The following is a 57,671-nucleotide window of genomic DNA, read 5'->3' as shown; positions in this document are numbered from 1 at the left end:
CTTATTGATTGCATAAAAAAGAAGCTCAGTTGTCCCACACTAGACAACTGAGCTTTTTCATTCTTTCATTTACTAAATACTTATAAAAACAACTCTTTTTTCGCCAAAAAATTTCTAGCTTGCAACAAATCATGAAACTGAAAATCTGCGGGTGCTGGACGTTCTCGTAAACGTGAAAGATCTTTTTTCAGTGGATAGCGCCCTTTTCTAACTGGTAGATCCGTGATATCATCTTCAACTAGAACAGAAAGAATTCCTGCACGACGCGCTGCTTCGATCCCAACTCTTGAATCTTCAAAAACAAGCGCATGTGCTGGATCAACACCAGCTTTTTGACTGGCTTTTAAGAAAATCTCTGGATTTGGTTTCCCAGCTTCGACTTCATCCCCCGCCAATAGTACATCAAAATAGTCAGTAAGTCCTTCCATCTCTAAATAAGTTAAGACTTTTTCTCGGTTTGAAGACGAGGCAACAGCGATTTTAACCCCTTGTTCTTTGGCGAAATCTAATAATGGAACCAAACCATATTTTTTATGAACTGTTTTTTCTTTCGCCAATAGTTCATTTTTGAACACGTTCATTGAGTCACGCCATTCATTATAAGGTACCTCCTCGCCATAGAGTTCTTTCATCCCTAAACGAATATCTGGATCCGTTTTTCCTGTTAAATAATAATAAACATTATGATTCAATTCATAATCATGTTTTTCTGCAGAATTGAAATAGCCTCGATAACTAAGACGACCTGTATCAAACATTAGTCCATCCATATCAAAAATAAATAATTCGATTTTATTCATAATAGCCTCCAATAACTTGAGTTGGTTCATTCTACCTCAAAAGGGAAAGAAAAGACAGCAGTAAGCGATTAAGGAACCCTCTAACGAAAAGAAAAATCAGAGGATTCACAGCTTTTTCTACAATTATTTGCTCATTTCAGAACGTTGTTTTTTCTTTGCTTTTTCTTTGCTTTTTCTCGCCTAACTAGTAGTCATTTCCGTCAAAAGGGCGGGCAAAACGCCTGTTCGTTTTGTCCCACCCTCTTTTTTACCCGTTTGATACATTCACAACTTTATCTGCTTGCCGTGAAAGATTGTTCTTTGATTGTTTCTATTAATTCGTTCAAGTGCTGACTGGCAGTTACTCCGTCATCTTGCTTCAAACTTGCTTCTGAAAGAATAAATGACCCACCAACTGCTACTACTTGAGAATGGTTCAAATAGTCGAGAACATTGGTTTCATCAATGCCACCCGTTGGCAAAAATTTCACGTCATAAAATGGTCCACTCAAGGCCTTGATTGCCTTTAGCCCGCCATAGATATCTGCTGGGAAAAATTTAACCATATGAATACCATAATCCACCGCTTGCTGAATTTCACTGGATGTTGCCGTTCCAGGAAAAACGGGAATACCTTGAGCTAAACTATATTCGATGACTTCAGGAATCACAGCTGGTGACACAATAAATTTTGCGCCATTTTTAACTGCTGCCTTTGCCTGTGCCAACGTTCGCACAGTGCCCGCACCCACCAACAATTTTCCAGATCTTGCTAATTGTTTGATGGTCGCTTCTGCCAATTCACTACGAAACGTGACTTCAACTAACGGTAACTGATTTGCTAACAGAATTTCTTCCAATCGATCCAGATAGTCAAGATCCGTTGCAGTATAAAGAGGCAATAGCTTTGCTTCTTCGATTTTTTGATAAACTTCGTTTTGAATTGTCTGCATTTTCAAGCTCGCTCCCTCACAAAACGTGATCTATTTTTTGGCTTTTGTGATTGCTTCGTGTAATCCTTGCATATAGGTAATCCCCATTGCGCGGTCATATAAACCATAGCCTGGCATCGCCACTTCTCCCCAAATCGTTCGACCATGGTCAGGACGAATCACACCATCAAAACCAACGTCCACTAATGCTTGCATCAGCGCATACATATCAAGTGAACCTTCTGTTGATAAATGTGCTGTTTCCTTGAACTTTCTTTCACCCATAAAGCCAACATTTCTAAAGTGGACAAAGTTAATTCGTTCTCCAACTTCATGAATGATTTCAACCAAATCGTTGGCTGGATCTGCTCCCAAGGAACCTGTGCATAACGTAATTCCATTGTAAGGAGAATCAACAATTGATAAAATTCGTTTTAAGTCTGCCAGATTCTTTGTAATGCGTGGGAAGCCAAAGATCTCCCATGGTGGATCATCCGGATGGATAGCCATTTTCACATCCATTTCCTCACAAACTGGAATAATTTTTTGCAGGAAATAGGAAAGATTTTCAAATAAAACTTCTTCCGTCACACCTTCATAAGTTTCCACCAACCGATTGAATTTATCTAGGCGTTCTTTCTCCCAGCCGGGCAAACGAAATCCTTTTGATTGGCTATGGATCAATGTATACATTTCACTTGGCTGCATGTTGTCAACTACTGACTGATCATAGACTAACGAAAAGCTGCCATCTTCATTTTCATAAAACAAATTGGTCTTTGCCCAACCAAAAATTGGCTTAAAGCTATAACAAATCAAATGCACGCCACACTTCGACAAATTTTTGATTGTCTGGATATAGTTATCAATGTAATGATCTCTATCGGCTGTTCCTGCTTTAATTGCATCATGGATGGCCACACTTTCAATTCCTAATAATTCTAGATTTCCAGCTTCAACAGAATCTTTTAATTCCTGAATTTCGTCAACTTCCCAGATATCACCAGGTAACTTGTCTAACAAAGTCCCTACAATTCCATTGATGCCCGGAATTTGACCTACATTTTCCAGCGGAATCGAGTCTCCTTGACCATACCATCTAAATCCCCACTTCATCTTGGCTTACGCCTCCTTTAAAAGTCATCTTCTTCATCATTTTCTTCAGTCATTGATGTATGCCATGCTTGTAAACTATCTTCTCCCTGTGCAAGGATTGCCGGAGCAACTTGTTCTAAAGGCGTTTCAATTAATTGATGATTGATCGTTTCCAATAACATTGGTAAGTTGACACCGCCAATAACATACACTTGTTCTTGAAGTGCTGGTTCTAATTGACTAACAGCTAATACTGACTGATTGTAGGGACTAGCACTTACCAAGTCTGTTAATACAATGACACCATTTTCTTGATTGACTTCATGGATTGCTTTCCCGATTTTTTCACCTAAAAGTTGTACATCATCCGCTTGGTTCAAGCGAACGGTTGCTGTATTATTCGTTGCCCCAATGATTACCGTTGCAGCATCTTTTAATCCTTCACTCAACGTACCATGTGTTGCAATCACAATTCCTAACATGATGCTTCCTCCTCGACAGACAGTTTTGGTTCATTTCTTTTGAAAAAAGTCATAACTTTTACGATATTTTCCATATTAAGTTCTTTTTGATCGAGTACTTCTCGACTTAGATAAAAGCCAGTTGTCTCTGCTTGATTTTCACCACTAAACAAATACATCGGCTGTTTTTCTAACAATTGTTCGGACACAACTTCAATGCCTGCTTTTTTAGCAGCTTCACTTGTTTTTTTAGGCGTACCCAGTACTCTCAATGGTGCCTTCGCCCCAACACTATCCAACAAGTACACTTCACAATTTCTTTTGGTTACACTTTGTAGTACCGTAACTCCTTGCTCACCAAAGCATCCTTCATCAAGCAGTGCATAAGCTGTTTTTTCATCGGGTTCTTCCATCATTGCTAGTAGCGTCAAGATCGATGACGTATTCCGAACAAGATTTTTACGATTCGACAATCCTTGAGTCACCTTGCCTAAAAAATAAAAGTAACTAGCAAAGACAGCTATTACGAGCCATGTACTAAAAGTAGTCACATCAAAAACCAATGCATGCTTCATTAAGTAAACGATCGTCGCCATTAAGCCAATAAAAATCAGGCTGACTGTGCCTAATAAAATAAATTTGGTCGTAGCCTTCGCTTGTTCTTTTCGTTGAAACAAAGTGTACGCCCCCACATGTCTAGGTGGTGTGTCATAATACGTGCAAACCACTCGCTCGGCATTTTCGACATCGCCAATGTAGATATTTCTGGAAGAGGTTCTTTTCTGTTGGTTATATTCAATTACTTGTACGTCTTCTCGCATCGGCAAAATATCTGCAATAACAGCTGAGATAAATCTTGTTTTTTGTTTGTGTGTACGCCGTAAGCGATAGACATATTGGTAACGAAACAACCAATCTTGAAAGCGTTCCTTTTTTTGCATCGTACTCCCCACCTATCCTTGTTCGTTTATTTGGGGAGTCTGGTAATCAATCCCAGACTCCATTTGCTTATCCTTATGCGTGATTTTACAAATCAAATTTGCTTAAAATGTCTTTTAAAGTTGATTTTGGCGCAGATGGCGTTGCTTGGAAATAAATATTTTCAACCCCATAGTCTTCGTTCAATTCTTTTAATTTTTGCGCATCTTCTTTATTTAAATAAACTGATTTTGTTACTAATAAATCTTTTTCTGGATCTTTTTGAGCAATCCCGCCAATATTTAATTCTTTCATTGGTATACCATGTTTGACTAAGTCATAGATCACACTCACTGTTTTGGCAATCAAGATGCAGTTATACTCTTTAAACTCATATTCATCCCAATAAAATTTTGCTTTATCGCTTGTGATGACAATCGTTTTTTGCCCCGTACGACTTCCCGCGTTTTTATAAAGATCACGCATGAATTTATCTTTTGCGACAACATCATCCACTACAAAAATGGAATTAACTCCGCTCTTTTGTGACAAAGTCACCATTACTTGACCATGGATTAAACGTTCATCTACACGTGCTAAGTTTACTTTTCCCATCAAAAACACTTCCTTTAATTTTTATAAAATTCCAATACCTGCTAAGACAATCAAAATCAATGTTAACCAGAGCAACGCTTGAGTTACTTTTAGTCCCTTTTTGTTATAGAACCAGTAAACACCCATCACGACTGCTAACGGCAACAACCCTGGAACAATTTGGTCCAAAATATCTTGAATGACGAAATCTTTACCCGAAATAACAAACTTCAAGGTTGACTCTACTTTGACATAATTACCTGCTAAAACACCCATCATGAATAGCCCTAAAACAGATAATGTTTCAATTGCTGTTTGAATGCCGGTGCTTTGCATCAAACCAGTGGCATTTCGTCCCATTGCAAAAGCTTGTCTTGCAAAGAACACCCCTAAAATCGCTTGATACGTGGCAAAACAGATGAATGGGAACAACGCGCCTAACGCACTACCTTGTTGTGCCCATGGAACTGCGATTGCAATAAAGATATATTGAACAGTTCCTGAGTCAATCGCATCCCCAATTCCTGCTAAAGCCCCCATCAAACCAGCTTTTGTGTTGTACATCAAATCATCTTGCATCAAAACTTCACTGTCAGTATATTCTTCTTCTGCACGTTGTTGTTCCATTGAAGACATTAACCCAGTGATTACACCACCACCCCAACTTAATTGGGTATTGAAGAACAACAACTGACGTTTATAAGCAGCTCTTCTAGCATCATCATCTTTATACAATTTTTTCAAAATCGGCATCATTCCATAAAGTAAGGATGGTGCCAAATAGCGTTCAAATGAGTGCGGAATTTCATTAGCGAAATGCCAACGTAAATAGGCTTTCGTCACATCTTTTTTGGTAATCTCTTCTGGTGCTTGACTGTTTACTTGTGTTTTTTCAATTGCTTCTGTCATCATTCTTCCTCCTTACTTTGCTTAGAATCCATCATCATAGTCATCGTCATCATCATCGAACGTTGTCGTTGCAGTACCATTACCATTGTCAGCAGCTGCTTGGACATGTTTTCCTTGTTGTGATTTCACGAAAATCAAAGCAATCAATACACCAAAGATTGCGTAAGTTACCATCGTGATTTCTAATGATTTGAAGACAACACTTAAGAAATAAGCCAAGAAGAAGAACACCATATAATCTTTTCGACCAATAACATAAACTGTTGTAGCAATCCCAATTGCCGCTAAACCACCACCAACAACTTCTAAAATATGAATCACAACCGTTCCTTCTAAAGCAGTAATCACATCGGCAATAATTGGTGCCCCCAAATAAAGTGCGATAAATACTAACGGTACGAATAACAGAAATGAAGCCAAGGTTGGATATAAGATAATTGAACGTTTGATTGCTTTGTCGTTCAAGTCTTCAACAGCTTTATCTGTATATTTCCCTAAAAATGTATTGATAAAGAAGCGCAATTGATATAAATAACTTCCTAATAATCCTACTGGAACAGCTACTGCAATTGCTGCCTCAGGTGAAAGATCTCCTAAAAGTGCTACTGGAACAGCCACCGCTGCTGCAATTGATGGTTCAGCTGGCATTGAACCTCCAGGTGAAAAGACACCCATATAAATCATTTGTAATGAAGCGGTGATAATCATTGCTTGTGCCACGTTTCCCATGATGATTCCGACAACTAACCCTGTCATCAATGGCGAGAATCGAAGTGTTAACGTTGCCCCTCCGCCAAGCCATCTTGACATGATAGCTGCAACCCATAAGGCAATCAATAAACTTTGTATGATACTTAAATTTTCCATAAGTCCTCCCCTAAACTTTCGTTCATTTTTGTTTTGACCTAACGACCTTTATCCTACGAACTGATTTTATCAACTGAATTTTATACTAAATAATAGCTCTGACTTTGAACCGCTCGTTCTGGTAAACGACCAGCAACAATTCGCTCGACATCTTCAACACATTTTTTTCCCATCTCTTCTAGGCATTCCCTTGTATATGCAGAGGTGTGTGGTGTCATTACAACATTTTCAAATGATAGATAAGGGTGATCTTTTCTTCCCGGTTCTTCTTCCAAGACATCTGTAGCAAAACCAGCGATTTTTCCTGATTTTAGCCCTGCAACCAGTGCTTCCTCATCAATCAAAGCACCCCTAGCACTATTTGACAGATAAACCTGATCTTTCATCTTTTCGATTTCAGCCGTTGAAATCATATGATAATTTTCTTCTGTAAGATTGGCACATAAACAGATAATATCTGCTGAAGCAAGTAATTCATCCAGCTCCACTTTTTTGGCACCAAAGCTTTGTAAATACAACTCTGATTTATAAGGATCATATGCCAAAACTTCGCAACGAAATCCATTTCGTAAAATCTCGACCACACAGCTTCCTGTGTTTCCAACCCCGATTACGCCAACTGTTTTGTTGAAGAGTGCCCGACCAACAAATTGTGCACGATCTTCCCAGTGATCCTTTTTCACACTAGAATCTGCTTCAACTGTGCATCTTAAAATAGCTAACAGATTTGTGATATTGTTTTCGGCTACGGCATCTCGCTCAACTAATGCCGGAATGATTGAAACAATCGTTCCTTTTTCTTTTGCTGCTTCGAGGTCGATATTGTTGTACCCAATGCCGTGTCGAGAAATCAAACGTAGTTCATCTTTATACTCGAAAAATTCTTTGGTAAAAAACGGGGTAACACTGGCAATAATCACATTGTAGCCGTGCAACATTTCTGCCAGTTCTTTTCCAGGTATCTCACCATCTACAGTAAAGTGTTTGACGGTTCCTAACGCTTCTAATCGTTTTAAATGTTCAGGAAAAATTTTGCCAAAGCTACTTGAATTCACAATTGCGATTTGATACTTAGACATTTTTTTACTCCCTTCACTCTTTTTTGATTACTTCATGACCACCAAAACCATTTCGCAAAGCAGAAACAACTTTTGCAGAAAAACTGTCTTCTTCCTGTGACAGATTTCTCATGAATAAACTCATCGCAATCACCGGAACAGGGACATTCATTGCTAATGCTGTTTCTACCGTCCATTTTGCCTCACCAGAAGCTGCTACGATTCCACGATAATCTGCCAATTCAGGACTTTGGCGAAATTGTTCTTCTGCGATTTCCATTAACCACCCTCGAATAACGGAACCGTGATTCCAAACACGAGCTACATCTGCTAGATCGAAATCATAATCACTTTGTTCCACTAATTGAAAGCCTTCGCCGATTGCCTGCATCATGCCATATTCAATCCCGTTGTGAACCATTTTCAAAAAGTGACCGCTCCCAGCTGGCCCAGCATATAGGTAACCGTTTTCAATTGCAAGATCTTTAAATAATTGCTCAATAGATAAAAAGATTTCTTGGTTTCCACCAATCATCAAACACGCATTGTTACGCGCACCTGAAATACCACCCGAAGTTCCACAATCAAAATAATAAATGCCACGTTCTTCAAAAATTGCTGCGCGCCGAACTGAATCTTGATAATTTGAGTTTCCACCTTCAATCACAATGTCCTGCGGTGCTAAAAGTGGCAATAATTGCTCTAATACTCGATCAGTTGGGCTGCCTGCGGGTAACATCAACCAAATAATTTTTTGCTCTAGCTTGTCTTCTTGATAAGAAGCTAGTAAGTCTTCGACTGTTTGAAAGGCTTCGATCCCTTCATGACTTGCAATATTTAACGTCTCTTCAGCTAAATCTGTCCCCTTTATTTCATAGCCACGCTCTTTCAAATTGATTGCTAAGTTCATTCCCATCTTACCTAATCCAACAAAACTCACTTTCATGATAGCGCCTCCATTTCTATATCCTCATTATACAAAAAAATATTTTTTTGTAAACATAAAAAATAAAAATTTTTTCGTTTGATTTTTTTATTGAAACATTATATCCTTTATTTAGAGAGTAAAGGGGGAACACATATGTCTGTATCCATTCGCTTACAAATAAGAACCATGTACAATGATTTCAGTCCGAAAGAGCAAGCCATTGCAGATTATGTTCTAGAAAATTCAAGTAAAGTAGCCCACAGTTCCATTAGCGATTTAGCGAATGAGCTTGGAATCGCTGACTCCACTTTTTTTCAATTTACGAAAAAACTTGGTTACAATGGATTCAAAGATTTCAAAATGGCAATGCTCATTCAAGAAAATGATTTTTCTGCGATTGCCATCCACGAAAACATTGATCAAAATGATACGGAATTAACCATGGCACAAAAAGTTTTTGACTCCAACATCACAACTTTGAATGATACACAAAGGTTATTGCGACAAGAAGATTTAAAGCAAGCGGTTGATCTGATCAACACTTCTGATCGGCTCTTTTTCTTTGGTGTAGGTGGATCTGAAATCGTTGCAACCGATGCTTATCACAAATTTTTACGCTCACCAATCTCAGTTTTTCATAGTACGGATTACCATATTCAATTGATGGAGGCTTCTCTTTTAACACCCACTGATTGTGCAATCTTGATTTCTCATACAGGTAAATCAAAAGAAACCATTCGTTTAGCAGAAACCGTCAAAGCCACCGGGGCAAAAGCAATCGTCGTCACAAGTCAGGCAAATTCTCCTTTGGCTAAGTTGGGTGACGTGGTCTTTATTTCCATTGCAGAAGAAACCGAATTTCGTTCTGAAGCTTTAGCTTCGCGAATTTCTCAACTAAGCATTATGGACTCGCTTTATGTCATTTTAATGTTTTATAATCAAGAAAAAGCACGTGATTCAATTTCCAAAGTTCGCCGAGTAATTGCTCGCAGCAAACAATAAAAAATCCACCAACCATTAGCCCAGATTACTAATGGTTGGTGGATTTTTTATTTGTTCTGAAAGTAAATTGTTTATTGATGGTTTATTGGTGGCATCAAAAGGAGAAAGACAGTACACACGTGTCAAATCAGAGGCATCTGTGTTCTCTACTTATTTTTGTCTAGGTAAGAAACTACCTAGCACTATCCCACAAAAAAACAGGCAACTAAGTTTCCCCATACCATACTTCAGTAGTCAGCCTGCTTTATTGAATTATTTTTACTTAATCAATCACTTGTTTCACCTTGAACTCTTTTGTCTGTTCCGATTTTTCTTCTTGGCTCGCTAATTCAAACAATATATGTTCTCCACTTGATTCATCTTCGACAATGACCAATTTTCCCAGTGGCTGACGTTGGTCTTTCACGATTTGTGCTTCACGAATCAATTCTTTTGGGTCACGTTTTGCTGCTAATGCATTTCCTAAATTAAAAAAAACTGTTTCTTCTATCATAATCCCTCCCATTTCCACCGATATTTTGCTTTTTATGAAAACTTGAAATCTTTACGCGTTGGAACCTGCCTGTTGAAACTTCTATAGTTTTATTATACCATGTGTCAGAAAAACAATGTATTTTGGGCACACTGATTCATTTATAAAAAATAACTTGATTATAAAAATAGAAAAAAAGTAGAGCCAAACATTCACACGTTTTGCTCCACTCTTCTCTTCATCCTTAAATTTCAATCAGCATACCGTCATAAGCTGTCAACATTTGGTGCTCATCTGCTAATTCTTTCATTTCTTGATGTGTCAAACCTCCATTGTGAGAAAAATGACTAAGAACATAGGTCGTCTTTTCATCACATAACCCTCGTTCGGACAACGATTGAATCAGTCGTAAATTTTCTCCTAAATTCATGTGAATACCACCAACATACGTCATGTTTTGTCCTGTACAATCCAATGAGATCGCATCTAGTTTTAATTGATTTTCTTCTAAATAATCCAGAACTTCATCGGTTGGAAATCCTGTATCATGTGTATAAAACAAGCGTTTCCCATCACGTTCAATCACATAAATGAAACAATCTCCATTTTTTTGACCATGAACAGCTGGTAGTGTATGAACTTGATACTCACCAATTTGATACTTTTCAAATGGCGCTAATTCTTGAAACTCGATTCGTTCAGGTTCAATCATTTTTTCTAATTCAAATGCACGATCAAAGAAGCGATGAACAGTTGCATTACCATAAACGGTCAGTTTTTTATCCAAATCATTCGCATACGAGCTCATTCGAAAAGCCAAATCTTCTGCATATAAATGATCGCTGTGCCAATGTGTAATCAATAAATGTTCAATCTCATTGAAATTCAGCTGATGTTCCCGTAAATGAAAATAGCTATCTCCAGGAAAATCAATTAATAACTCACCATCATCTATTAAGGTTTGTGTCTGAGTTCGTAAGTCTTTTCCACCATGTTCTCGTGCATAACGACAAATACGACAGTTACAAAAAATCCCGGGAACTCTTTCCGCTGCCGCCGTGCCTAAATAATGAATTTTCATGTTGTTTCCTCCTACCAATAAGTTGCCCAGCTTCGATACAAACGTGTCAGTGCCTCAAAATAAAAATAGTCCCCCCATGTAGTACATTCGTTAACTCCTGTCCCACCTGGCTTAGAGTATACGCCTTGAACTAGTAAACCATTTGATTCAGGATGACTTTTTGTCGTGTAATTCATCAGATTAACCATGATTTCCTGCGCAGCCTCTTCATATTTTTGGCGTCGTGAATCCGTTAACGGTAAGTTTTTTGCCAACTCCAACAAACCACAAACAGTAATTGCTGATGCAGACGTATCTCTTTCTTCCTCACCATCCATAAAAAACAGATCCCAATAAGCAATTTTATCTTCCGGCAAGTGGGCTAAGTAATAATCTGCTAAATAACAAGAAGACTCTAGTAACGTTGCATCACCTGTATGAGTAAAACTGATTGGAAATCCATAGATTCCCCACGCTTGACCTCTTGCCCAACAGGAATCGTCTGCGTAGCCTTGCGCTGTCGCGCCAAAACGAGGGTTTCCTGTCTCAATATCCATATAATACGTATGAAAAGTCGAATAATCCTCACGAATCAAATATTTTTGTGCCAATTTCACATGATTTTTAGCTGCTTCTCGATAACGTGGGTCGCCTGTTTCATTTGAAGCAAAATACAGTAAAGGCAAATTCATATTGCAGTCAATAATCATTCGACCTTGTTGCTCTTTATCAGAAAGCTCCCCCCATGCTTGGAAAATCTTCGCTGTTTCGTTATAACGTCGCATTAAAACATCCGCGGCTTGGAGCGCCATTTTTCGTGAAGAACCTGTGTTATTTTCACGATAGTCGGCAACTGCTGCCAAGGAGTATAAAAAACCAATATCATGGTGGTTCAAAACAATTTCTTCATCTAGTCGTTGTTGAAATACTTCTAGCTGTTTGGTAATCACTTGCTGAATTCGCTTGTCTGGTCGATAGCCTTGAGCCAAATGCAGCATACCAATCCAAAAACCATCTGTCCAATCTGCGTTTTCAACAGCTGGATAACAATAGTTTTTAGAAACTGCTGCCGGAACTAGGGTTTCAAATGTTGTCAGGTTCTCAATGATTTTTTGATAAACAAATTCAAGCTCTTGTGCTACTTTTTCTTTCGTTAGCATATTGTCCTCCAATTTAATACAAAACAATTTTTTCTTGGTCAGTAGCTACAACCACTCGGCCATAATAATATTCTCCCTCAACACAATAGGCTCTTCGCCCATGGGCAGGCTCTTGATGCTGAATTAGAATGAGTTTTTGTGTGCGATCTTTCAACTGAACCTTGATTGCTTCCACTACTTCATCTGGTTGTTGTTCTGCTTCTGAATAAACGGGTAGCTTTTCAACTTTTGTAACCAGTCCTTGTGGGTTTAAAAGATAAGTTGTTGCGGCTGTTCCTTGAATATTTTTCTTTGCTCTCGCACAAGTGATTTTTCGCAATTCATTATAAGTTGGCGCACTATTTTTTTCGTAACATTCCCAGCGTGCTTCTTTTGCTAAACATGAAATCTCGTAGCCTAATTCTGGGAAGATTAACATACTTTGCTTTTGTTGAACTGTTGATGAATCAAAGTGAAAAAAGGTTTCAATTTCATGATTTCCGCGACAAATATAGCTGTCACTAACAAAGCTGAATCCCTCCGGAAAATGAATCACTTTACGATCGACGTACACTGGATCAGCTAATGTAAAATAACCCAAATGTCCACCTTCAAAAAACTGGATGCCTGACTTTTCGGTAGCTTTTTGATTGATTGGTGTCGCCACTTTGACACTGTCCCACGCATCTGTATGCTGATTAAAGTTTTCTTTATCAACCACGATGGTATTATGCGCTGTTGCTTCTTTGAAAACCAGTCGGTGCTTACTTAATTCGTAGCTGTATCGACCTGAATCAATCAAGATATCTTTTCCTTGATAGGCTAAGTCAATATGGAGTAAATCATCATGTCCATGCCCGCCCCCCAGAGGTCCGCATTTAAACAAATGATACGTCAGTGGGCTTTTTGCAATCATGATTCCTGCTTGCTCAAAATGATGAAAGGCTTCTTTCAATAACAAGCAATCGGTAATTGGAAATTGACCTCTTCCTAAAGAAGTTTTTGCAAAAAAGGTTAAGTCTGCTTGATTTTTTTTCACTGGTTCTTCTGAATTGGTTAAAATAACTTCTGCATATTGCAATAAGCCCGTCATATCTTCTTGATCGCTATCGCCATACATTGGTTGCTGACCATTTGGTTTCACAAACAAGCTTGCTGCTCTTGCCAATTGTTTCGCATAGTCAACCATTTTTTCTGGTACGTCAGTTGCTGTCCTTTGAGCGAGTTGTAAAATTTCCAATAAACAAAGCAAAACTTCATTGTGATACATAAAAGATTGTTCTCGTTGCATACCATCTGCTTCCACTTGTAAAGCGAATGAATGCGTTAAGTAAAAGAGACTTTCTGCTTGCCATAAATCTGCCTTCTCGAAATTGGGAAAAGCTAGACTTAAACTATACAACCCTGCAATTTCTAAAACCTGCCAGTTGCTCTGCCCTCGTTCAATTGATAAATTTTCGTAGAGATACGTTCCTTGAATCTCAAGAGCTGTTTCTACTTTTTGCTTCAATTCGTCCGAAAAAAGTGGCAAGAAGCGATTCATTTCAACTAGCTTCAACCAATTGACTACACGTAGCCCAACATCAATGGTTCGCCAGCTAGACTGTTTTGTTAGTTGATTTAGCGGATTATGTTGAAGAAACGCGTGTAAAAAACGTTCAAGATATTCTTGGTACTCTGGCTCTTCAGTTAATAAATAGGCCAATCCTACATCAACTAAAAAGCGATGACGATGTAACATATAGAGCCATTCCAAATCACCATTTGGACTAGTTGACCACTCAATGTCTGCTACTTGCCAGAAAACAGGCTCGTGGGTTCTTTCCATGTCCCATGCGTTATCAAAAAGATATTCCCCAGAAACAAACCGTTGACTCCTCGCAAGCAGTTCTTGACACTCTTTTTCGTTATTTTTTAGCAACTCTTCTTTAAATTCAAACAGCTCTTCTTGACTTGTGCAATTGAAAAAACCTTTAAAATTTTGCTCCATGTCACTGACTCCTATGCCATGATAGGTGCTTCAGAAAAATGAATTTCATAGATTGGCACACCTTCTGTTTCAAAAATAATGACTTCATTTATCCCTTTTTTCCAAAAGAAATCAGGAATGAATAAAGACTGGGTCGGCCCTGCTTGCCAATAGCGCCCGATGTTTTCCCCATTCACGAAAACAACACCTTTACCAAAACTGCTGCAATCTAAAAACGTATTTCCAACTTCCTCTAGCAATAGCTCAATCTTATAAAAACTTGGTGTTTTCGCGATTGTCGCTTTGGTAAAATCAATTTTATCTAACTGCTCCGGTTGCAATTCTAACGGATAATGTTCCCAATCAGAGATGTAATGAATATCCTCCATCACCCCACTTCGAATCCCTTTTCGTTGACTATCTGCAACTAACTTCGGCCCATAATTATTTCGGCCCATATTTTCAACCAACAAACTCAATTCATTTTGTTCTTTAGTCAATTCGCATGCAAACTCTTGTCCTAATTCTGACTGATATTGGGTGGCAATCAACTGTTGATTCATGAAAAATTGCACACGATCCAAACCATCAACAACTTTCATTTTGGCAATGTGACGTTTGTTCAATAATTGGCTACGATACAAAGTATACCCAAAATTTTGTCCGATTTTTTCCATTGGTAAGGTGTAGTCATTGATTATCGGTTCACTGATTTCTTCCAAAACAGAAAACAAACTGACACTTTCCTTAACTGCATAAGAACCTAAGTAAATTGTCTTTGGATAAACAGGTTTTGAAATTTTAGCTGTTGGTACTTCTTCTTGAATAACTTTTTGAATAGCAAAATATTTTTCTGTTGGCATACCCCACTCTGTTAATGGCGCATCATAATCATAAGAAGTGATCTGTGGTTCATTAGTTGCTCCTGCATCTGAACAACCATTATAAAATCCAAAGTTTGTGCCACCTTGAAACATATAGAAATTAATACTCCCTTTTTTTAACACTTGGCGTACTTCTTCTGCTGTTTCTTGTGGATCACGACGAATAATTGGTTTCCCCCAAGAATTGAACCAGCCATCCCAAAACTCCATGCACATGTAAGGTTCCTTCAGTCCATTTTTTTCCTGATAATTCTGTAACCATTTGAAGTTTTCATTTGCATCAGAACCAAAATTTGCTGTAGCTAAAATACCTTCTTGTGGTAAAGTTCCAGCTTCTAAAACTTCTTCCCAGCCACCATCTGAAGTTACTAAAGGAACATCAAAGTAACGACGGAGTTCCTCTGCCAAAAATTTTAAATACATTTTATCTTCGCCGTAAGAACCATATTCATTTTCTACTTGAACAAGCAACAAACGCCCTCCACGTGTAACTTGATATGGCGCCAATTTTGGTAATAATACATGATAATATTCTTTCACCGCCTGCAAATAACCTGGATGTTGGCTGCGAATACGCATGCTTGGATCTGCCAATAACCAAGCTGGCAACCCACCAAAATCCCATTCTGCACAAATATACGGGCTTGGTCGAACAATGATATACAAACCTAATTCTTCTGCAATATCTAAGAATTTAGTTACATTCGCAATCCCAGTAAAATCAAACGTTCCCTTTTGTGGTTCATGTAAATTCCAAGGGATATACGTTTCCACGCAATTACAGCCCATTGCTTGCAAATTTTGTAACGTTTGACGCCAATGTGTCGGGGCAATTCTAAAATAATGAACGGCACCAGAAATCAACTTGATTGGCTGCCCATCCACGTAAAATTCTTCTTTGACTTCGAAATTCATCCTGCAGTTCCTCCTAAAATTCTTATTTGATTGCAGAGTCTAGACCATTTGACTTGAATTTTGATTGTAAAAACATATAAAGAAAGACAATCGGGATAACTGACGTTGCTAAGACCGCCATCAGCGCACCATAATTCAAAGGATCGTAATTGTTTTGTGTCATGTTTTGAATAATTAATGGTACAGTGAATTTTTTTGAATCGGATAAAACAATCAACGGAATCAAATAAGAATTCCAGTAGCCCATAAATGTCAGTAACGCTGTCGTAATGATACTTGGTGTCAACACTGGAACAGCAATTTTCCAAAAAATCGTCCACTCACTAGCACCGTCGATCCGGGAAGCTTCCATCAATTCATTGGGAAACTGCTGTGCATATTGACGCATCATAAATACGGAAGTTGTCGAAGCAACACTCGGAATGATTACCCCGGCAAACGTGTTCGTTAAACCAAACTTACTTAAAATATAGAAGGTAGGAATCAATGTAGCAAAACTTGGAATCATTCGCGAAACCATCACTAAATTAAAGATAAGATTGCTACCTTTAAACCGGTATTTTGCCATAACATAACCAGCTAACGTTGTGACAATCGTCGAAAGTGCTGTCCCTACCAATGTGATGACAGCTGAATTAAATAAGACTCGGATATAATTATATTTTTCTTGTATCTCACCGAGGTTTTTCAAAAAATGTGGGCCAATCGTAAAATTGATTTTTTCCCCTAAAATGACATCATTCGATTGTGTTGAAGCAATGAGCATATAAACATAAGGTAAAGCAAAGATCACTAAACCAATCAGCAAAACGAAATAAATAAGTAAAGGGTTCAATTTACGCTTCATTGTTTTTTCCTCCTACAATAAACTGAATGATTGATAGGATTGCAGCGATAATTACCATCGTCCAGGCAATCGCAGAAGCTTTCCCAAAATCAACCATTTCAAAACTTGTTTTATACAAATTCACACCAACTGTTACTGCAGAAGATTCTGGTCCAAATCCATTTTTGAATAAGATGTTTGGCACTTCAAAAGCACCTAACCCATTGATTGTCGAAAGAATCATTCCCATCAGCACAACTGGTTTTAACAAAGGAATCGTGATTTTAAAGAACTTGTGGAAACTATTTGCTCCATCGATATCCGCGCTCTCATAAATTTCTGAAGAGATATTTTGCAATCCAGCTAAAAACAAGACTGTGTAATACCCAACATTCAACCAGATTGAGATAATGATGATAGATACTCGTGCCCAAAATGGATCCGTTAGCCAAGGAATCGGCTCCATTCCCAAAGTTGTTAACACGGTATTGAACAAACCTGTTGGATTATAAAAAGTTAAAAATACGGATGACACAGCAACAATCGATGTGATTGCCGGTAAATAATACACTGTTCGGAAAAAACCTTTTCCTTTAATCGTTGGCTTATTCAATAAAACAGCAAAAATCAAAGCAAAGAAAATCGTAATCGGAATTGAAAAAATCATAAAGATGAATACATTGAAGTATGATTTAAAAAACAATGGATCTTTAAAAATAGCTGTAAAATTATCTAAACCAATAAAATCAATGGATGTCGATACTTTTGAAAAACTAAATCCTAATGACATCACTGCTGGAATCAATAAAGTAATGATGAAAAATGCTAAAAATGGCAACAACATGATGTAAGCTGTTCGGGAATAATTCGTAATACCTTTTTTCTTTTTTGGAAATTCCATGTCCAGATACTCCTTTTCTGTTCTAAAAATAGGTTAGGACAGTATGGCAGCCCTCACTATCCTAACCCGTTTCATTTACTCGTTTATTTCTACGTTGTATTTCGAAGCAAAATCTTCTGCCTGTTTCTTCAATGCTTTATCAACAGACATACCATTATTCTTGATGTCATAGCTTGCAGCCTCAATATAATTATCTAAATCTGCTGAGTAAGGGAATGCGTAACCCTTGATACTATTTTGACTAATTTCATCTAGCGTCAATAAAATCTTTTGGTTTCCGTAATAAGGAAACTCTTTTTGAGCAACTTCACTTTGATAAGCAGTCACGTTTGCAGGCAAACCACTTAGTTCCATATAAGCATCTAAAGCATCTTTATCCGTTAATGCAAAGGTAATGAATTGTAGTGCAGCTAACGCATTATCTGATTTTTTAGGTACATAATAGCTAGAACCACCACTCATTGGTGAAAAGTTTTTCGATTCGTCCACCGCAGGAATCGCACTGATTCGCCAGTTTCCTGCATCATCTGGATAATCCGTTGCTTGATAAGAAGCCAACCAGCCACCGGCAAAGATTACGCCACACTCTTGTCCAATCACTGTATAATCTTTTGAATTACCATAGGCCACTAAATCTTCATCTTGAAGTTTTTGAATGATTTCGTACGATTTTTTAACAGCATCATCTAATAAATTCAATTTTCCATTTTTATCAAATAGAGACACACCTTGTTGTTCCGTCAAATATTTAACAAGATCTAATTCTCCTGTATCACGCATGAATAATAGCTTTTTACCCGTTTTTTCTTTTAATTTCTTTCCTGCATCAATCAACTCGTCCCAATTTTTGATAGTTGTTACGTCAATCCCGGCTTCTTTAAAAGCGGTTTCATTATAGAACATGCACGCATTTCCCCAGTCATTAGGAAAACCAAATACTTTTTTCGACGGTGCAATATTCCCCAACATGTTCATTTTTGCATCATAAAAATCTTTGCCATACTCTTTTACAAAGCCAAAGTCTTCAGATGAATAAAACAAATCTTCAAACTTGTCAAAAACCGAACCAGCATTATTATCTTGCAAGAAAATCAAATCTGGCATTTTTTCGTTTGCAACTAATTTTGGCGTTACCTTTTGAACCATCGGGATGGCAGGTGCGACATCTACTGGATTCAATTCCAATTCTGTATCATACTTCTGATTGTAAAGCTCAATGGATTTTTGCAAATAATCGGTATTTTTGCCTTTTGGAACATAGACCTCGATACTTGCTTTTTTCACGCGTTCTTCTTTTGCCAAATCCTTAGCAGAATCTGCCCCGGCTTCTGCTTTTGAATCACCGCCACCACAAGCTGCCAAACTAACTACTGCCAATAATCCTAAAGCACCGCTCAACAATTTTTTGTACTTCATAAAGTACCTCCTAAATTTTTGTAAACGCTTTATTCATTCGTAGAATACACGAAAGCTAGTCAAAGGTCAATAAGTTTAGTGAACTTTTTTATTTTATTCACTAAACTTATTGGAATTAATTTTTATAGAGTCTTTTTAAATAAAAAAGAGGTATGACAAACGCATTGTCATACCTCTGGTTTCCGAGTGAATGGTGTCCCAAAACAGCTCCTCCACCTAGCTTGCAAGCACTTCAAAATAGGAATTAGCTATTTGGGGTGCTATCTCATCGGAGTTAAGTGTTTTGCTCCACAACCTTTTCCCTCGGTGTTCCCCAAGTAGCTTCTTCGGTAATAAGTCCTCCTTTCTTAAAACTCCGGGAAGCTATTTTTAGAAAATATTCCTTATTACCTGAAGCTAAGCACTTTGTGTCACTACCTTTTCCTATTCATCCGCTTAAACAGTGAAACAAATAATCAACCATTAATCCAGTTTAATCGCCTGTACTTCCACGCAAACTGAGTTCTGTCGCAATAATTAATTTTTTAGCTACTTGTCTGCCAGTTTCTAATTTCTCCAACAGTAACTCCACGCTTGCTTCGCCCATCAGTTCTGTATGTATTCTAACTGAACTCAACGTTGGAAAAATATGTTTAGCAACACTCGTATCGTTGAACCCAATTAACGATACCCTTTCAGGTACCTTGATTCCCGATTCTAGCAATGCTCTTAATGCACCAACTGCCAAAGGATCATTTGCGATAAAAAATGCCGTTGGTAACTGTTGCCCTAAGGTAACGATTGCTTGTTTCATCATCTCGTAACCACTTTCGACATCAAAGCTACTTTGAAATACATTTTCCTCCCGATACACGTCGCGTAAACTCGTGTATTTCTCAAAAGCAATTGTTCGCTTATCTTTTCCAACAGGATGATTAGGTAATGTTTTGCCGTAGTCCAAACCACCAATGAACCCAATATTCTTATGGCCACGCGCACAGAAAAAATCAATCACACTATTCACAGCTTGATCAAAGTCTAGTGAGACAGAATCATATTTGGTTGAAAGAATATCCATTCCAACAAAAACCAAGTTATCTGTAAAATCAATTAATGATTGTTGTTGTTCTGGCGTACATTCGCCAATCGAAATAATCCCAATTACCTCTTCGTCAAATATGCGTGTATCGTTATAAAAATAGCGCACAATCTCATAGCCTTCATCCAAAATCTTCTTTTCAGCACTCATTCTTAGTGAAAGATAATATACATCATCTAGTTCATCTTTTTCCGTCATCCACTGAACGATTGCGATTTTTCCTTTATCAATTACGCGATTCCGTTTATATTTGGTATATTCTAGTTTCTCTGCTGCTTCAAAAATTCGTTTTTTCGTTTCATCACTTACCGATAATGTTTGATCAAAATTCAATACTCTAGAAACGGTCGTCTTAGAAACGCTTGCTAAATCTGCAATGTCTTTAATTGTTGCCATGTCAGCACCTCATTCTTCAATCCTTCGTTTTAATAAAAAATCTAACATATACGAGTTCAGTAAACTGAACAAAATACCTATCACTACTGATTTTACCCCATAAGTCAAAAATCCCAAAGCCAGTACCATCACATTGATGTAACGGATTCCTCTGGCAATACTAAATTCTGGATGTTTTTTATTGATTGCTAAAGCAATGACATCCATTCCTACCGTAGAAGCATTCGCGGAAATGCAGCAATAATACCCAATCGCGATAAAAATACAAGCAAAAAGAAAATCGACAACCAAATTGATTTGCACATTGAGTTTCAGCAAATAAAACATCGTAAAGAACAGATTGTAGCAAATACTGCTAACGATTGATTTGAGAAAGTTCCCTTTGCCCAGAAAGAACCAACAAAAAATCAGTAGCAAGACTGTTACACCAGAGGTTAAATAAAAAATCGGTATTTGCGAGATTTTTTCTAAAATCATCGCGACACTTGTCACGCCTCCATTGATAATATTATTCGGTTTCATCCAATTTGCGTAAGCAAACCCTAAAAAAACATTTCCAACAATAACCTTTAAAATATTTTTTTGTTCTGTTGTCGTTATTTTACTTTGAATCACAGCTTTTCGCATTCATACTCTCTCCTAACAAAGCGCTTTCATTTTATTCTAGTAGACTATACCATTGATTCACCTATTTTTTCAAATAATTTAGTGAAAATTCAGTAAAATAATTTAAATATTTTTGACCATCTATCTTTACATAAAAAAAGAAGAACGAGCGCAAACCCGTTCTTCCTTCTTAACTTCAGTCTTTCCTGCTATTCTCACTGTTTACGATTTGCAGCAACTAAATCAATAAATTTTTACAGTAGCTCATCATTTTGCGTGGCCATTAGCTAGTAAATTACCCTTACGTTGTGACTATTTCAAAATAGTGAACGCCTATGCCGAAATAACTCCTCCACATAGCTTTTATTCACTTCAAAATATGAAGAGCCATTTTGAGTGCTTACTCGCTATCTTGTCGGTGCTGAACGTTTTGCACCACAACTTCATCCACGGTGTTCTCAAAACAACTCCTCGAAATAACTCTCAACGATCCAAAAATATGAACTGCTATTTTTGCCAGTTGCTCATTATTTTTTTTGAGCTGAACGCTTGGCGCCACAACCTTTTATTCCCACTCAACTTCCAACTGACTAGATCCTCCTGTCATACCTGCTGTTTGAACTTGCGCACTTCTTCCATCTTCACTAATTGTTATATTTTCATCTGCGTGAATAACTGTTTTAACTGCTTTTGAAAAATTCAACGTCAGTGTTTCATTCGTTTGTAGCGGATTAGCAACGGTTACCTTCGCCTTATTTGATTCTTCTTGCAACAAAACGGATGCCGGATGGCTAAAGGTAATTCCTGCCACCGTTTGATTGGCTGCCCAAAGATTTGCTGCTGTTATTCCAGTGACTGTATCTTTGACACTTTGATTTGCCTTTTCATTTGATAAAATTTCGATCCGATTTTGTTTTGCATAATTCTCAAGACCTTGCTTTGTTGCATTTGGTAAAAGAACATACGCATACTTTTCATCGATTGGTTTTTGACCATGGTTAAGCAAAACTTTTTGATAGTTTTCCGTATACACTTGACTGTTTGGGAAACCTTCATTAATATCACTGTATTTTCCAGTACGCTGTTCATTAACCAAAGTAATTGTTTCTTCTTGAGGGAAGTAATATCCAATACTCTGATTTTTTTGTGAAGATGACAATAGGAGCCACTCATTTGCTTGCATCGTTTGTTCGCCGTTGCTGGAAACTTCACCTTGATTTGTCAACAACTGGTACGTACTGTTGGAATCAAGCATTCGGTTTTCAATCACTGTTTCAATCGAAGCTGACGTCGTCCCTTGAATGCCTGATCCTAATGCAACAATTTGGTCATCAAATACAAACCAAGATTTCTGTGCTTTGAGATCCATTGGTAAAACCGTACCGTTATTTTTCGTACCTGCTTTGTTTAACGCCATTCCAATAGCGGCATTTTCCCCGTCTGTTGCACCACCTACTTGTTTTTCTGAAGAACGCACCGTCGTAAATGAGCTCACTTCATCTGCTAATTTGACTGTATCAACTGTCGTACCAGGTAATCGGTATGGGTCAATCGTCGGCCAATAGCCTTCCCCATATTGCTGGTCTTGATTGAATAAATACAGCATGCCATCTGATGTATGCCAGCCTCGTTTATTCTCTTTGTTACCTGCCTCAAATGAAGAAATTCGGTTCGAGTACATGCTAAGTCCCACACTAAAATCACCGCTGGCATACACATAACGATCCATTGCACCATACAATTTGCTTCCTAGAAACGGTTTTTCTTTTCCAAGAATCGTTTCATCGCTCATCACCTGTTTCGTTAACAATAAATCCTTGAAATCACGTGCGTTGGTATAGTAATAAGCTGGATTCTCCTTCAACCAATACTTGACACTTTCCTTCAATTGACTGTTTGCTGATGGGTCTGCAAATTCTGATACTAGCAACAAATTATACATTGTTGGTGAACCAAAACCAGTTGTTTTTGTCGAAGTTGCCCGCGAAATTGAACGCCCATTCACCATTGGCATCATTTCACCTTTCTCAATTAACGGAATAAATGCATTATTCACGTTTGTCACAAAAGAATCTGTTACATCCTTTGGTAAATTCCATTTTGAATTGGCTAAAATTCCTAAAATCTTACTTGTTCCTTTCACCAAAACATTTCCATATGAACCAGTATATGGAATATCCCCATGTTGAATAAACGAGCCATCTTTATAGAATCCATCTCCTTTTGTCACAAGTGCAAAAACTTCTTTGATACTTTCTCCGGAAACACTTAATTTATCTCCATTTTTTTGTAAAATACCCAAGCCCATGATCGTTAACGCTAAATCCGTCCGATTCGCTCCTGTCGTTTGGAAATTGGGAATAAAATGCAAATCAACAAAGGTTCCTTGTGGCTTACCATACAATTGTTTATAAGGATCTGGAACATATCGTGAAATTACTTGCGTGTATTTCGCTAATTGGTCCGGTGTCAGTTCGTCTTTCATAATCATTAGAATATCAATAAATTTTTGTGGCACACCAATCTGCCAATCCCACCAGTTGCCGTGATATTTTTTCCCATCATATTTTCGAACATCTACCATAAAATCAAGCGCCTCGACAATGTCCGTTCCTACCTGTTGCTTTTGGTAAAGCGCCGTTCCCTGTGTCCCGTAAGCCCGAGCCAAAACAGAAAGATTAGCAAATTGCGTTGTTATATCTGCTGAGGCTGTGTCTGAAGCTACCTTTTCCCACAAATATGTGCGACTGGATTCTTTATTTAGTTTCCCATATAATTCATTCGCTTGTTCTGACAGCTTTTGCGTATACGCAATAACATCTGGATCATTTAACAATTCAGGATTTTTTTCAAAATCACCAACAAGATTGGTTTTCCATGTTTGTTGCAACTCTTTTGCTTCTGCCTCTGTTGGATCATTTGACTCTTCAGGATCTAAAGGAATTGAACCAATCTCCCCATTTTTTAACGTCACTACCTTCAACGTCACACGATCACCAAAAAGACGAATACCAATTTTTCCTTGCCAATCTCCATCAATGCTTCCATTGCCATTAGGATAGTTGACTTCTTGATTTTCATATAACAAGTGACCATTCAAATAAGCCATAATTTTTTTCTCTTCATAGCGCACCAACAAACGATATGTTTTTCCTTTGACCAATGGTGAACCTTTAATTGTGGTAATCCATTTTCCACCCGGTTGCCCTAGCTGCCAGTCCCCATCTCCATTGTAAGCAAAGGATTGCCAAGTCGCTGAATCAGTCTCACTACCTCTAAAAATCACCCCAAAGTTTTTTTGTCCTTCATAAAGAAAGCTCATCTCAACTTCTCCAGTTTTCTTTAACGGTGCATCTTGTAAAATACTCACAGATTCAATTGAAGTGCCTTGTGTTGTATTACTAATAACTAATTGATTCTCACTGAGACTAGTCTTGGAAGTCCCTTTGATATCTAACCAATTCCCTTTTTCTTGACTAAAATTAGTTTCAAAAATCTCCGCTGCTTTTACTGTTGTACTCTGAAACATACCAATAACAATGATACTTCCCACTAACGATAACCACTGAATCATCTTCCGTTTTTTCATCCAATACCTCCTAGATGACTTACCCACAGCATCTGCCTTTAATCCAATCGCAACACAACTAAATAAAGCGTTTTCAAAAAGCATGATAGCATAGACTTTATTTTTAGTAAACATATAAGATAATTCACTAAACTACTTCTCCCCCCCAAGTTTCTTTCGTAAAATACGGATTTTAAGCTATTTTATATCCGTCCAGAACATTGATTACAGACAAAGAGCCAAACAGACTACCCTCCTGTTTGGCTCTTTTATTGTTAGAAAAACCTAATAGATTCGTTTATTGCCGTTTTTAACAAACAGCCACTCTTCATCAACATTTTTACTCACCTTTTTCAATAGTTTTAACAAAGTTTCTCTTTCATTGGCTGAAAGATCGAGTAAAGCAGCTTTTTCTGAATAGGCTTCCTCACGTTTTAAATAGTCATAAAATGCTTCTGCTTTTTCAGTTGCATATAATCGACGAATTTTTTTATTTTCAGCATCAATTTCTTTCCGAACTAAACCAGCATTTACAAGTTTTTGAACAGACTTCGAGACAGTTGTCCGGTCTTGCTTGACCAGCTCTGCTACTGCATCATTGATGATACCCGGATTTTCATAGATTCTTGTTAAGTACAGATATTGTTCTTTGTTTAGCTCTAATTCCTTGAACTCAACATTGCTGATGTATGATAACGAACGGGAAATAATTCCAATTTCTCTTAAAATTTCAGACATTTTTTACTCCTCTGCAGGCAATAGATAGGTTTCCAAATTAAGCACTTCAATTATTCTATCTAAGTCTGCTACTTTCACCACCATGGTTTGATCTGGACGTCCTGGTGCGAAAACTAATTTTTCATGTGTCAATAACTCTTCGTCAATAATCACTGGAACATGTGCTTCGTAGCCAAAAGGTGATACAGCTCCAGGTTTTTGCCCCGTTTGTTCTTCCATCATTTCCGCAGAAACAACCGACACTCTTTTGCCAATTAACTTACTTAACCGTTTAAAATCACTCTTTTTCGTTGTGAAAGTCAGAAAAATATAGTTATTCTTTTGTTTATCTTTTAGGTATAAACTTTTGGTTTCTGTGCCAGAGAATCCTTGCTCTGCCTTGACCACTAACGCATCTTCATTGGTGTAAATCGCGCGATGATTATATAACTCAAAATCAATGTGTGCTTGACTAAATACTTCTTCTAAATTGATCAAAATGGCTCACTCCTCAAAATTGTTGAAAATTCTACATTAACTAGTTATAAACTTAACGCTTTTTTGTTGAAAAATCAACATTTTTTCATTGATGGATTGGTGATTTTTTAATCTATATTTGCAAGGAGCATAAAAAAATAACTTGTTAGAGTTACTAACAAGTTATTTTAATCATTTTCTTGTCAAAAAATTTTAAACTTTCGTTTTATACATTTCCCACAATTTCAGTAAAGCCATCTTTCAATTGTTGGTTCTCTGTCTCTTTGAAATATAAATAATTATCAGGATTTCCTTGATTCTGGCTCGTCACCAAGACTTTAGGAACACCCGCATCAATCGTAAAGAAATAAACATGCTTAGCTAATGATGCTTGCGTCTCCACATCAGAATAGACCGCTACTAACGCATAGCCAGCATTTGCTTCGCCATTTTCTGACCAAGTTAAAGTAATTGGCACATTATTGACTGTCGCTTGCCAGCCATTTGTGTTAGCAAGAACCGTATCAGGAAGCTGTAAGCCATATAAATTAACGTTATTGCCGGGACCATATTCTTTATAACTTTGTTTCATAGTTTGTCCCCAGCTAGCCATAAATGTGTTTAATTGTTGCGCCTTAGCTTCATTCCACAAAACATTCACCACTTGACTTTCTTTAATCGAAGAACTGCTACTTTCCGAAGTCTCTTGTTCCTCACTAACTGATTCCGTAGAAGTAGATATTGAGTTTACTTCTTTCTTGGCAGATGAATGCTCTGTAGACGACATGCTTGTTTCTTTAGTGGCTATTGTAGATGATGATGTAGAAATAACTTCCCTATTTTTTTGGCAAGCAGTCAATAGCAATGCTGCGAACAGCAAACTGGTAATCCATACTTTTTTCATTTTATAACTCCTCATAAAATAACTTTATTTTATCATTACAAAGTTATTATAACGAACTATATCTATTACTACAATTACTTACGAATTGTAAATAGTGAAAACTTATGCTGATTTGAAAAAGGTAATAATGAAGACAAAACAACTTGTTCTTTCCTTCATAATTTATCCTTGTCACAATAATAAATAATTAACAACTTATCCTATTAAGGATTTATAGTAATTCTGCTCTGAAAAATAAGTTCTTTCTGTTCATAATTTTTGTCAGATATCTTTTCTGATTCACTTATTAAAATCAATAAAATAAGCAATTAATTCAGTAACTACGCTCTTGGTTCAAGTAAAATCAAAGTCGGTTCCGCTAGCTTTTTCAGTTATACTTGAAATAAATCAAAGACTTTTTGTGTAACCTTCAATGATAATGGTAAAATGACATAAAACGATATGGAGGAATAAAACTTGAATAATGAAAATTTAGTCCAATCAAATACCGTAGCAACTTCTTTTCAACTAAGCCCGATTTATTTTTCAAAACAAAGACACGGAAATTTGAAAACATTCTGTATATGACAGTTACTTGCATAGTTATTTTTCTAGTTACATTTTTAAATATCTCATAAGACACTGAAATTACTTATTCATATACTTATTAAAAATTCTCTAGCAATTTACTTCTATAGTTGGTCGTACAGAAACACTATTCTTTTCTTTATGATTATCACTAAAATCAATCAAAAATAGTTACTTATAAATCATCACCAGTGAAGTTATCTTACATAGTATCCCCACAAAAAGATCCAAGGACTCGAAAATATAAAAATATTTTCGAGTCCTTGGATTTTTTTTTATTTACTATTTCTTGAATGATTTAAGTAAAATGGCTGTTAGCCTACTGAGCCTTTTTGACTATTGTCGCTAAGCTTATTTCCCCTTATTTTATCACGCACACTTAGCCTATAAAATGTCACTCTTCTTTTTTAGAGAGTCTATCCCCTAAAACATATGATAAAATTAAATAAATGAATATTATTTAAAAATAAAAAAATGAGTATTATCATCATCTTTAGCAGAGGAGTTATTACATTGAAAAAGGTCTCACTGATATTCATAGGTACACTTATAGTAGGTCTTGTAGGATGTTCTGCAACACAAAAATCAAGTAATAACAATGAACTTCAAGTTACAGAAGAGACACAAGAAAAAAGTTCAACAACTAATAAAGAGCAAATTACAGAAATGACACAACCAAATAAGCCAACAACAGATATGGCATACATCGATATATCTGGAACTTTTTATACTACATCAGGTGATACTGCACGTGTAAAATTATTAAGCAAAAACAAGTGGGAAATATTTTATTCAACTTTAGAAGGTGAAGTTAATGCTACCTTTGAAACGAACTGGGAAATTTCAGGTCAGGAAAAACAATCAAAAACACCAATGGAAAAATCTGATGAATATTCTGGATTTCATGTGCTCGTAACGTATGTAAATGAATCAGATATTGAAATTATTATGGAAGACGGTGACCCTACTCATAAAATGGTCTTCACTAAACAAAAACCAAAAGAAAATGAAAACTATGAAATTGTTTTACAGGGAGACCTCTCTTCCTTTGCTGGTCAATTTTCAAATGACGATTTCAACAAACAAATTGCAGACTCTGAATTTACTTTAGGTGGCTATTCCCCAGATGATTATTATAATAATAGAACTACTGTATTCCCTACACTATCTAAAAATGGCTATTGGAATGGAATTACTTCCCATGGAAACTATGAATTATCAGCTTCTGATATGCCTAAAAAATCAAATGGTTATTTTGAAGTACATGTTCATGGAACCAATCCGGGAGCTAATAATGGAGAGTTAACATTCTTCTTAGTTCCACCAAATGTAAGTGGGCCTGATGGAACCTTGAGTAAGGATAGACGGGTTTTCCAAGTACTTTTTGATGGGAAGCTACGTTTACTTGAGTATCAAAAAGAAGATTGGTGGAAAGAATATCAATCACAATAAAAATTTTATTTAGCCCTCCTAATTTCTCTCTTAAAGTAATACTATTTTAACATTTTTCAGGAGATAATTGATAAAATCGAAGGCAAACAAGAAGCCAAGAATGCTATAGTAACAGCATTCTTGGCTTCTTGTTTGTTCTTTTACCCCACAGACCCTTCCAATGACTCTTTTGGGAATCAAAGGAAAGGAATAGGCTTTGTATAGATATTTCATTTAACAAATTGCCATAGACTGACAGTATATATTATCAGGTACTACTATCGAGAACGTAGCCAATATCGTATCCAAAACAGCAGGTAGAGAAGTTATTTGAGGATTCAAGTTATTCTTATTCACTCATGAAGTTAAGTTCATTAACGAAAATAAAAGATAGTTCATATCTCTATAATTTATCAATAGACTTTATCACTCTATTGATAATAATTTCTAATGATTGGTTTTTCAATTGTATTTTAGTTGAGTGCATGCTTTTGATAGCAAAATTATTAGTATAGACGAAAATTCTTCGAACAACAAACTTCTTATATTACATACAAAGCACTCATAAAGTTACTAAATAAAGAATCAATTTTGAATCCTATTTAGAAATCTAGACCTTACTTGCCTTTTATTACTCCCCCACGGCATTTTTTTCTCTAATGGATAAGTTAAGTAGCACTCTCTCTTGGCTCTTGTTAAAGCAACAAACATATTATTTAGTTCCTCTTTTTCTTGTTCAGAAGTTTTTACTCTATAATCAGGGAAGGTGCCCTCTACCATTCCGATTATAAAGACTACCTCAAATTCTAAACCTTTAGACATGTGCACGGTTAAGAATGAAACCCCGGAGCCATTGTTGAAGTCTAATTTGCCCAGAGATACTTGATTTCTAAAATACGCTAAACTTCTATCTCCTCTTACAGATTGTTTAGCATACTTTTTCCAACGTTTCTCCCATAAGTCTATATCATTTTGAATTAAAAACTTAAACTCTTCACTAAAATCCCCATCATCAATGGCTTTTTTTATTACATTTAGCGCTTTTATAAAATCTTCTTGATTACTTGATAATATATTCCAAGCCTTAATTATAGCACCAAAAACCAGTTTATCTACCTCGGGAGAGTTAACTTCACTATTTGTCAATAAATCGTTTAAAAAATTCATTTCCGTATTATCACGTGAAAGATATTTATTTAATTGTCTGTAATGTAAATCATCATGTGTATTTATTAATATTCTTAAACCAAGCTCGAATATCTTCATTTCAACGGTTTCACATTCTGAGTTAGAATTTGATCCTCCAAAAGAAAACTCTATTTTATTATCAACAAATTCTTCTTCAAGTTTTGAAAATAAATATCTATTTCTTCCTATAATCGCGATATCTTCCAAAGCTATTTCATTTTCAACCCATTCACTGCCATTTTCTAACAGATTTTGAATTTTAAGCCTGATCCAATTAGCTTCTTCAATTTCATTTTCAAAAGATAAAATTTGAAGTTCTCCCTCTAATGGATAAACGGACGTTGATTTTGAATCTGGCTGTATTCTATTAGCCGCTTCTATAATTTTGGATGTTGATCTAAAATTTTCTTCTAAACAAAACATTTTAGGATTATAATCATTGACAAATAATTTAGTCATTATCCTACTATCTGATCCATTGAACCCATATATTGATTGTGCTGAATCTCCAACCATCATCAGATTTTCAAAGTTAGCAGTTAATGCTCTTATTATCCTATATTGTGTATTATTTAAATCTTGTGCTTCGTCAATTAGTATATATCTGTACAGCCTAGTATAGTTTTTCGGTACTGACGGAATATCTAATAAAATTCTATAAGAGTAGTATAAAATATCATTAAAATCGATCATCCTATTAGACTTTAATAAATTATTATATGTTTCGAAAATATCACGAAAACTATCATTGCTAGTAAGATATTCTGGGTACAAAAAATTTTTCTTGTGCTCTTCAATGTTTCTTAATTCTTCGCGTAGTACTCTATCTTCTGGAAGCGACATTTTTGAATTAAGATGTGCCCTTCTTAACATTTCAATCTTATCATTTATATTCTCAATGACTGCTAAATTAGGATCAAGTCCAATCTCAGCACCTCTATTTAGAACTAAATCTAAACAGAAACTATGGATGGTTTCTACTTTTACTCTTTCATGGCTTTCTACATCAATTTGAGTTTTTACTCTCTCTGATATTTCTTCAGCTGCCTTATTGCTAAAGGTTAAAGCTAATACTTTACCTCTCTTCAACTTTAAAATGTTTGCAATTCTGTGTGTTAAAACTCTTGTCTTTCCACTACCCGGTCCTGCAGTTACTAGTAAAGGACCATCTATATAATCGACAATTTTTTGCTGATCTACAGTTAGTTTCATGCTTGTTCCTCCCTAGATAATTTGAATAGTGGTTCAATTGATAAAGGTTTTATTTTTGAAATCTCGTAAAATAATTCTTGAATAATTTGGGGTATTTTTGTTTTATCCTTACGTTTAAGAATAACATCTCCTATTAAGGAGGAGTATTCTGTTTTGTGTGCTGACAGATACTCCAAAAGAGCTTCTTTAAAACCTTCATCACCATCATAATTTCTTATAGGAGCATCAAAGATATTTTGTTTACATTCCGGGCACACTTGTTCCGTTGCTTGTCTCTTTCTCTTTGTACCGTTGTTATTCTGTATATACTTATCCAAGTAATTCTTTGTACCTTCTATTTTATCAATAACTTCCAGTAATTCTTCGGTATAGCCATTGCTCACTAAGTATTTTTCGAAATCATTTTCTTCTGGTAAAAATTTGATTCTTTCATCAATAATATTGTCATCAGTATCTACTTCATAAATTTTTCCATAATGCTTTTTCAAATCTCGAACTACCTTTTTCTCGCCATCACTCAAAATGAATAACTCTATATCTAAATCCTTTGCCACTCTGAGAAATGGTTTATATTTTCCATAACCTCCAACACTTAATATATTGACTCCTAGTTCGAAAGGTTCACAACCAAAATATTCTTTAAAGAATAATGGTAGAACCTGATCTTCAGTTTCCCCCTCACATAGTATTAAAATATCAGCAAACAGCACATCCCCTCGAGTTTTAAATACTTCCTCCTTAATTTTCCTGATTTCATTTTTCTTCAAACTACCAGTTAAAATATGATTAGTATTTGAATGATCATATTTCTTATAGACATGAATAATTTCGTCAATATTGGCTTGAGACGCAATTATGGGTGAATGTGTACTAATTATTTTTTGTCCTTTGAGATTATTCATTTGTTTATAAATTTTTCTTTGTGCTTGAGGATGCAAATGAGCCTCTGGCTCTTCTAACAGTAAAATAGGGTGAAAAGCAATATCTTTATTTTCCATTTCAGAATTTTTCCATTTTATATATGCTGATAACGTTAAAAACGTAGCCCAACTTCTAGTACCCATTCCTTGGTTAGCAATTGAAAAAGACTCCGAGTTTTTATCTGTAAATCGAATTTCCATACCTTGGTTCAAGTCTTTAATTTTCCGGCTTACAGGATTTATTTGTATAGAGCTCTCTCCGGAATCTAAAACCTGGCTTATTTCATTTAGACTATTAGATAAGTGCTTCAGCACTTCACTATTTTCTACAATATTGTCATTAATTTCATTCAAATGCCTTTCCATTTCTTCTAAACTAGCTTCCGAAAGCTTAATATCTTTTACTAATTTTCCAAAATATGAAAATTTATCACTCATTTCAGATACAATATCTCTTTTTGCATCTAAATAGAACACAGGAAATGCCTCTATCAGATTTTTAGTAATTCTTTGGGTACTGAAATTTTCGAATGATTCAACTTCTTGGGAATCTGGCCAATCATTCATTCCTTTCTTTTCAATTTCATAATCACCCTTTAATCGATTGTATTTTATTGTAGTCCTCAAACCTATGTATTGATTATTATTTTTTTCAAAAATCAATTCACCAAATAAGTCAAACCATTTATCATCAAATTCTTCAGTATCTGAACCAATCAATACATCTAATATTATTACTTTATCTTTAGAAAGTATCTCATCCTTTTTCACAAAAATAATATCTCCATTAACTCTTTTATATTGGAGAAAGCAAAGTTCTAAAGCTTCTAGCAAGGAAGTCTTACCCACGTTATTAACTCCTAGTAAAAGATTCGATTCATTCAATTTAATATCAACGTTCTCGTAACACTTATAATTTCTAATTCTTAATTCTTCTATACAAACACCCATAAATAACACTCCTCTACAAAGCTTTCGACAAATTTACTTGTGTAGCTACAAAACATTCACTATAATTTCTCTATAATTTCTCTACCATTTTATCAATATTTTTTTATAACAGATATAGACATAACATAAATAATCTATTCCCAATGACTACAAGTAGTCATTGAAGCAAATCTTCATAAGACACCTGTAGAATATCTTTGATGGCTTTCAATTGATCCAACTTAATGTGTTGGCGGCCACCTTCAATCTTAACCAACGTTTCCCTAGTTATAGCAATTTTACGAAGCTGTAGGTCTCTAATCAGCTCGGTTTGACCAATTCCTTTTTCTAATCGGACTCGTCTAATATTGCTACCGATTACATTTTCTTTATCAATAATTTTTTCCTCTTTCAAGAATAGCACACCTTTTGGACTAAAATTAGTCCTTTTTCTTATTAATCTTAAAGATTCGGTATGCTACAATGGGACTAGTATTAGTCCATATTCAATTTTAAGGAGGAATTTTTTTGAAGAAATTTGCAATCATTCTAACTTGCGCTTTACTCATCGGAACTATAAGCGGGTGTACCACTTCTGACACAAGTTCTACAAGTACGGAAACTAGTACAACAACCTCAGAAAAGAATTACCCAATACATTTTTTTCCGGTTCCAGATGGATTTGAAGCTTATTATCATGATAAAAAACTAGATGTTCCTTTATCAGAAACTGAATCTACTGAAAAGATTTTGCCAATTGAAATTGAAAGAAATCAAGACGATATAAAACTAAAAGCTGATCTTCCCTTACTGAACAGCACACAAATTGATAGACATGAAAATATTAAAGTTAATATTGAAAAAGGAGCGTTAGCACAACTTTATACTGAAAAAGTTGAACAATTTTTTGAGGCTGGTGCCAATAAAGACTTTTCAAAAATAAGCGATTATTCGGATAACTTTTTTAATGAGACCCAAGATGAAATCACGAACTCAACTTTTATGGCTGAAGATATGTACAATATGAAGTTGAAAAAAATAAAGTCGTATGATTATCCATTAAATCTAACATTAAATAAAGGGATACTCTCTTTTGTATTAGCAGGTTACGTTGACTATGAATATACAGCAGATTATTTGGAGACGCCCCTTCAACACGATAATAACGATATTAATTTTAGATTTATCTACAATTCAAAAAGTAAAACATGGTTAGTTGATCAATTGAGCACTATAAATACGGGATTTCATGAATTACCTAAGCCTGACAATGAAACTGCTTTGGTCATTAAAACATTCTAAAAAAGAAACGTTGAAGGAATAATTATTCTTTCAACGTTTCTTTTATTGTTTTTCAGTTTACGGTCTTACCTGAGCGAATAATCTGATTTCTAAATGATTGGAAAACTTCTTGTGGTTGATAATAATCTGTATCTATTTCAAATGTTTCTGAGAATAATTCATTGAATTTTTCTACTGAAATGATGATTTTACCATTCTCCTCTCGACTGTTTTCTATTATTTCTGCCTCTAATTCAAATAAATCTAGTGACGAACTAAAATCATAAATCCTGTCATATTGAACAAAAAAATCAAGAAAAAGTTGCTCAAACTCTTCCTTATTTATCACTAGTGTTTCAAGCGGAACAACTTTATTTTCATCAGCCATTCTTCCAATTTCCTCACTTTCATTTTCAATTGTCCATTGTTGCGGACGTATCAGATTTTCTCTATCATTTTTCAGTGTATAGATCACTTGTAATACACAACAATGCTTTGTAAACTTATTTTTTTAGTTAGTCGAATCTTTTTAAATGTGCGTTTCATACCATGCGCTTGATATATTTTCTCCTATTTTTTAAATCGTTTATCACAACTTTTATCGTTTTTTCTTCTGAAAAAAATCTTGTTTACATCGTTACATAGTTTCCAAAAAGATACATTACTAGTAGAAACAACAAGATTAATTTTACTTCCCACTGAAATGGGAAGTATATTTTAAATATTTTTTCTCCTTCAACTTACACTATAAAGTATCTTAATCACACGATATGCTAGCCACTAAATTCATCATATTTGATTCCTTTTTTAAGATAATGTAGCATCTTTTTATCCAATAACGCAATTGTTTTTAAGGATAAATTTCTTAAGATGGTACATTTCAAAATGGCATTTGACATATGAAACAAAAAAGAAAGAAAAGAGCATAAGGGAAAACTGATAGCACCTTCCTACAGGAAGGTTGCTAAGTTGGCTGTGCCAACTGGTTTTCTTTCAAAATCACTTCATATTTTTTTGATATCACAAAAAAATCCATTTTGGACCTATTTTCGGTCATAATATAGTACCTACTTTTGGTCATAGTTTCGTCCGTAGTTTTGGTCATAGTGACTAAGGCTTTTACGCACAAAAAAAGAGTGGCAAAATAAAGCTTGCCACTCTCTTTTCTATTCACAAAATTGGTTTGAATTTGCTTTCTTTAACACTTCATTTATATCATAGCAATTATAATGTTTACACTACATCATTCCTAATTTTAACGGTTGTTCCTCTTTATATTTTTTAAGTTCTACATTTTTTGCGTTTAATTGCTTTTCTCTTTTCATTATATTCCGCTCCAACTTTCTCTTTAATAGTGACAATAGAATTACATATTTTTGTTAAACTTCCTTAAAAAAATTGGATCTCGATTACTCAAATTTGCTTGCAGGCTTTTCTAATTGCTTTGTTTTTTCTTCCTAATTATTTGATTTTATTTCCATTTTCTTCTAGTGAAAATTTATTATTTTTAATAATCGTACGCGTAGAACTGATTTCATTTTTTGTATCTGTTTGATTATCTAACGTTTGAAATTCAAAGTTTTGATTGGCTTTATCAATATCTTTTTATACTACTTTATTTTATTTGCAAGATATATTTTCTTGCTTAATTTGGTCATAGTTTCATTCGTCACTTCGGTGATATTTTTTTAATTTGCAAATAAAAAGAGTTGAACCGATATACATTAGGTTCAACTCTTTTGCAGGTTTCATGGGTGTACTATCACTTTTAATCTGATAGATGTAAACCTCTCTTTATCTTTTTGTTACTTCAATTTTCAACAATAGCTCCTTTATAGGTTGTCAATATTGCTCTACGTATTCTGGCTTTTTAACCCATTATTTCTCTAAAGTGGAAGAGAATAATCGCTTAATCCCCACTAATTCCTTGTCGTAAATTCCTGTCAAATACAATTTTTAAAAACCATTTAATTCATGGATTATCTCTTCACTTTTTTCTAGATAACAATATTTCAAGTTGTTTTTTATCTCATGTTTCATCTTTAATTCTTCTTGAATCATCAGTTCAATATAATTAGTGACCGTGATTTTTTCATTTGTTGCGTTCTTTACTGATTCACATAATTCGTCAAGTTCTAAGAAATCATGCGTACTAATCTTTAGAATTAATTGCATGACAATTCCCCCTTTTATTTTTTTAATAGTTTATCGAAAAGCGGATTAGGATCATTAAGTGTATCTCTGAATAACTCGTTGTCTTCATAAGTGAATCTTCGTCTTGGTTTTGATCCCTTATCATTTTCACGGATTTCACTATCAATAATCACTGTTTCATGATTTGAATCAAATTTTTTCGCTGACTTTCTGTCTTCAACGATATTGATTTTTTGTGTTTTTTCTTTCATTTCTCCACTATCTTTTTGAACGTTCTCCCGAACATCTACTGTTTTGAATCCTTGACTACTTGTAGAACTTTGTACATTTTCTCGGACATCTACTGTTTTTGGTTGACTTGCACTGCTACCTTGCACATTCTCTCGAACATCCACTGATTTAAACCCTTGACTACTTGTAGAATTTTGTACATTTTCTCGAACATCTACTGTTTTTGGTTGACTTGCACTGCTACTTTGCAGATTTTCTCGAACATCAATTGTCTTAGTACCTTGACCATTTGAAGAACTTTGTAAATTCTCTCTTACATCAACATTCCGTCCGACATGACCATTCAATGAACCTTGAATATTTTCTCGGACATCTACTGATCGGCCACCTTGACTACTTGTAGAATTTTGTAGATTTTCTTTGACCAATTTTTCTAATCCGGTATTTGAGTTTTTAGCTTCTTGGATTCTTTCTTTGGTCAACGCTTCTTTTTCGTCCGTATTAGCTCCTGTACGCCCTTCTACACGTTTCCTTAACATTTCCTCACGATTCATTGCTTCAGGCGTGTATTTAGCTTCTTGTCGCTTCTGATTAATTAATTCTTCAGCAGACTTAGCTTGACCGTGCATAGCATTTTTACGTTCTTCAAGATCTTGTTGAACTTTTTGCTGAATTGCACTTACAGGATTATTATTCGATTCAGCATTATTTTTCATTGCTTCACGCATACGTTCAGAACTAGACATAATTCTATCGGCATTTTCAACCTTAGCACCATCTTTTCTATCCGAAAGACGTGTTGGCATGGAATCAGCATATTTTCCAGTTTCATCTTCTTTATTTTTAGCTAACATAGGTTTGCTATTTTTATTAATAGCGGACACTGTACCATCATCTAAACCTTCTTTGAACTTATTCTTGGTATCATTAGCCATATCACGCATACTCTTAAATGGTTTTATTGCTCTTTCACTAGCCATTGTAGCTCCATCTGAAGCTAAACCTGATAATCCACGTTCATGGGCATATCCCAAAGCTCTTCCAGTTTTGCCAGCTTTTTTTGATAGAGTTTCGCCGAAATTCTTTTCTGGTTTTCGATCTTCTCCTTCTCCGCTGTCTGATCCATTTCCATTTCCGCTTCCTTTAGCACGATTAAATCCAGTTGATCCTTTTCTAAACAGCATTGCGCCCATACCAAAAGCAGAAGCAAGTTGCCCATAGCCTTCTTTGAGTCCAATATCAACACCAAAGTATCTCATGACTGTTCCACTGCCTTTTATCAGCACAAACACAGCACAGATATAAGCAATTGTTTTTATAAAAATATTTGTGGAGATACCTTGTCCAGCATTTAAAAAATTGATAAACATAGCAAACATAGATAGTCCAAACCCTTGAAATCCAACTGTTAAGTAACATTGTAAAATATCGGATAAAACAACTTTTGAACGTTGTCCTGTTTCAATATCTGTCGCAAAAACAAGAACACCTAACACACGTTTAAATGCAAGTTCTAATATTGCTGTAATGATCACAAACGCGCTGAACACATAGGCGATTGCTAACGCTGTCAATCCAATCGAAATCCCCCAAAGATTTGCTTGATAGCGATAATAGCCTGATTTCAAACTATCAGAAAATGTTGATAAGAAGTTATCAGAGAACTTTGTAGCAACAAATTCATTATTAGAATTTTCAACTAATTCATAGCGAAGATTATCCGCAGCTGGATTTTCTTTTTCCAATTTATCAATCACTTTATCCGTTAACACTTGTGTGAGATCCGTCTGTTGAAAATTTTTTCGTGTTAACTTATTTCGATCCTCCGTTTTATCAATGCTTGAGTACTGATCTGTTTTATTAATATATGCCAAATCTGTTACTCCTTGTTTTATCAATGACCAAGCGACTCCGTCATCTGAATTTGTAATCGTAGTAGCATCATTGTAAAATATTTTGGAAAATTGAATACCGCTAGAAATCATCGTTGGCATTAAAAGAATTAATGCTACAGACATCACTATATTCGTTCCAACAGATTTTAAATCTATTGTTCCTTTTCCAGTAATCATCTTGTAGCCAACAAACATCAATGAAAGGATCATTAATCCAACGACAATTGTATTCATGACTGATTGATAAACGTTATTTAGCCCTGTACTTTCAATGAAATTGAACAAATCCAGCACATCTGGAATCATATTTTGAATCGAATCAGTCACAGTAAACATGCCTTTTACCACAGCCCATCCAAGCCAAATCCCGAACTGACTAAGGAAATCTCCATTGTATTTTTTCAGGTAAGGTCTATAAAGAGAATTATTCAAAAACTCTGTTTGACTTTTTGTGTCATCAAACCAATTGAAAATGCTAGCTTCAACAACATTCCTTGTAAAAACAACGCTAATCATTAAAACAAGCACACTGAGTGCTAACCAGTTTATCTTTCTACTAACGATTTTTTCTTTAATTGCTTTCATAGTTTTCTCCTTCAGCCCATTTTCTTAGGCTCTCAGAGAGCTTATGAGCCGTTTTTCTGTCAATTATGATGTGAGTGACGTAACAATCGTTTTTAGCCTTTAAATCGAGGACTATAGTATTGAAACAGATACTCTCGATTAACTCAAGAGTATCTGCGTTATGATCAAGACAATAAATTTGATATATTAACCGTTTTTCAATCATATTATTAATCCTTTCTAACCTATTTTTTTCAGTGCCTCTAGCATATCCTGTCTACTAGCTTTTTCTTGCTTAGCTATGTCCTCCCAATGGTTTCTAGCTGTGGTGTTGATGAACTTCATTTCATCAATTTTTTCACCGAGATTCAGTTTTTCGTTTATAGAATTAAAAAGTCTTGTTAGCATTTTGTTTGTTATATCAAAATAATCTTGACCTCGAATTTCTATTTTATATTCTCTTTCAATTGAATCTTTCATACTAGCAATCAACTTAAGATACTTTTCTCTTTGAACTTCTGTATATCTATCACCTAGTGTAGTGATTATTTCAATTCCTTTCTGATTTATAATATTTTCAAAAAAGGAATTCTGATCTTGATTAATCTCTTCTATACTATCCTTATCTTGATTAGTTTGATCTTGACTATTCTGACCTTGACTTAACTGTGTATCCGATTTGACATCGCTTGGTATACCAGCTGGATACCATTTTTCCATTAAATCGCCTCTTAGCGGTTCTACTTGGCCAGATTTCAAAATCACATCAAGTTTTACTGGCTTTAATTTTGAGAAAAATTCTGGTTTTAAGTTCAATAACTTGAAGCGGTAAATAGATGGTTTATACCTATCTATTCGTATATTTTGGTTTTGTAACCAATGGGGGAGAAATGTTAACAAATCTTCATTTAAAAAAAATACAAAACCTTTTGTGAAAAGTATCTTTACATCATCATCGGGTGTTCCGAGCATTTTCATGTATGGATACGCTTCGACAATTCCGTCATCGTCTGCGTTTGTGTTCAGATATACGTATAATAATTTTGCTGAATCTGACATCTTCATAAAACTTGCATTATTTAAGAATGATTTAGCCAGCATTCTTTTTTCTGCCATAAAAATCACACTTCTTCCTATTTGAATGTTAAAATATAGTCAAATAAAGTTTTCTTAGAACTTTATTCATTATCGAGTGTTTCCCTTCGTCTGCAAACTATCGGGAGCACTCTTTTTTTATACAAACTGCTATTCCTTTCCAAACTAGATTTGTTATTCATCTTCTTTCAAAACTTCCACCTCTCTTCATTCGAGCAAACATAAACTCATTAACTGCCTTTTTCGAATAAAACTTTCTTGCACCCAATTCCACAACGGGTAAACCTTCGTTTCTCACAGCATTTTTTAAAAAGTTTTCGCTCACATTTAAGTATTCTGCCATTTCTTTTTGATTGAGGTATTCCCTTGTCATACCCGCATTTTCTTGAGCCTTTTCAATTGCCTTTGTAGCAATTTGATAAAACTGCTTTAGAAACATTTCCTCCTGTTCTTCTGAAATCATTAATTTTATTGCTTCCACAAAAACCTCTCCTTTTTAATTAATTATTCTATAACTCCTCTACCTTTATAAGTACAAATAAATACAAATTGCGTAAAAAAATGTATTTATTTGTATTTATAAGAATAAAGTATCATACTCCAGATAAAAAGTAAATACTTTTAAATACTTTTATTTTATAAATATGATATACTATCTTTAAAAATAAAAAGGAGAAAAAAGATGAAGCCAAATCCTTCAGAAGCAGGAAAACGAATCAAACAATTACGCCTTTCATGTGGTTTTACTATGGAAGAACTTGGAAGGAAAATAGATAATTCACCACGTGCGACCATATCCAACTGGGAACGTGGGACCAATTTACCAAATCCACAAAAGCTGAAATTATTATCAACTATCACTAATTCAACAATTGACTGGATTAAATGGGGAACTTTAGAAGAATATATAACTTCATACCTTATCGATATAGGGTATGAGCTATATATTAAGGACTTCCCAGAAATACCTCACAAAGTCTTTAAAGACATTCAAGAAAGATATAGTGATACGTTTTCGCTAGATAAAGACTATGAGTTATTGAATCCTATAATAAAAAATATATTTACAAAATATTACTCAAAAGATTTTGAAATTTATCTAAATGAGATACTTGCTAATAATATCAATCCTCTGATTGAAGAGTACGCTAACCAAAGACACTCTATCTCTAAAGAGCTATTTTTCAAAAGAGCCAACAGTAAACTTCAAGACAAGATAAGAAATGGTGATTTCAAATACGGTGAAAAAGAAAGAATGATTGATTCTTTAAAACAGCTATTAGACGAAATGGACTTAGCCTATAAAGATATTTCAAAGTATTCATCTGTCGAGGATTTCTTTTATAAAATTACTAAAAACCAATTTGAAACAGAAAAATTTATTTCAGATCTTAGTAAAAAATACAATTTCCCATATGAGAAAAATAGTATAATCGCAAAATTTTTAACTGATAATCACGATAAATTTAAAAATAATTGATTCTTCAAATAACTTCTCTACCTGCAATAATGAAGTAAGGAGAGAATCAAATGGCAACATTTTTTAGTTATAAATTACAAAATGGCGAAAAATATTGGGGATTTGAAACTTATTTAGGGAAAGATCCCAAGACTGGAAAAGATATACGTACAAAGCGTAGAAGATTCAAATCAAAAGCTGAGGCGCAAACAGCACTTAATAGACTACTTGTAGACTTTAAAGAAAAACAAGAGTTTAAAATCAATGTTACAACTTTTCAAGAGTTGTATGAATTATGGATTGATAACTACAGAACAAGAGTAAAACCGTCTTCTGTTGCCGTTGCTCAACGTTTTTGCAAAAACCATATATTACCTGCTTTTGGGGAATTACGATTGGATAAAATAAGTGTTAGCTATTGCCAAAAACAGGTGAATGAATGGCACAAAACATTAAAACAATATGGTTTCTTGAGAAAAACAACTGCTCAAATATTTAAATTTGGAGTAGCAATGGAAGTCTGTAAGGATAATCCTATGTCTAAAACATTGCTTCCAAGAAAAATTGAAGAAGAACAACCCTTGAAGTTTTACACGAAAGATCAATTACAACTGTTTTTACAGAATACTAAAGAAAATAATTCAGTTAAACTGTACACTTTTTTCCGTTTATTAGCTTATACAGGAATGCGTAAAAGCGAAGCATTGGCGCTTCAATGGGAAGATATAGACTATTTCAATAAAACAATAACAATTGGTAAAACTATCGCTCAAGACGAGTTTAATCAAGTAGTTCTACAAGTACCTAAAACTAAAAATTCATCAAGAACGATTCAGCTTGATGATTTTACACTTAAACAACTGCGTATTTGGCAACAAGAACAAATGAAAATAATGATCTTATATGGCTATAACACGAATTCACCAAAACAGTTTCTTTTCACTACAAACACAAACAAGTTGTACTACCCCCAAGTAGTAAACGATTGGTTAGACTGGATTTACAAAAAGACACCGATGGAGCCTCAAATTACTCCACATGGATTTAGGCATACCCACTGTAGCTTATTGTTTGAAAGTGGTGCGTCGATAAAAGAAGTACAGGAACGATTAGGTCATAAAGATATTAAAACTACCATGAATATCTATGCTCATGTCACACCACAATCTGTTAAGAAAACTGGTGACCGATTTGCAAAATTTATGGGCGAATAATTCCAAACGTAGCCAAAAACGTAGCCAACCATTAAAATACAAATAAAAAAACGCTCGAAACGCTTTAATATCAACGTTTCGAGCAATGAAATAGTTATTAACCCACAGACCCTTCCATCTCATAACTGATCAAACGATTGAGTTCAACCGCATATTCCATTGGAAGTTCTTTAGTGAATGGCTCAACAAAGCCCATCACGATCATTTCTGTCGCTTCTGATTCAGTCAAGCCACGGCTCATCAAATAGTAGAGCTGCTCTTCGGAAATTTTTGAAACTTTCGCTTCATGTTCTAAAGAAACTTGACTGTTGTGGATTTCATTGAATGGAATCGTATCTGATTTTGATAGTTCATCCATAATAATCGTGTCGCATTCAATGTGAGAAATAGATCCTGCGCTGTCTTTAGCAAAGGTTACTTGTCCACGATAGTTGACTTCGCCACCGTCTTTTGAAATTGATTTTGAGACGATAGAGCTTGAAGTGTTTGGTGCATTGTGAATCATTTTAGCACCTGTATCTTGGATTTGATTTGCACCTGCAAAAGCGATTGACAACATGGTACCTCGAGCACCTTTTCCGTCCAAGTAAACACTTGGGTATTTCATCGTTGTTTTCGCACCAAGGTTCCCATCAATCCATTCAACTGTTGCGCCTTCGTAAGCTTTTGCACGTTTCGTTACTAAATTATAGACGTTGTCAGACCAGTTTTGGATGGTTGTATAGCGGCAATAAGCATCTTTTCTGGTATAAATTTCAACAATCGCTGCATGTAAACTATTACTTGAATACGTGGGTGCCGTACAGCCTTCCACATAGTGAACACTAGCGCCTTCATCAACAATAATTAATGTTCGTTCAAATTGTCCAGTATTTTCTGCATTGATTCGGAAGTAGGTTTGTAAAGGAACATCTACTCGGACACCTTTTGGTACATAAATGAATGTGCCACCTGACCAAACCGCAGAGTTAAGTGCAGCTAATTTGTTGTCGGTTGGTGGAACTAATTTAGCAAAATATTCCTTGAATAATTCTGGATATTCTTTCAGTGCAGAGTCGGTGTCAGTAAAAATAATTCCTAATTTTTCGAATTCCTCTTTCATGTTGTGGTAAACCACTTCTGATTCATATTGAGCTGAGGCTCCTGCTAAATAAGCACGTTCGGCTTCAGGAATACCGATTTTTTCAAAGGTTTCTTTGATTTTTTCTGGTACATCTTCCCAATCACGAGCAGGCTTATCACTTGGTTTTTGATAATATTTAATGGCCTCAAAGTCAATATCAGACAAGTCAGGTCCCCAAGTTTGCATCAGCATTTTATTAAACGTCTCTAACGACTTCAAGCGAAACTCGAGCATCCATTCTGGTTCTTCTTTAATTCGTGACATTTCACGAATTACTTCTTCAGTTAATCCTTCTCCGGTACTGAAAACAGGTTGCACATCATCGTGAAACCCAAATTTATATTCTTCTAATTCTGGTACGCCCATATTCTCACTCCTCTTCTTTATGGTAATGGTGGGCTGTTGCTGTGCCATTTTCAGTCACTGCTTGACTCAATGCTTTCCAAGCAAGTGTGGCACACTTGATTCTGGCTGGAAACTTCGCAACGCCACTTAACATGGCTGCATCACCTAATTTTTCTTCATCGGCGACTTCATTTCCTTGTACGAGTTGTAAAAATTCAACTGTTAAGTGTTGTGCTTCGGCAACGGTTTTACCGATTACAGCATCCGTCATCATCGAGGCACTGGCTGTACTGATTGAACAGCCACTACCATCAAATGCAATATTTTCAATCACGCCATTTTTAACATCTACTTGTAATTCGATCACATCACCACAAGTTGGATTGTTTAGTTCGATTTTATTCGTTGACTCGGTCAAACTTCCACGATGGTGTGGATGGGAAGAATGATCTAGAATCACTTGACGATAAAGATTGTCTAATTTAGATAGTCCCATGTTGGAAAAACTCCTTTGTTGCGAGAATTGCTTCAACTAACCGATCCGCGTCTTGCTTAGTATTATAGAAATAAAAACTTGCTCGAGCTGTTGCAGGTACCTGTAAATAATTCAATAATGGTTGTGCGCAATGATGGCCTGCTCGAACTGCTACACCTTCCATGTCAAGTGCTGTTGCCACATCATGTGGATGTAAATTTTCTAAATTAAATGCAATCACTCCGGTACGCTTTTCTGGCTCTTGTGGACCATAAATCGTTAATCCTTTGATTGCTTGAAGTTTAGGCAATACATAAGCTACAATTTCTTCTTCATAACGATGGATTTCTGCTAATCCAATCGTTTCTAAATAATCAATCGCATGACCAAGCGCAATCGCGCCAGCGATGTTCGGCGTTCCAGCTTCAAATTTCCAAGGAAGTTCTTTCCATGTGCTATCGTAAAGTTCAACGAAGTCAATCATTTCTCCACCAAACTCAACTGGTTCCATTTGTTCTAGCCAAGTTCTTTTACCATATAAAACACCAATTCCAGTTGGCCCACACATTTTATGACCACTAAAAGCATAAAAATCGCAATCAAGTTCTTGAACATTGATTGGCATATGTGGTGCAGCTTGCGCCCCATCAACCACGATTACGCCACCTTTTTCGTGAACGAGTTCTGCTAAATCTTTCACTGGATTTTTGACACCTAAAACATTAGAAACGTGGGCGATTGCAAGAATCTTTGTTTTTGCTGTAATTTTTTCTTTTGCATCAGCCATATCGAGTAATCTTTCTGGTGTTAATTCGATATACTTTAAGGTTGCACCTTTTTGTTTAGCCAGTTGTTGCCATGGAATGATATTAGAGTGATGTTCCATATAAGAAAGAACGATTTCGTCTCCTTCATGAATGAACTCCCCAAAGCTTCTTGCAACCCAGTTTAAACTTGTCGTCGTCCCGCGCGTGAATAGAACCTCTGCTGTTTCATTCGCATGGATAAACCGGCGAACTTTTTCTCGAGCAGCTTCGTATTCATGCGTTGCGCGTTCTGCTAAAGTATGAACCCCACGATGCACATTCGCATTATCTTTTTCATAATAGTTAGTTAGTGCAGCCAACACTTGCTTTGGTTTTTGGGTCGTTGCAGCATTATCCAAATACACCAAGGCTTCATCGTTCACTTCTTGAAATAAGATAGGAAAATCAGCACGTAATTTTTCTGCATGAATCATGCATTCAACTTCCCTTCAATGACCTCAATCAATTCTTTTTGCACTTCTTCAACAGGGATAGCCGTTAATACGGAACCAAGGAATCCGCGAATAACTAAGCGTTCAGCTTCTTCTTTATGCAAACCACGGCTCATCAAATAATACATTTCCTCTGGATCTACACGGCCAACACTAGCAGCATGGCCAGCAGTTACTTCATTTTCGTCAATCAAAAGAATTGGATTAGCATCACCACGTGCTTTATCTGAAAGCATCAAGACACGACTTTCTTGCTGTGCATCCGCACCTTTTGCGCCTTTTAAGATATGCCCAATTCCGTTAAATGTTAACACACCTCGCTCACGAATCACGCCATGTTGTAAAATATGACCAATCGTATGTGGTGCTTTATTCGTCACGCGTGTATCAATTCCTTGTGTTTGTTTGCCACCACTAATAGCAACGATCTTAACTTCAGAATGACCGCCTTCGCCAACTAAATCAGAATCAAAGTCAGCAACAATATTGCCATCATTCATCACACCAATTGCCCAGTCTACAGAAGCATCACGTAAAATATGACCACGGCGATTCATATAAGCCGTCACATTCTCACCTAGTTGATCAACTGCGGAAAATTTCACTTTTGATCCAGCTTTCGCAATGACTTCCACCACGATATTTCCAGAAACTTTTGCTAGTTGCTCACCCGTTGTTTGAAAACGTTCAAGGTAAGAAAATTCACTATGTTCATCTGCGACAATCAAGACATGTTTAAAGAAATGTTGATCGATTGTGCCATCTTGAATAAATAAAGATTCAATTGGTTCTTCAATCACGACATTTTTAGGTACATAAAGAAATAAACCACTATTCATAAATGCTGCGTGCAAGGCAGTTAACTGATCTTCATCCATATTGACAGCTTTTGTCATATAGTATTCTTGTACTAATTCAGGATACTCTTGCATTGCAGTAAAGATGTCGGTGAAAATCACACCTTGTTCTGCTAATTCTGTCGATAATTGTTCAAAAACAGTCCAAGTTCCCTGTTGTACCAGCACTGGATTGTCTTTCATTGTATCAAACGCAGCAACATTCCCAGCATCTGTCACAATATCTGTCATTTCTTTGATATCAAATAACGGCCAGCGAGCAAATTTTACTCGTTCAATTTTTGGTAAAACCAATTCATTTGCTTTTGCCAATGCTTGTTGACGAAGCTCTGTCATCCAAGCAGGCTCTCCTTTACTCAAAGAAAAGTCGTTGACCGCGTCAAGATGGTCGAGCCAGTTTTTCTCTTTCATTCCTGCTCCTCCTTACGCTTCTTCTTCTTTGTAGTCGATTCCTAATTCTTTACTGATTCCAGCATAGCCTTCTGCTTCTAAACGTTTTGCTAAATCAGCGTTTCCAGTCATTACAACGCGACCTTCCATCATGATATGGACCACGTCAGGAGTGATATAGTTCAACAAACGTTGATAGTGAGTGATGATTAATGCACCAAAGTTTTCGCCACGCATTTCATTCACACCTTTTGCTACTACTTTTAATGCATCAATGTCTAGTCCTGAATCGATTTCATCTAAAATAGCAAATGTTGGTTCAAGCATCAACAATTGTAAAATTTCATTACGTTTCTTTTCACCACCAGAAAAACCTTCGTTCAGATAACGTTCAGCCATTTCTTCAGGCATGTTTAATAGATCCATTTTTGCATCTAATTTTTTCAAGAAAGTCATGACAGACATCTTGTTATCTTCATCACGTTTTGCATTGATTGCTGCACGCATAAATTCTGCATTAGTGATTCCTGGAATCTCACTTGGGTATTGCATCGCTAAAAATAACCCTAGTCGTGCACGTTCATCCACTTCTAAGTCTAAAATATTTTTCCCATCGAATAAAACTTCGCCTTCTGTTACTTCATAATTAGGGTTCCCCATGATTGCAGCAGATAAAGTTGATTTACCTGTTCCATTTGGGCCCATGATTGCGTGGATTTCGCCCGTTTTCATTACTAAATTAACACCTTTAAGGATTTCTTTCTCCTCGATAGATACATGTAAATTTTTTACTTCTAAGACAGACATGCCAGTTTCCCTCCAAATTCTCTTTCGTTCTCACCCATTTTAGACTAATTGAGAATGAAGCGCAATGATCTAACCAGCCGAAATTAGAATAACTTTCATTTATTCTCAAAAAAGCTTTATTTTTACATTGTAATTTATATAAAAAGAAAGGAGCCAGGATAAAAGTAGCCGAAATAGAAAAAAACGCCTAAAATTCGTTTTTTAAACGTTGATTTTAGGCGTTTTTTAAATTAAAAAATGTATTATGAACGACTGATTTTTAGTTTTGTCTCGGTCTCTCTTTTATGAAACATTTCTAGTTGTGCGTAGTGACGTTTCTCGTGAGATTTATTCTGATTTTATTCAAAATTTAGAAGCTATTTTGCATGCTTACTCGCTATCTATTCGGAGCTAAACGTTTTGTGCCACAACCTTTTCCACGGTGTTCCCAAAGCAACTCCTCGAAATAATTCGTAACTGTCAAAAATATGAAAAGCTATTTTTATCAGTTACTTTTTATTTTTTGGAGCTAGTCGCTTTGCGCCACACCTTTATTTTGCATCTGCTGAGACTGGCTTCACAGAACCGCCCCATTTTTCAGTGATCCATTTTTGAACATCATCACGGTGTAACACTTCAATCAAAGCTTTGATTTTCTTGCTGTCCTTATCTTTTGAACGTGTTGCAATGATATTTACATAAGGTGAATTGTCTTGTTCTAATAGCACCGCATCTTCCAATGGATTCAAACCAGCACCATAAGCAAAGTTTGCATTGATTGCAACTAAGTCACCTTCATTATTTTGATAAGTCGACGCAAGTAAAGAAGGATCAATTGTATGATTGAATTTTAAATTCTTAGGATTTTCTGCAATATCATCAAATGTCGCTGTTTCAAGATCCACACCATCTTTGACTTTCACTAAATCAGCATCTTGTAAAATTGTGATGATTCGACCCCAGTCAGATTCTGAGTTTGAAGTAATGATTGTAGCACCATCTTTTAATTCAGAAATATCTTTGATTGATTGAGAATACAAGCCCATTGGTTCAATATGGATGGCACCAGCATTCGCAAAGTCATACCCTTTTTCTTTGATTTCTTTGTTCAAATAAGGAATATGTTGGAAATAGTTGGCATCAATATCGCCTTCTTCAAGAGCTTGGTTCGGTAACACATAATCATCAAACTTAACAATTTCAAGATTGATGCCTTCCTCTTTCAATAATGGTTGGACGTGTTCCAAAATTTCTGCATGTGGTGTTGGTGATGCACCAACTTTTAATGTTGTTTCATCCGAACTATCCTTTGCGCTGTCTTTTCCGCTGTTCCCACAAGCTGCTAAACCGACTGTTAATAAAAGTGCTGCTGCTAATCCAAAAATTTTCTTTTTCATCCTGATATCCCCCTAGTATTTTTCTTATCTTCTATCTGTTTTCTTCGTTAAGAAATCTCCAATTCCCTGAACAACGAATACAATAGCTAAAATAATTAATGTTGCAACAAATGTCACTGTCAAATTACCACGTTGGTAGCCTTCTTGCCAAGCCAAACCACCTAGTCCGCCAGCGCCGATTGCTCCTGCCATTGCAGTGAAACCAATCATTGAAATCGTCGTTACCGTTAAACCTGAAATCAAAGCAGGTACACTTTCAGGAATCAACACTTTCCAAATGACTTCCCAATAACTTGCGCCCATTGCATCTGCGGCTTCAAGAACACCCGGACTTACTTCACGAAAAGCAATTTCAACTAATCGTGCGTAAAATGGTGCCGCAGATAATACCAATGCTGGAATCGCTGCTTGCGCACCAAGCATCGTCCCAACGATTGCTTTTGTAAATGGAATGATCAATACCATCAAGATCATAAATGGTGTTGAACGGAAAATATTACTGATAATCGAAACAATCCCGTACACGATACGTGCATAAGGTTTATTTTTCCTACCAATCGAATAAAGAACTAAACCTAAAACTAATCCGATAACTGTAACTAAAACCATTGAAATCAATGTCATGTATAAAGTATCAACAATTGCTTGTTTCATCGTCTCTGCATTGATTTGGCTAAAATCTAAATAGGTTGCTGAAAAGCTTTTATCCATGATGAATCACCTCTACTTCTACGCCTTGTTCGGTAAAGAATACTTCTGCTTGATCTAATTCTTTTTCTTCACCTGTCATCAAAATCGTTAGTGAACCAAACGAACCTTCCTTTGCTTGTTTGATTTTGCCATAAACAACATTGATATCCACGTTATAACGACGAACTGCTTGAGAAATCACTGGTTCATTTGCGTTATTTTCGTCAAACGTTAGCGTAACTAGGCGGCCGTTTGGATTTTCCTTGATCAATTCAGCTAATAGTTCAGTAGAATCAGCTTCTGGTTCAATATCTTGTTGAACAAAACGTTTGGTTACTTCTTGTTTTGGATGACGGAAGACATTTAGAACCTCGCCTTCTTCAACTACTTTCCCAAGTTCCATTACAGCAACCTTATTACAAATCTTACGAATAACATTCATTTCATGTGTAATCAAAACAATCGTTAAATTTAATTTTTTGTTGATTGCCAATAACAGGTCCAGCACTTCTTCCGTTGTTTGCGGATCAAGTGCACTAGTAGCTTCATCACATAATAAAATTTCTGGATCATTTGCCAATGCGCGCGCAATCCCAACTCTTTGCTTTTGTCCACCAGATAGTTGCGAAGGATATGCATCACCTCTGCCTTCCAATCCAACAAGTCCCAATAGTTCTTCTGCTCGTTGTTGACGTTGCGCTTTTGGTATACCAGCAAGCTCAAGTGGCAACTGGATATTTTCTAGCACTGTACGTGACCACAAAAGGTTGAAATGTTGAAAAATCATTCCGATTTTTTTACGAAAAGTTCGTAACTCTTTATTTTTCAACTTTGTGATATCTTGATTATTTACAATGACCTCGCCACTGCTAGGTAACTCAAGTCCATTTAACAAGCGGACTAATGTACTTTTTCCGGCGCCCGAGTACCCAACGATTCCATAAATATCTCCTTTGTCGATACTTAAAGACACATCGTTGACAGCGTGGATTGCTCCGTTTTTCCCACCAAAAGTCTTTTCGACATTGGTCAATTGGATTAGTGCCATATTTTCCCCATCTTTCTTCTAAAAATTTTCTTGGATAAACAAAAAAGCTTCCGCCCATTTGCTCCATTAAGCAAAAGGACGAAAGCATAAACTTCCGTGTTACCACCTTGATTCGTTAATGCTTTACAGCAATAACCTCTTTACAGTACTTGAATAATCACTCGTATACTGTCGTGCTATAACGGGCACTCCCGTAGTAAGTTCGCTTATGCTCACTCACTCTGCTCTAAGACCATCTTCCATCTCATGTTCGTTACCCATTTTCAGCGAACAGGGCTCTCTTCAAACGTCTGTGAAATGTACTCTTCTTTTCAAAGCTTTCATGTAATTGCCTTTGATTATAGCAAGTAGAAATTCCAGTGTCAACAATTTTTAAAACTAGAATACTTAATCAAAAAATGATTATAGGTTTTCAAAATCCTGTGGATCAACCTCTTTAAAACTTAAAATCCAAGCATTCATTTCGTCTTCATCATTTAAAATGTTAATATCCGCATCGATTTTTTCATTTACGGAAGAAATCGTTCCTGTAACTGGGCTGGCAATTTCGCTGACCGCTTTTTCTGCTTCAACTTCAAGCAACGGTTCCCCTTTTTGATACGTCTTGCCAACTTTTGGTAAATTGATAAAAGTAACTTGTCCTAATTCATCTTGTGCTTCATTCGTTAAACCAATGCAGTATTCTTTTCCGTTAAATAAAACCCAAAGATTTTCAGTTTTCTTCAAATGTTTGCCTGCCATGTTAAACTAACGCTCCTTCATAAGTTTTTTCATTATAACCAACTGTTACTACCTGATCTTCTTTCACTAAAAGTGGACGTTTAATCAACATTCCGTCAGTTGAAAGTAGCTCACTAGCTTCTTCGATTGAAAAACCATCGATTTGTGATTTCAAACCTAATTCACGATATTTCATCCCGCTCGTATTGAACAAACGACGCATCGGTAAATCTGTATTCGTTAACCAAGTCTCAATTGTTTGAGCGGTTGGTGTTTCTTGAACCATATCGACTGTTTGATAAGCAATCTGATGTGTATCTAGCCATGCTTTTGCTTTTTTGCAGGTCGAACATTTCGGATACCAATAAAATGTGTACAACGTCTTACCTCCTAGATGTTTTGTCAGGTGTCTCGTTTTGGAAACGCATGGATAGAATTAAACCAATCCCAATCATATTTCCCAAAATAGATGAACCACCTTGACTAATAAATGGTAGGGGAATCCCCGTTAGTGGTAGTAAACCAATATTTGCGCCAATATTTTCAAAAACATGGAACAATAACATCATGATTAAGCCACTAGCGATATACGCATAAAATTCATTATTTGTGTCAAAACAAACGCGAATCATTCGATAAATCAAAATAAAATATAAAAAGATCACGAACGCGCCGCCAATAAACCCAAAATTCTCGCCAATCACTGTAAAAATCATATCTGATTCACGAACAGGTACATATACATCACTGGTATTGAACCCTTTACCTAATAATCCACCAGAACCAATTGCCAATAAGCCTTGGGCAGGTTGATAACTCATACCAGAAGTATCGTGGAAAGGATCTAGCCACGAATCGATCCGAGCAAATTGATAAGACTTAAAACCAACTTTATATAATAAATCTCTTCCGCCTTCTGTCGTAACTAAATAGATCAGCCCTGCCCCAACAACTAAAGCGATCACTACGACAGGAATGACAATTTTCCAAGAAATCCCTGACATCAAGAAAATCCCACCAAAGATAGCCAAGAAAACTAGCATCGTTCCAAAATCATCTTGTGCCATAACTAAAGCTAAAACAGGTAACGTTACAAGCAACATCTTAGCAATCAGCCACAAATCATTTTTCGTCGTTCGTTCTTTCAACTGACTGTTGTGCTTGGTCACGATTAACGCCATCATCAAAATGTACGCAATTTTCATTAATTCCGCTGGCTGAAAAGTGAAGGAGCCAAAACTAAACCAGTTTTTTGACCCAGTTACCAATGCGAGCTGTTTGTCATAAAATTTGAGTAGCAATCCCATGACTACTAAACCCAGACCATATAAATAGGGTGTTAACTTCCAAATCCATTTGGAATTCAGGTGCATAATAACAATAATTGCTACAGCTCCAACCATGTACCACACGGTTTGCATCATTACACCTCGAAAGACAGATGGATTATTCGGATCGTGACTAAGTGCTACGTATAAAGAAAGTAATCCAATTAAACATAAAAGGAACACTGGTAAAATGACACCGTAGTCAATCCGATTATCGTTTGACGCTCTTTTTTTCTTTTCCATGTTTCATCCCTTTTCCTAAAACCATACTGCTATTTATTATAGCGGTCTGATTCTATAATTGAAAGTCTCAGCAAATGAGATTTGGGAAAAAATTAACTTTCCATCACTAAATTCCAAAAGCCGATGAATATTGAATGACACCAGCAGTTTTCACTGGTTTTTCTCCAATAAATTTTATCAAAGAGTACGCGTCGGGCACATCGAAAGGCAAACGAATTTGGGCTTGACTTGCTGGGAAGTACCCAAATTTTTGATAATACGCAGGTTCACCTAAAATACTGATTGCCACATAGCCTAATCGTTTCGCTCGTATTTCGAGTTCTCGAAGAATTGCAGCACCCACTCCTTGATGCTGACAAGTTGAACTAACTGCTAATGGCGCAAGTACTAATGCTTGGTATGCTGAATCTTCAGATAAGATATTGATTTTTGTCAGTAGTCCATAGCCAACTATTTGATTCTCTTTTTTCGCCACTACTTCTAACTCTGGAACATACGCCTCAGTTCCTCTTAATCGCTCAATCAATTCATGCTCATCGCCATCTCGATGCTCTGCCGTTAAAAATGCCTCATAAACCATTCTCTTAGTCGCTGAATACTCCTCTGGTTTAATCGTTTCAATCAAAAATTTCATTGTTCTCACCTTTTCTCTGCTTGATTTCTTTTTCATGAAAGAATGTTTTTAGCTTCTGCTTCAGCCAATCGTAGACGTCTGGAAGTAGGGAGTTTGTACTACTATGACCAGCTACAATAAAAATATCCCTCTTTTGTAAAAAATTACCTAGCGGTTGCCACTTCATATCCTCTGTAATCGATAATGATGACACGATTGATTTTCCAACACCTTCACGAATCAGTTGTAATAACAGTTCATTATTGTTCACATAGATGATTTGTGGATGTAAATCAAACTCATTCAAGTATAATTCATTAAAGAAACGTATACCAGAATCTTCTTCACGAATTAACCAATGCGCTGCTTCAGCATCACCAGCCAAAACCAATTGGTCTTCTAAGATGATTTCTTTACGAATATCATTTGTTGCTAACGGCTTCTCCAATAAACCAATGTCCGCGTGCCCAGCTTGAACAGCCAAAGCAACCTCGTTTGAATTCATCATGTTAATACTGAAATCAATTAACGGAAAAGTTTCAACTAAAGATTTCATGACTTTGGGTAACAAATAAATTGCGGTCGTATGAGAACAAGCAATGACACAATTTTCTTTAAAGTTATCTTTTTTGGCAGCTTGGGCAACCGAAGTAAATAATTCATTCATGACTGCTAAAAATTTAGGATATAAAAAATCAGCTTCTTTAGTTGCTGTAATTTTCTGCTTGCCATTTCTCAAAAACAATTGAATCTCTAACCGATCTTCTAACTTTTTGATTTGTGAAGATACTGTCGGCTGTGAGATGAACAATCGCTCTGCCGCAATACTAAAATTCTGTGTTTCATAAACAACTAAAAATGTCTGAATCCATTCAAACATTACGTTCACTTCTTTCTATTTCTTTTTTACTATTGTAACTTGTTAGCCTTAACATTACAAAACATAATCATAAATATAGTAATTATCAATTTTACAAATAGTTATTTTCTCTCTATAATACAGCTATCAGTTAAAATATTACTAGGAAGGATTCTGATTCATGAATAATTTATCAATACACCAAAATAAAACAGCGATGGCTCGCTTCAAACAGATTGCACCTGGTCTAGGATTGTCAATCATTGTCGCAGCCATTAGTCGTGTTTTAGCTATTTTTTTACCTACATTAGGAGGAGCAACAATTGCTATCTTATTAGGGATTCTTTTAGGAAACACGTTGTTCAAACAGCCAGTATTAGCTACTGGGACAAAGTTTGCAGAAAGTTTCTTGCTTGAATGTTCTGTTTTCTTATTAGGCGCAACAGTAACTGTTCAAACGATTGCGCAAATTGGCGTCAAAGGAATCTTCTTTATTCTTTTACAAATGACAGGGACAATCTTGGCAGCATACTTTATCGGGAAAAAATTATTATTTTCTGATACTGCTTCATTGATGATGGCAGGTGGTAACGCAGTCTGTGGTTCGTCTGCCATCGCAGCGATTGGGCCAAGCATTCGCGCTGACGAAGAAGAAAAAGGACAAATCATTACGTTAGTTAACTTATTAGGAACCGTAATGATGTTGACTTTACCATTTTTAGGTCTTCAGCTTTTCGGTGCTAATCTCATCGAAAAAAGTGCACTTTTAGGTGGAACACTTCAATCTGTCGGTCAAGTTGTTGCCGGAGCTAGCTTTTTAGATTCTTCTGTTGTTCAATTTTCAATGCTCTTCAAAATCTTACGTATTGTATTACTCGTAGTTGTAGTATATATTTTTGAAAAAGTAATGGTTCGTAAACACCCCGAAAACTTTGTTCAAAATCTTCAAGATGTGAATAAAAGAAAATTACCACTACCATGGTATGTCTTAGGGTTTCTAGCATTTTGCCTAGTCAATAGCGTGTTCACGCTACCGACTGTGATTGATCACACTGCACATTTTATCAGCACTTGGTTTGAAATCACTGCGCTAGCTGCCATTGGTCTTCGTTTAGACTTTGTCAAATTTATGAAAGAAGGTCCACGATTTTTATCTTATGGTCTTGCCGTAGGTCTTTGTCAAACGATTTTAGCGGTAGGTTTGATTTGGCTCATTCGCCTATAAAAATCCTCGCTTACAATAAAACAGGAGAAAAAGTATGTCAGAATCTTTCTGACATACTTTTTTTGTGCCTCTAACTTTTTCTATTCATCTTTATTCTGAAAGAATTTTTTCTAATAAAAGCAATTTACGTTTCTTGGCTAACCCTTCTTCTCCATTGCCCATGTAGCCCGTTAACTGACCATTATGGCCGATTACTCGATGGCAAGGGACAATAATTGGCAGAGGATTTACTCGATTCGCTTGCCCAATTGCGCGCACTGCTTTCGGGTTGTCAATTGCCTGAGCAACTTCTTTGTAACTACGAGTTTCGCCATAAGGAATATTGATTAATGCTTGCCAAACATCTTGCTGAAATGCCGTACCTGTTTTAATCGATAATGGAACTGTAAACGCTTCTCGCTTTTCAGCAAAATATTCTGTAAATTGTTCTTTGGCTAAATTCAAGATTTCTTGATTAGCATTTTCGCTCTCTTCAATCAAAGTAAAGCTAACTTTTGTTACTCCTTTTTCGTCTGCGTCAAACCAAAGATCCCCAACAATTGTGTTCATCTTCATGATTTTCTTTGTGCCTACTCAACAGATGTGTGGTAGACTTTCCTCCTTAGAATTGTATGTAAAAAATAATCTTTAAAACTATTTCAAAAGTTTGCTTCATCATCTACTATCTCAGGTAAAATTGCAACTGGAAGGAGCTTTCTTCCTGTTTTTTAGCAATTTCTTTAAAGAAAAATTTTTTTAATTTTGAATGAAATGCTACACTAGACATATCACTAAAAAGCATAATACTCAACTTATCAACTAACCAAGTACTAGTTGTTGAGCAACAGAAAGGAACAAACGAATGAAAGTCTCTATCGTCGTACCCTGCTTTAATGAAGAAGCAGCAATTCCACTCTTTTTCCAAGAAGTTGAAAAATATCGTGGAACTTATACTTTTGAATACTTATTTATTGATGACGGGTCCAAAGATCAGACCTTACCTGTCATCAAAGAATTAGCTAATGCCTATGATTCCGTGCGGTTCGTCTCATTTTCCAGAAATTTTGGGAAAGAAGCTGCATTATATGCTGGCTTGCAAGCTGCAACAGGTGATTTAGTCACCGTCATGGATGTTGATTTGCAAGACCCGCCTGAATTGTTACCAAAAATGATTGAGCGTATCTTGACCTCTGATGTTGATTGCATCGGAACAAGACGATCTACTCGGGAAGGTGAACCCGTGATCCGTAGCTTTTTTGCCAAAAAATTCTATCAATTGATTAACCGAATCAGTGATACTGAAATGGTGGATGGCGCCCGCGA

General features: G+C 35.9%; 54 protein-coding genes and 1 other annotated feature (1 of these 55 cut by a window edge). Of the genes, 7 read left to right on the top strand and 47 right to left on the bottom strand.

Annotated elements, in window-relative coordinates:
• Nucleotides 1–80: 80 nt before the first annotated feature.
• The 10 genes from AB3I20_RS05890 to gnd all read right to left on the bottom strand — a co-directional run bounded on the left by AB3I20_RS05890 (nt 81) and on the right by gnd (nt 8,559).
• The gene (locus tag AB3I20_RS05890; protein ID WP_071869165.1) at nt 81–800 is read right to left on the bottom strand and encodes an HAD family phosphatase; all 720 of its coding nucleotides are present in this window, start codon (nt 798–800) and stop codon (nt 81–83) included.
• A gap of 272 nt (nt 801–1,072) precedes the next feature.
• A complete protein-coding gene (locus AB3I20_RS05885) occupies nt 1,073–1,732 on the bottom strand; it encodes a bifunctional 4-hydroxy-2-oxoglutarate aldolase/2-dehydro-3-deoxy-phosphogluconate aldolase (RefSeq protein WP_368027081.1) in 660 nt (219 codons plus the stop codon).
• Between the two features lie 30 nt (nt 1,733–1,762).
• Nucleotides 1,763–2,827 (bottom strand): mannonate dehydratase, encoded by a 1,065-nt coding sequence (gene uxuA, locus AB3I20_RS05880; protein ID WP_071869167.1) that lies wholly within the window; start codon nt 2,825–2,827, stop codon nt 1,763–1,765.
• A gap of 17 nt (nt 2,828–2,844) precedes the next feature.
• Nucleotides 2,845–3,288 carry a PTS sugar transporter subunit IIA gene (locus AB3I20_RS05875; protein ID WP_067482716.1) on the bottom strand — a complete coding sequence of 148 codons (444 nt, stop codon included), beginning with the start codon at nt 3,286–3,288 and terminating at the stop codon, nt 2,845–2,847.
• On the bottom strand, nt 3,282–4,208 hold the full coding sequence (locus AB3I20_RS05870; protein WP_067482718.1) for a hypothetical protein: 927 nt from the start codon (nt 4,206–4,208) through the stop codon (nt 3,282–3,284). The genes AB3I20_RS05875 and AB3I20_RS05870 overlap by 7 nt, the downstream gene beginning before the upstream one ends.
• A gap of 85 nt (nt 4,209–4,293) precedes the next feature.
• Nucleotides 4,294–4,800, bottom strand: a complete 507-nt coding sequence (locus AB3I20_RS05865) for a PTS sugar transporter subunit IIB (protein WP_067482720.1) — start codon at nt 4,798–4,800, stop codon at nt 4,294–4,296.
• A gap of 21 nt (nt 4,801–4,821) precedes the next feature.
• On the bottom strand, nt 4,822–5,688 hold the full coding sequence (locus AB3I20_RS05860) for a PTS system mannose/fructose/sorbose family transporter subunit IID (RefSeq protein WP_067482722.1): 867 nt from the start codon (nt 5,686–5,688) through the stop codon (nt 4,822–4,824).
• Between the two features lie 21 nt (nt 5,689–5,709).
• Complete coding sequence (locus AB3I20_RS05855) at nt 5,710–6,555, bottom strand: PTS sugar transporter subunit IIC (RefSeq protein ID WP_067482724.1); 846 nt, start codon at nt 6,553–6,555, stop codon at nt 5,710–5,712.
• 80 nt (nt 6,556–6,635) lie between these two features.
• Nucleotides 6,636–7,634: a D-isomer specific 2-hydroxyacid dehydrogenase family protein gene (locus tag AB3I20_RS05850; RefSeq protein WP_095803810.1), complete on the bottom strand. Its 999-nt coding sequence runs from the start codon at nt 7,632–7,634 to the stop codon at nt 6,636–6,638.
• Between the two features lie 13 nt (nt 7,635–7,647).
• Nucleotides 7,648–8,559 carry a phosphogluconate dehydrogenase (NAD(+)-dependent, decarboxylating) gene (gene gnd, locus AB3I20_RS05845; protein ID WP_067482728.1) on the bottom strand — a complete coding sequence of 304 codons (912 nt, stop codon included), beginning with the start codon at nt 8,557–8,559 and terminating at the stop codon, nt 7,648–7,650.
• Nucleotides 8,560–8,694: 135 nt separating this feature from the next.
• On the opposite strand from gnd, the gene AB3I20_RS05840 reads away from it, so the two are divergent.
• Nucleotides 8,695–9,543, top strand: coding sequence for a MurR/RpiR family transcriptional regulator (locus AB3I20_RS05840; protein WP_067482730.1), 849 nt, complete (start codon nt 8,695–8,697; stop codon nt 9,541–9,543).
• Nucleotides 9,544–9,805: 262 nt separating this feature from the next.
• Here the strand turns inward: AB3I20_RS05840 and AB3I20_RS05835 are convergent, their stop codons facing one another.
• From AB3I20_RS05835 to AB3I20_RS05770, 14 genes are all read right to left on the bottom strand, one after another.
• Complete coding sequence (locus tag AB3I20_RS05835; RefSeq protein ID WP_067482731.1) at nt 9,806–10,033, bottom strand: hypothetical protein; 228 nt, start codon at nt 10,031–10,033, stop codon at nt 9,806–9,808.
• Nucleotides 10,034–10,259: 226 nt separating this feature from the next.
• Nucleotides 10,260–11,096 carry an MBL fold metallo-hydrolase gene (locus AB3I20_RS05830; protein ID WP_067482733.1) on the bottom strand — a complete coding sequence of 279 codons (837 nt, stop codon included), beginning with the start codon at nt 11,094–11,096 and terminating at the stop codon, nt 10,260–10,262.
• 11 nt (nt 11,097–11,107) lie between these two features.
• On the bottom strand, nt 11,108–12,235 hold the full coding sequence (locus AB3I20_RS05825) for a glycoside hydrolase family 88 protein (protein ID WP_368027080.1): 1,128 nt from the start codon (nt 12,233–12,235) through the stop codon (nt 11,108–11,110).
• Between the two features lie 13 nt (nt 12,236–12,248).
• On the bottom strand, nt 12,249–14,204 hold the full coding sequence (locus AB3I20_RS05820; RefSeq protein WP_368027079.1) for an alginate lyase family protein: 1,956 nt from the start codon (nt 14,202–14,204) through the stop codon (nt 12,249–12,251).
• 11 nt (nt 14,205–14,215) lie between these two features.
• The gene (locus AB3I20_RS05815; RefSeq protein WP_368027078.1) at nt 14,216–15,982 is read right to left on the bottom strand and encodes a beta-galactosidase family protein; all 1,767 of its coding nucleotides are present in this window, start codon (nt 15,980–15,982) and stop codon (nt 14,216–14,218) included.
• Between the two features lie 22 nt (nt 15,983–16,004).
• Complete coding sequence (locus AB3I20_RS05810; RefSeq protein WP_067482741.1) at nt 16,005–16,829, bottom strand: carbohydrate ABC transporter permease; 825 nt, start codon at nt 16,827–16,829, stop codon at nt 16,005–16,007.
• Nucleotides 16,819–17,709, bottom strand: coding sequence for a carbohydrate ABC transporter permease (locus tag AB3I20_RS05805; RefSeq protein WP_067482743.1), 891 nt, complete (start codon nt 17,707–17,709; stop codon nt 16,819–16,821). The genes AB3I20_RS05810 and AB3I20_RS05805 overlap by 11 nt, the downstream gene beginning before the upstream one ends.
• 75 nt (nt 17,710–17,784) lie before the next feature.
• The gene (locus AB3I20_RS05800) at nt 17,785–19,125 is read right to left on the bottom strand and encodes an ABC transporter substrate-binding protein (protein ID WP_368027077.1); all 1,341 of its coding nucleotides are present in this window, start codon (nt 19,123–19,125) and stop codon (nt 17,785–17,787) included.
• A gap of 472 nt (nt 19,126–19,597) precedes the next feature.
• Nucleotides 19,598–20,599 (bottom strand): LacI family DNA-binding transcriptional regulator, encoded by a 1,002-nt coding sequence (locus tag AB3I20_RS05795; protein WP_067482748.1) that lies wholly within the window; start codon nt 20,597–20,599, stop codon nt 19,598–19,600.
• A 9-nt stretch (nt 20,600–20,608) separates the two neighbouring features.
• Nucleotides 20,609–21,226 carry a YitT family protein gene (locus tag AB3I20_RS05790; RefSeq protein WP_067482749.1) on the bottom strand — a complete coding sequence of 206 codons (618 nt, stop codon included), beginning with the start codon at nt 21,224–21,226 and terminating at the stop codon, nt 20,609–20,611.
• A 544-nt stretch (nt 21,227–21,770) separates the two neighbouring features.
• On the bottom strand, nt 21,771–24,794 hold the full coding sequence (locus tag AB3I20_RS05785) for a polysaccharide lyase 8 family protein (RefSeq protein WP_368027076.1): 3,024 nt from the start codon (nt 24,792–24,794) through the stop codon (nt 21,771–21,773).
• 264 nt (nt 24,795–25,058) lie between these two features.
• Nucleotides 25,059–25,511, bottom strand: coding sequence for a MarR family winged helix-turn-helix transcriptional regulator (locus tag AB3I20_RS05780; RefSeq protein ID WP_067482753.1), 453 nt, complete (start codon nt 25,509–25,511; stop codon nt 25,059–25,061).
• Nucleotides 25,512–25,514: 3 nt separating this feature from the next.
• Complete coding sequence (locus tag AB3I20_RS05775) at nt 25,515–25,988, bottom strand: YbaK/EbsC family protein (protein ID WP_075491548.1); 474 nt, start codon at nt 25,986–25,988, stop codon at nt 25,515–25,517.
• A 205-nt stretch (nt 25,989–26,193) separates the two neighbouring features.
• Complete coding sequence (locus AB3I20_RS05770; protein WP_270345854.1) at nt 26,194–26,871, bottom strand: DUF4767 domain-containing protein; 678 nt, start codon at nt 26,869–26,871, stop codon at nt 26,194–26,196.
• A 1,080-nt stretch (nt 26,872–27,951) separates the two neighbouring features.
• Between AB3I20_RS05770 and AB3I20_RS05765 the strand changes: the two genes are divergently transcribed.
• Nucleotides 27,952–28,890: a hypothetical protein gene (locus AB3I20_RS05765; RefSeq protein ID WP_368027075.1), complete on the top strand. Its 939-nt coding sequence runs from the start codon at nt 27,952–27,954 to the stop codon at nt 28,888–28,890.
• A gap of 564 nt (nt 28,891–29,454) precedes the next feature.
• On the opposite strand, the gene AB3I20_RS05760 is transcribed toward AB3I20_RS05765, so the two are convergent.
• The 3 genes from AB3I20_RS05760 to AB3I20_RS05750 form a co-directional block, all read right to left on the bottom strand.
• Nucleotides 29,455–31,269, bottom strand: a complete 1,815-nt coding sequence (locus AB3I20_RS05760) for an ATP-dependent helicase (protein WP_222693685.1) — start codon at nt 31,267–31,269, stop codon at nt 29,455–29,457.
• Entirely contained in the window at nt 31,266–33,140 is a 1,875-nt protein-coding gene (locus tag AB3I20_RS05755) for an ATP-dependent endonuclease (RefSeq protein ID WP_222693686.1), read from the bottom strand. The genes AB3I20_RS05760 and AB3I20_RS05755 overlap by 4 nt, the downstream gene beginning before the upstream one ends.
• Nucleotides 33,141–33,297: 157 nt before the next feature.
• A complete protein-coding gene (locus tag AB3I20_RS05750) occupies nt 33,298–33,543 on the bottom strand; it encodes a helix-turn-helix domain-containing protein (RefSeq protein ID WP_002287739.1) in 246 nt (81 codons plus the stop codon).
• Nucleotides 33,544–33,647: 104 nt separating this feature from the next.
• Here AB3I20_RS05750 and AB3I20_RS05745 point away from each other — a divergent pair, with 104 nt between their 5' ends.
• Entirely contained in the window at nt 33,648–34,421 is a 774-nt protein-coding gene (locus AB3I20_RS05745; protein ID WP_002287697.1) for a hypothetical protein, read from the top strand.
• Nucleotides 34,422–34,473: 52 nt separating this feature from the next.
• Here the strand turns inward: AB3I20_RS05745 and AB3I20_RS05740 are convergent, their stop codons facing one another.
• The 6 genes from AB3I20_RS05740 to AB3I20_RS05715 all read right to left on the bottom strand — a co-directional run bounded on the left by AB3I20_RS05740 (nt 34,474) and on the right by AB3I20_RS05715 (nt 40,820).
• Nucleotides 34,474–34,788: a hypothetical protein gene (locus AB3I20_RS05740; RefSeq protein WP_002329547.1), complete on the bottom strand. Its 315-nt coding sequence runs from the start codon at nt 34,786–34,788 to the stop codon at nt 34,474–34,476.
• Nucleotides 34,789–36,356: 1,568 nt separating this feature from the next.
• Entirely contained in the window at nt 36,357–36,575 is a 219-nt protein-coding gene (locus tag AB3I20_RS05735) for a hypothetical protein (RefSeq protein WP_002302287.1), read from the bottom strand.
• A gap of 14 nt (nt 36,576–36,589) precedes the next feature.
• Nucleotides 36,590–39,265: a pLS20_p028 family conjugation system transmembrane protein gene (locus tag AB3I20_RS05730; protein ID WP_222693687.1), complete on the bottom strand. Its 2,676-nt coding sequence runs from the start codon at nt 39,263–39,265 to the stop codon at nt 36,590–36,592.
• Nucleotides 39,252–39,470 (bottom strand): hypothetical protein, encoded by a 219-nt coding sequence (locus tag AB3I20_RS05725; RefSeq protein WP_002317976.1) that lies wholly within the window; start codon nt 39,468–39,470, stop codon nt 39,252–39,254. Before AB3I20_RS05725 ends, AB3I20_RS05730 begins: the two co-directional genes overlap by 14 nt.
• 14 nt (nt 39,471–39,484) lie before the next feature.
• A complete protein-coding gene (locus tag AB3I20_RS05720; protein ID WP_002317977.1) occupies nt 39,485–40,360 on the bottom strand; it encodes a hypothetical protein in 876 nt (291 codons plus the stop codon).
• 157 nt (nt 40,361–40,517) lie between these two features.
• Complete coding sequence (locus AB3I20_RS05715; RefSeq protein ID WP_002299877.1) at nt 40,518–40,820, bottom strand: helix-turn-helix domain-containing protein; 303 nt, start codon at nt 40,818–40,820, stop codon at nt 40,518–40,520.
• A gap of 201 nt (nt 40,821–41,021) precedes the next feature.
• Here AB3I20_RS05715 and AB3I20_RS05710 point away from each other — a divergent pair, with 201 nt between their 5' ends.
• On the top strand, nt 41,022–41,819 hold the full coding sequence (locus AB3I20_RS05710; protein ID WP_002287690.1) for a helix-turn-helix domain-containing protein: 798 nt from the start codon (nt 41,022–41,024) through the stop codon (nt 41,817–41,819).
• Between the two features lie 50 nt (nt 41,820–41,869).
• Nucleotides 41,870–43,012, top strand: coding sequence for a tyrosine-type recombinase/integrase (locus tag AB3I20_RS05705; RefSeq protein ID WP_002287688.1), 1,143 nt, complete (start codon nt 41,870–41,872; stop codon nt 43,010–43,012).
• Nucleotides 43,013–43,109: 97 nt separating this feature from the next.
• On the opposite strand, the gene sufB is transcribed toward AB3I20_RS05705, so the two are convergent.
• The 13 genes from sufB to AB3I20_RS05640 form a co-directional block, all read right to left on the bottom strand.
• A complete protein-coding gene (sufB, locus tag AB3I20_RS05700; protein WP_368027074.1) occupies nt 43,110–44,501 on the bottom strand; it encodes a Fe-S cluster assembly protein SufB in 1,392 nt (463 codons plus the stop codon).
• A gap of 4 nt (nt 44,502–44,505) precedes the next feature.
• Nucleotides 44,506–44,976 carry a Fe-S cluster assembly sulfur transfer protein SufU gene (sufU, locus tag AB3I20_RS05695; RefSeq protein ID WP_067482762.1) on the bottom strand — a complete coding sequence of 157 codons (471 nt, stop codon included), beginning with the start codon at nt 44,974–44,976 and terminating at the stop codon, nt 44,506–44,508.
• Nucleotides 44,963–46,195, bottom strand: a complete 1,233-nt coding sequence (locus tag AB3I20_RS05690; RefSeq protein ID WP_071869092.1) for a cysteine desulfurase — start codon at nt 46,193–46,195, stop codon at nt 44,963–44,965. Before AB3I20_RS05690 ends, sufU begins: the two co-directional genes overlap by 14 nt.
• Entirely contained in the window at nt 46,192–47,481 is a 1,290-nt protein-coding gene (sufD, locus tag AB3I20_RS05685) for a Fe-S cluster assembly protein SufD (RefSeq protein WP_067482764.1), read from the bottom strand. Before sufD ends, AB3I20_RS05690 begins: the two co-directional genes overlap by 4 nt.
• A 12-nt stretch (nt 47,482–47,493) precedes the next feature.
• Nucleotides 47,494–48,267, bottom strand: coding sequence for a Fe-S cluster assembly ATPase SufC (sufC, locus tag AB3I20_RS05680; RefSeq protein ID WP_067482766.1), 774 nt, complete (start codon nt 48,265–48,267; stop codon nt 47,494–47,496).
• 530 nt (nt 48,268–48,797) lie between these two features.
• Nucleotides 48,798–49,643, bottom strand: coding sequence for a MetQ/NlpA family ABC transporter substrate-binding protein (locus tag AB3I20_RS05675; RefSeq protein ID WP_067482768.1), 846 nt, complete (start codon nt 49,641–49,643; stop codon nt 48,798–48,800).
• A gap of 24 nt (nt 49,644–49,667) precedes the next feature.
• A complete protein-coding gene (locus tag AB3I20_RS05670) occupies nt 49,668–50,354 on the bottom strand; it encodes a methionine ABC transporter permease (protein WP_067482770.1) in 687 nt (228 codons plus the stop codon).
• Nucleotides 50,347–51,381: a methionine ABC transporter ATP-binding protein gene (locus AB3I20_RS05665; protein WP_067482772.1), complete on the bottom strand. Its 1,035-nt coding sequence runs from the start codon at nt 51,379–51,381 to the stop codon at nt 50,347–50,349. The genes AB3I20_RS05670 and AB3I20_RS05665 overlap by 8 nt, the downstream gene beginning before the upstream one ends.
• 71 nt (nt 51,382–51,452) lie before the next feature.
• Nucleotides 51,453–51,705: a binding site (T-box leader), on the bottom strand.
• 78 nt (nt 51,706–51,783) lie between these two features.
• The gene (locus AB3I20_RS05660) at nt 51,784–52,122 is read right to left on the bottom strand and encodes a glycine cleavage system protein H (RefSeq protein WP_271027320.1); all 339 of its coding nucleotides are present in this window, start codon (nt 52,120–52,122) and stop codon (nt 51,784–51,786) included.
• Between the two features lies 1 nt (nt 52,123).
• Nucleotides 52,124–52,480: an arsenate reductase family protein gene (locus AB3I20_RS05655; protein WP_067482777.1), complete on the bottom strand. Its 357-nt coding sequence runs from the start codon at nt 52,478–52,480 to the stop codon at nt 52,124–52,126.
• Between the two features lie 4 nt (nt 52,481–52,484).
• Nucleotides 52,485–53,672: an FtsW/RodA/SpoVE family cell cycle protein gene (locus AB3I20_RS05650; RefSeq protein ID WP_067482779.1), complete on the bottom strand. Its 1,188-nt coding sequence runs from the start codon at nt 53,670–53,672 to the stop codon at nt 52,485–52,487.
• A gap of 106 nt (nt 53,673–53,778) precedes the next feature.
• Nucleotides 53,779–54,306 (bottom strand): GNAT family N-acetyltransferase, encoded by a 528-nt coding sequence (locus AB3I20_RS05645; RefSeq protein WP_067482781.1) that lies wholly within the window; start codon nt 54,304–54,306, stop codon nt 53,779–53,781.
• Complete coding sequence (locus tag AB3I20_RS05640) at nt 54,290–55,165, bottom strand: LysR family transcriptional regulator (RefSeq protein WP_067482783.1); 876 nt, start codon at nt 55,163–55,165, stop codon at nt 54,290–54,292. The genes AB3I20_RS05645 and AB3I20_RS05640 overlap by 17 nt, the downstream gene beginning before the upstream one ends.
• A gap of 160 nt (nt 55,166–55,325) precedes the next feature.
• Here AB3I20_RS05640 and AB3I20_RS05635 point away from each other — a divergent pair, with 160 nt between their 5' ends.
• Nucleotides 55,326–56,369, top strand: a complete 1,044-nt coding sequence (locus AB3I20_RS05635) for a YeiH family protein (protein WP_368027073.1) — start codon at nt 55,326–55,328, stop codon at nt 56,367–56,369.
• A 90-nt stretch (nt 56,370–56,459) separates the two neighbouring features.
• Here the strand turns inward: AB3I20_RS05635 and AB3I20_RS05630 are convergent, their stop codons facing one another.
• Nucleotides 56,460–56,924, bottom strand: coding sequence for a methylated-DNA--[protein]-cysteine S-methyltransferase (locus AB3I20_RS05630; protein ID WP_067482792.1), 465 nt, complete (start codon nt 56,922–56,924; stop codon nt 56,460–56,462).
• 286 nt (nt 56,925–57,210) lie between these two features.
• Here AB3I20_RS05630 and AB3I20_RS05625 point away from each other — a divergent pair, with 286 nt between their 5' ends.
• Nucleotides 57,211–57,671: the 5' portion of a glycosyltransferase family 2 protein gene (locus AB3I20_RS05625; RefSeq protein WP_067482794.1), read on the top strand. 484 nt of this gene lie beyond the right edge of the window; 461 of the gene's 945 nt are visible here — the first part of the coding sequence; the start codon lies at nt 57,211–57,213; its stop codon lies beyond the right edge, outside the window.

Origin of the sequence: Enterococcus sp. C50 (genome assembly GCF_040887505.1) — a bacterium.
In the GTDB taxonomy this organism is placed as follows: Bacteria; Bacillota; Bacilli; order Lactobacillales; family Enterococcaceae; genus Enterococcus_B; species Enterococcus_B thailandicus.
Note: the sequence above shows the minus strand (reverse complement) of the source record. Positions and strands in the feature narration are given on the sequence as shown.

Coding starts and splice junctions, on each gene's coding strand:
- AB3I20_RS05890 (WP_071869165.1), bottom strand. CDS start 800: ATGAATAAAATCGAATTATTTATTTTTGATATGGATGGACTAATGTTT.
- AB3I20_RS05885 (WP_368027081.1), bottom strand. CDS start 1,732: ATGCAGACAATTCAAAACGAAGTTTATCAAAAAATCGAAGAAGCAAAG.
- uxuA (WP_071869167.1), bottom strand. CDS start 2,827: ATGAAGTGGGGATTTAGATGGTATGGTCAAGGAGACTCGATTCCGCTG.
- AB3I20_RS05875 (WP_067482716.1), bottom strand. CDS start 3,288: ATGTTAGGAATTGTGATTGCAACACATGGTACGTTGAGTGAAGGATTA.
- AB3I20_RS05870 (WP_067482718.1), bottom strand. CDS start 4,208: ATGCAAAAAAAGGAACGCTTTCAAGATTGGTTGTTTCGTTACCAATAT.
- AB3I20_RS05865 (WP_067482720.1), bottom strand. CDS start 4,800: ATGGGAAAAGTAAACTTAGCACGTGTAGATGAACGTTTAATCCATGGT.
- AB3I20_RS05860 (WP_067482722.1), bottom strand. CDS start 5,688: ATGACAGAAGCAATTGAAAAAACACAAGTAAACAGTCAAGCACCAGAA.
- AB3I20_RS05855 (WP_067482724.1), bottom strand. CDS start 6,555: ATGGAAAATTTAAGTATCATACAAAGTTTATTGATTGCCTTATGGGTT.
- AB3I20_RS05850 (WP_095803810.1), bottom strand. CDS start 7,634: ATGTCTAAGTATCAAATCGCAATTGTGAATTCAAGTAGCTTTGGCAAA.
- gnd (WP_067482728.1), bottom strand. CDS start 8,559: ATGAAAGTGAGTTTTGTTGGATTAGGTAAGATGGGAATGAACTTAGCA.
- AB3I20_RS05840 (WP_067482730.1), top strand. CDS start 8,695: ATGTCTGTATCCATTCGCTTACAAATAAGAACCATGTACAATGATTTC.
- AB3I20_RS05830 (WP_067482733.1), bottom strand. CDS start 11,096: ATGAAAATTCATTATTTAGGCACGGCGGCAGCGGAAAGAGTTCCCGGG.
- AB3I20_RS05825 (WP_368027080.1), bottom strand. CDS start 12,235: ATGCTAACGAAAGAAAAAGTAGCACAAGAGCTTGAATTTGTTTATCAA.
- AB3I20_RS05820 (WP_368027079.1), bottom strand. CDS start 14,204: ATGGAGCAAAATTTTAAAGGTTTTTTCAATTGCACAAGTCAAGAAGAG.
- AB3I20_RS05815 (WP_368027078.1), bottom strand. CDS start 15,982: ATGAATTTCGAAGTCAAAGAAGAATTTTACGTGGATGGGCAGCCAATC.
- AB3I20_RS05810 (WP_067482741.1), bottom strand. CDS start 16,829: ATGAAGCGTAAATTGAACCCTTTACTTATTTATTTCGTTTTGCTGATT.
- AB3I20_RS05805 (WP_067482743.1), bottom strand. CDS start 17,709: ATGGAATTTCCAAAAAAGAAAAAAGGTATTACGAATTATTCCCGAACA.
- AB3I20_RS05800 (WP_368027077.1), bottom strand. CDS start 19,125: ATGAAGTACAAAAAATTGTTGAGCGGTGCTTTAGGATTATTGGCAGTA.
- AB3I20_RS05795 (WP_067482748.1), bottom strand. CDS start 20,599: ATGGCAACAATTAAAGACATTGCAGATTTAGCAAGCGTTTCTAAGACG.
- AB3I20_RS05790 (WP_067482749.1), bottom strand. CDS start 21,226: ATGCGAAAAGCTGTGATTCAAAGTAAAATAACGACAACAGAACAAAAA.
- AB3I20_RS05785 (WP_368027076.1), bottom strand. CDS start 24,794: ATGAAAAAACGGAAGATGATTCAGTGGTTATCGTTAGTGGGAAGTATC.
- AB3I20_RS05780 (WP_067482753.1), bottom strand. CDS start 25,511: ATGTCTGAAATTTTAAGAGAAATTGGAATTATTTCCCGTTCGTTATCA.
- AB3I20_RS05770 (WP_270345854.1), bottom strand. CDS start 26,871: ATGAAAAAAGTATGGATTACCAGTTTGCTGTTCGCAGCATTGCTATTG.
- AB3I20_RS05760 (WP_222693685.1), bottom strand. CDS start 31,269: ATGAAACTAACTGTAGATCAGCAAAAAATTGTCGATTATATAGATGGT.
- AB3I20_RS05755 (WP_222693686.1), bottom strand. CDS start 33,140: ATGGGTGTTTGTATAGAAGAATTAAGAATTAGAAATTATAAGTGTTAC.
- AB3I20_RS05740 (WP_002329547.1), bottom strand. CDS start 34,788: ATGGCTGATGAAAATAAAGTTGTTCCGCTTGAAACACTAGTGATAAAT.
- AB3I20_RS05735 (WP_002302287.1), bottom strand. CDS start 36,575: ATGCAATTAATTCTAAAGATTAGTACGCATGATTTCTTAGAACTTGAC.
- AB3I20_RS05730 (WP_222693687.1), bottom strand. CDS start 39,265: ATGAAAGCAATTAAAGAAAAAATCGTTAGTAGAAAGATAAACTGGTTA.
- AB3I20_RS05725 (WP_002317976.1), bottom strand. CDS start 39,470: ATGATTGAAAAACGGTTAATATATCAAATTTATTGTCTTGATCATAAC.
- AB3I20_RS05720 (WP_002317977.1), bottom strand. CDS start 40,360: ATGGCAGAAAAAAGAATGCTGGCTAAATCATTCTTAAATAATGCAAGT.
- AB3I20_RS05710 (WP_002287690.1), top strand. CDS start 41,022: ATGAAGCCAAATCCTTCAGAAGCAGGAAAACGAATCAAACAATTACGC.
- AB3I20_RS05705 (WP_002287688.1), top strand. CDS start 41,870: ATGGCAACATTTTTTAGTTATAAATTACAAAATGGCGAAAAATATTGG.
- sufB (WP_368027074.1), bottom strand. CDS start 44,501: ATGGGCGTACCAGAATTAGAAGAATATAAATTTGGGTTTCACGATGAT.
- sufU (WP_067482762.1), bottom strand. CDS start 44,976: ATGGGACTATCTAAATTAGACAATCTTTATCGTCAAGTGATTCTAGAT.
- AB3I20_RS05690 (WP_071869092.1), bottom strand. CDS start 46,195: ATGATTCATGCAGAAAAATTACGTGCTGATTTTCCTATCTTATTTCAA.
- sufD (WP_067482764.1), bottom strand. CDS start 47,481: ATGAAAGAGAAAAACTGGCTCGACCATCTTGACGCGGTCAACGACTTT.
- sufC (WP_067482766.1), bottom strand. CDS start 48,267: ATGTCTGTCTTAGAAGTAAAAAATTTACATGTATCTATCGAGGAGAAA.
- AB3I20_RS05675 (WP_067482768.1), bottom strand. CDS start 49,643: ATGAAAAAGAAAATTTTTGGATTAGCAGCAGCACTTTTATTAACAGTC.
- AB3I20_RS05670 (WP_067482770.1), bottom strand. CDS start 50,354: ATGGATAAAAGCTTTTCAGCAACCTATTTAGATTTTAGCCAAATCAAT.
- AB3I20_RS05665 (WP_067482772.1), bottom strand. CDS start 51,381: ATGGCACTAATCCAATTGACCAATGTCGAAAAGACTTTTGGTGGGAAA.
- AB3I20_RS05660 (WP_271027320.1), bottom strand. CDS start 52,122: ATGGCAGGCAAACATTTGAAGAAAACTGAAAATCTTTGGGTTTTATTT.
- AB3I20_RS05650 (WP_067482779.1), bottom strand. CDS start 53,672: ATGGAAAAGAAAAAAAGAGCGTCAAACGATAATCGGATTGACTACGGT.
- AB3I20_RS05645 (WP_067482781.1), bottom strand. CDS start 54,306: ATGAAATTTTTGATTGAAACGATTAAACCAGAGGAGTATTCAGCGACT.
- AB3I20_RS05640 (WP_067482783.1), bottom strand. CDS start 55,165: ATGTTTGAATGGATTCAGACATTTTTAGTTGTTTATGAAACACAGAAT.
- AB3I20_RS05635 (WP_368027073.1), top strand. CDS start 55,326: ATGAATAATTTATCAATACACCAAAATAAAACAGCGATGGCTCGCTTC.
- AB3I20_RS05630 (WP_067482792.1), bottom strand. CDS start 56,924: ATGAAGATGAACACAATTGTTGGGGATCTTTGGTTTGACGCAGACGAA.